Annotated in this window: 58 protein-coding genes and 1 tRNA gene (2 of these 59 running past the window's edge); 40 read left to right on the plus strand and 19 right to left on the minus strand. The window is 49.3% G+C overall.

The window, feature by feature from the left end:
• From LDL70_RS14930 to LDL70_RS14975, 10 genes are all read left to right on the plus strand, one after another.
• On the plus strand, positions 1–2,852 hold the 3' portion of the coding sequence (locus LDL70_RS14930) for a 2-oxoglutarate dehydrogenase E1 component (protein WP_225685452.1). It extends 145 nt beyond the left edge of the window; only the last 2,852 of its 2,997 coding nucleotides appear in the window; the start codon falls outside the window, past its left edge; the stop codon is at positions 2,850–2,852.
• Between the two features lie 79 nt (positions 2,853–2,931).
• A complete protein-coding gene (gene odhB, locus LDL70_RS14935) occupies positions 2,932–4,152 on the plus strand; it encodes a 2-oxoglutarate dehydrogenase complex dihydrolipoyllysine-residue succinyltransferase (RefSeq protein ID WP_225685453.1) in 1,221 nt (406 codons plus the stop codon).
• A 99-nt stretch (positions 4,153–4,251) separates the two neighbouring features.
• Positions 4,252–4,911, plus strand: a complete 660-nt coding sequence (locus LDL70_RS14940) for a LysE family translocator (protein WP_022712273.1) — start codon at positions 4,252–4,254, stop codon at positions 4,909–4,911.
• 63 nt (positions 4,912–4,974) lie between these two features.
• A complete protein-coding gene (locus LDL70_RS14945) occupies positions 4,975–5,508 on the plus strand; it encodes a hypothetical protein (protein ID WP_370637706.1) in 534 nt (177 codons plus the stop codon).
• 72 nt (positions 5,509–5,580) lie between these two features.
• A complete protein-coding gene (gene lpdA / locus LDL70_RS14950) occupies positions 5,581–6,987 on the plus strand; it encodes a dihydrolipoyl dehydrogenase (RefSeq protein ID WP_225685455.1) in 1,407 nt (468 codons plus the stop codon).
• 154 nt (positions 6,988–7,141) lie between these two features.
• Positions 7,142–7,369 (plus strand): hypothetical protein, encoded by a 228-nt coding sequence (locus tag LDL70_RS14955; RefSeq protein ID WP_116088620.1) that lies wholly within the window; start codon positions 7,142–7,144, stop codon positions 7,367–7,369.
• On the plus strand, positions 7,359–8,294 hold the full coding sequence (xerD, locus tag LDL70_RS14960; protein WP_225685457.1) for a site-specific tyrosine recombinase XerD: 936 nt from the start codon (positions 7,359–7,361) through the stop codon (positions 8,292–8,294). The genes LDL70_RS14955 and xerD overlap by 11 nt, the downstream gene beginning before the upstream one ends.
• 134 nt (positions 8,295–8,428) lie before the next feature.
• Positions 8,429–9,382 (plus strand): acetyl-CoA carboxylase carboxyltransferase subunit alpha, encoded by a 954-nt coding sequence (locus LDL70_RS14965; RefSeq protein ID WP_075653906.1) that lies wholly within the window; start codon positions 8,429–8,431, stop codon positions 9,380–9,382.
• 342 nt (positions 9,383–9,724) lie between these two features.
• Positions 9,725–10,954 carry a hypothetical protein gene (locus LDL70_RS14970; protein ID WP_225685459.1) on the plus strand — a complete coding sequence of 410 codons (1,230 nt, stop codon included), beginning with the start codon at positions 9,725–9,727 and terminating at the stop codon, positions 10,952–10,954.
• Between the two features lies 1 nt (position 10,955).
• Positions 10,956–11,189: a sulfurtransferase TusA family protein gene (locus LDL70_RS14975; RefSeq protein WP_022709333.1), complete on the plus strand. Its 234-nt coding sequence runs from the start codon at positions 10,956–10,958 to the stop codon at positions 11,187–11,189.
• 110 nt (positions 11,190–11,299) lie between these two features.
• Here LDL70_RS14975 and LDL70_RS14980 read toward each other — a convergent pair whose 3' ends face one another.
• Both LDL70_RS14980 and LDL70_RS14985 read right to left on the minus strand, forming a co-directional pair.
• Complete coding sequence (locus LDL70_RS14980; protein ID WP_225685461.1) at positions 11,300–12,466, minus strand: GTP-binding protein; 1,167 nt, start codon at positions 12,464–12,466, stop codon at positions 11,300–11,302.
• Between the two features lies 1 nt (position 12,467).
• On the minus strand, positions 12,468–13,550 hold the full coding sequence (locus tag LDL70_RS14985) for a D-alanyl-D-alanine carboxypeptidase family protein (protein WP_151158998.1): 1,083 nt from the start codon (positions 13,548–13,550) through the stop codon (positions 12,468–12,470).
• A 425-nt stretch (positions 13,551–13,975) separates the two neighbouring features.
• On the opposite strand from LDL70_RS14985, the gene LDL70_RS14990 reads away from it, so the two are divergent.
• The 7 genes from LDL70_RS14990 (at position 13,976) to holA (ending at position 20,983) form a co-directional block, all read left to right on the plus strand.
• On the plus strand, positions 13,976–15,172 hold the full coding sequence (locus LDL70_RS14990) for a M20 aminoacylase family protein (protein ID WP_225685463.1): 1,197 nt from the start codon (positions 13,976–13,978) through the stop codon (positions 15,170–15,172).
• Between the two features lie 152 nt (positions 15,173–15,324).
• A tRNA-Arg gene (locus LDL70_RS14995) sits at positions 15,325–15,401 on the plus strand.
• Between the two features lie 85 nt (positions 15,402–15,486).
• The gene (locus tag LDL70_RS15000) at positions 15,487–16,614 is read left to right on the plus strand and encodes an NAD(P)-binding domain-containing protein (RefSeq protein WP_225685465.1); all 1,128 of its coding nucleotides are present in this window, start codon (positions 15,487–15,489) and stop codon (positions 16,612–16,614) included.
• Between the two features lie 220 nt (positions 16,615–16,834).
• Positions 16,835–17,803 carry an ABC transporter substrate-binding protein gene (locus LDL70_RS15005; RefSeq protein WP_075653910.1) on the plus strand — a complete coding sequence of 323 codons (969 nt, stop codon included), beginning with the start codon at positions 16,835–16,837 and terminating at the stop codon, positions 17,801–17,803.
• 351 nt (positions 17,804–18,154) lie between these two features.
• Positions 18,155–19,036, plus strand: coding sequence for an ABC transporter permease (locus tag LDL70_RS15010; RefSeq protein WP_022709105.1), 882 nt, complete (start codon positions 18,155–18,157; stop codon positions 19,034–19,036).
• A complete protein-coding gene (locus LDL70_RS15015; protein ID WP_022709106.1) occupies positions 19,033–19,827 on the plus strand; it encodes an ABC transporter ATP-binding protein in 795 nt (264 codons plus the stop codon). Before LDL70_RS15010 ends, LDL70_RS15015 begins: the two co-directional genes overlap by 4 nt.
• A 109-nt stretch (positions 19,828–19,936) precedes the next feature.
• Positions 19,937–20,983, plus strand: coding sequence for a DNA polymerase III subunit delta (gene holA / locus LDL70_RS15020; RefSeq protein WP_225685475.1), 1,047 nt, complete (start codon positions 19,937–19,939; stop codon positions 20,981–20,983).
• Positions 20,984–21,040: 57 nt separating this feature from the next.
• On the opposite strand, the gene LDL70_RS15025 is transcribed toward holA, so the two are convergent.
• The 5 genes from LDL70_RS15025 to mnmE form a co-directional block, all read right to left on the minus strand.
• Positions 21,041–21,919, minus strand: a complete 879-nt coding sequence (locus LDL70_RS15025; protein WP_075653913.1) for a ParB/RepB/Spo0J family partition protein — start codon at positions 21,917–21,919, stop codon at positions 21,041–21,043.
• Between the two features lie 51 nt (positions 21,920–21,970).
• On the minus strand, positions 21,971–22,771 hold the full coding sequence (locus LDL70_RS15030) for a ParA family protein (protein WP_022709109.1): 801 nt from the start codon (positions 22,769–22,771) through the stop codon (positions 21,971–21,973).
• Positions 22,772–22,825: 54 nt separating this feature from the next.
• Positions 22,826–23,458, minus strand: coding sequence for a 16S rRNA (guanine(527)-N(7))-methyltransferase RsmG (gene rsmG, locus LDL70_RS15035; protein ID WP_225685485.1), 633 nt, complete (start codon positions 23,456–23,458; stop codon positions 22,826–22,828).
• Positions 23,455–25,350 (minus strand): tRNA uridine-5-carboxymethylaminomethyl(34) synthesis enzyme MnmG, encoded by a 1,896-nt coding sequence (gene mnmG, locus LDL70_RS15040; protein WP_370637709.1) that lies wholly within the window; start codon positions 25,348–25,350, stop codon positions 23,455–23,457. Before mnmG ends, rsmG begins: the two co-directional genes overlap by 4 nt.
• Before the next feature lie 219 nt (positions 25,351–25,569).
• Positions 25,570–26,898, minus strand: a complete 1,329-nt coding sequence (gene mnmE / locus LDL70_RS15045; RefSeq protein ID WP_225685502.1) for a tRNA uridine-5-carboxymethylaminomethyl(34) synthesis GTPase MnmE — start codon at positions 26,896–26,898, stop codon at positions 25,570–25,572.
• A 91-nt stretch (positions 26,899–26,989) separates the two neighbouring features.
• On the opposite strand from mnmE, the gene LDL70_RS15050 reads away from it, so the two are divergent.
• Positions 26,990–29,014, plus strand: coding sequence for a thioredoxin domain-containing protein (locus tag LDL70_RS15050; RefSeq protein WP_225685510.1), 2,025 nt, complete (start codon positions 26,990–26,992; stop codon positions 29,012–29,014).
• A gap of 160 nt (positions 29,015–29,174) precedes the next feature.
• Here the strand turns inward: LDL70_RS15050 and rho are convergent, their stop codons facing one another.
• Complete coding sequence (gene rho / locus LDL70_RS15055; RefSeq protein WP_022709829.1) at positions 29,175–30,440, minus strand: transcription termination factor Rho; 1,266 nt, start codon at positions 30,438–30,440, stop codon at positions 29,175–29,177.
• 46 nt (positions 30,441–30,486) lie between these two features.
• Here rho and LDL70_RS15060 point away from each other — a divergent pair, with 46 nt between their 5' ends.
• Complete coding sequence (locus LDL70_RS15060) at positions 30,487–30,645, plus strand: hypothetical protein (RefSeq protein ID WP_221720612.1); 159 nt, start codon at positions 30,487–30,489, stop codon at positions 30,643–30,645.
• 39 nt (positions 30,646–30,684) lie between these two features.
• Here the strand turns inward: LDL70_RS15060 and hemJ are convergent, their stop codons facing one another.
• Positions 30,685–31,215 carry a protoporphyrinogen oxidase HemJ gene (gene hemJ / locus LDL70_RS15065; RefSeq protein WP_225685521.1) on the minus strand — a complete coding sequence of 177 codons (531 nt, stop codon included), beginning with the start codon at positions 31,213–31,215 and terminating at the stop codon, positions 30,685–30,687.
• On the minus strand, positions 31,215–32,240 hold the full coding sequence (hemE, locus tag LDL70_RS15070; RefSeq protein WP_225685523.1) for a uroporphyrinogen decarboxylase: 1,026 nt from the start codon (positions 32,238–32,240) through the stop codon (positions 31,215–31,217). The genes hemJ and hemE overlap by 1 nt, the downstream gene beginning before the upstream one ends.
• Positions 32,241–32,570: 330 nt before the next feature.
• Between hemE and LDL70_RS15075 the strand changes: the two genes are divergently transcribed.
• The 5 genes from LDL70_RS15075 to dnaQ all read left to right on the plus strand — a co-directional run bounded on the left by LDL70_RS15075 (position 32,571) and on the right by dnaQ (position 36,371).
• A complete protein-coding gene (locus tag LDL70_RS15075; protein ID WP_370627017.1) occupies positions 32,571–33,494 on the plus strand; it encodes a pyruvate, water dikinase regulatory protein in 924 nt (307 codons plus the stop codon).
• Between the two features lie 110 nt (positions 33,495–33,604).
• On the plus strand, positions 33,605–34,204 hold the full coding sequence (locus LDL70_RS15080) for a Maf-like protein (RefSeq protein WP_022709833.1): 600 nt from the start codon (positions 33,605–33,607) through the stop codon (positions 34,202–34,204).
• Positions 34,197–35,048, plus strand: coding sequence for a shikimate dehydrogenase (locus LDL70_RS15085; protein WP_225685525.1), 852 nt, complete (start codon positions 34,197–34,199; stop codon positions 35,046–35,048). The genes LDL70_RS15080 and LDL70_RS15085 overlap by 8 nt, the downstream gene beginning before the upstream one ends.
• 11 nt (positions 35,049–35,059) lie before the next feature.
• Entirely contained in the window at positions 35,060–35,650 is a 591-nt protein-coding gene (gene coaE, locus LDL70_RS15090) for a dephospho-CoA kinase (RefSeq protein ID WP_221720607.1), read from the plus strand.
• A gap of 19 nt (positions 35,651–35,669) precedes the next feature.
• Complete coding sequence (gene dnaQ / locus LDL70_RS15095; RefSeq protein WP_022709836.1) at positions 35,670–36,371, plus strand: DNA polymerase III subunit epsilon; 702 nt, start codon at positions 35,670–35,672, stop codon at positions 36,369–36,371.
• A gap of 71 nt (positions 36,372–36,442) precedes the next feature.
• Here dnaQ and secB read toward each other — a convergent pair whose 3' ends face one another.
• Both secB and LDL70_RS15105 read right to left on the minus strand, forming a co-directional pair.
• Positions 36,443–36,928, minus strand: a complete 486-nt coding sequence (gene secB, locus LDL70_RS15100; RefSeq protein ID WP_022709144.1) for a protein-export chaperone SecB — start codon at positions 36,926–36,928, stop codon at positions 36,443–36,445.
• A 324-nt stretch (positions 36,929–37,252) separates the two neighbouring features.
• A complete protein-coding gene (locus tag LDL70_RS15105; RefSeq protein WP_225688604.1) occupies positions 37,253–37,795 on the minus strand; it encodes an FxsA family protein in 543 nt (180 codons plus the stop codon).
• A gap of 489 nt (positions 37,796–38,284) precedes the next feature.
• On the opposite strand from LDL70_RS15105, the gene LDL70_RS15110 reads away from it, so the two are divergent.
• The 4 genes from LDL70_RS15110 (at position 38,285) to LDL70_RS15125 (ending at position 41,390) form a co-directional block, all read left to right on the plus strand.
• Positions 38,285–38,989, plus strand: coding sequence for a Tim44/TimA family putative adaptor protein (locus LDL70_RS15110; protein ID WP_022709147.1), 705 nt, complete (start codon positions 38,285–38,287; stop codon positions 38,987–38,989).
• 163 nt (positions 38,990–39,152) lie between these two features.
• Positions 39,153–40,268 (plus strand): murein transglycosylase A, encoded by a 1,116-nt coding sequence (locus LDL70_RS15115; RefSeq protein WP_225685527.1) that lies wholly within the window; start codon positions 39,153–39,155, stop codon positions 40,266–40,268.
• 58 nt (positions 40,269–40,326) lie between these two features.
• The gene (locus LDL70_RS15120) at positions 40,327–41,016 is read left to right on the plus strand and encodes a Smr/MutS family protein (protein ID WP_370637843.1); all 690 of its coding nucleotides are present in this window, start codon (positions 40,327–40,329) and stop codon (positions 41,014–41,016) included.
• Entirely contained in the window at positions 41,013–41,390 is a 378-nt protein-coding gene (locus LDL70_RS15125) for a helix-turn-helix domain-containing protein (RefSeq protein WP_022709150.1), read from the plus strand. The genes LDL70_RS15120 and LDL70_RS15125 overlap by 4 nt, the downstream gene beginning before the upstream one ends.
• Positions 41,391–41,608: 218 nt before the next feature.
• On the opposite strand, the gene LDL70_RS15130 is transcribed toward LDL70_RS15125, so the two are convergent.
• The 4 genes from LDL70_RS15130 to hslV all read right to left on the minus strand — a co-directional run bounded on the left by LDL70_RS15130 (position 41,609) and on the right by hslV (position 45,286).
• Complete coding sequence (locus tag LDL70_RS15130) at positions 41,609–42,577, minus strand: DUF1402 family protein (RefSeq protein WP_151158841.1); 969 nt, start codon at positions 42,575–42,577, stop codon at positions 41,609–41,611.
• A 181-nt stretch (positions 42,578–42,758) separates the two neighbouring features.
• A complete protein-coding gene (gene hslU / locus LDL70_RS15135) occupies positions 42,759–44,066 on the minus strand; it encodes an ATP-dependent protease ATPase subunit HslU (RefSeq protein ID WP_075653920.1) in 1,308 nt (435 codons plus the stop codon).
• Between the two features lie 5 nt (positions 44,067–44,071).
• Positions 44,072–44,671 carry a DUF2585 domain-containing protein gene (locus tag LDL70_RS15140; protein WP_075653921.1) on the minus strand — a complete coding sequence of 200 codons (600 nt, stop codon included), beginning with the start codon at positions 44,669–44,671 and terminating at the stop codon, positions 44,072–44,074.
• Positions 44,672–44,728: 57 nt separating this feature from the next.
• Positions 44,729–45,286, minus strand: a complete 558-nt coding sequence (gene hslV / locus LDL70_RS15145; RefSeq protein ID WP_225685537.1) for an ATP-dependent protease subunit HslV — start codon at positions 45,284–45,286, stop codon at positions 44,729–44,731.
• Positions 45,287–45,452: 166 nt separating this feature from the next.
• On the opposite strand from hslV, the gene hisB reads away from it, so the two are divergent.
• From hisB to coaA, 7 genes are all read left to right on the plus strand, one after another.
• A complete protein-coding gene (gene hisB, locus LDL70_RS15150; RefSeq protein WP_151158839.1) occupies positions 45,453–46,055 on the plus strand; it encodes an imidazoleglycerol-phosphate dehydratase HisB in 603 nt (200 codons plus the stop codon).
• Positions 46,056–46,057: 2 nt separating this feature from the next.
• A complete protein-coding gene (locus tag LDL70_RS15155; protein WP_225685539.1) occupies positions 46,058–46,591 on the plus strand; it encodes a DUF2628 domain-containing protein in 534 nt (177 codons plus the stop codon).
• A 1-nt stretch (position 46,592) separates the two neighbouring features.
• Positions 46,593–47,243, plus strand: coding sequence for an imidazole glycerol phosphate synthase subunit HisH (gene hisH / locus LDL70_RS15160; protein WP_225685550.1), 651 nt, complete (start codon positions 46,593–46,595; stop codon positions 47,241–47,243).
• Entirely contained in the window at positions 47,240–47,983 is a 744-nt protein-coding gene (gene hisA / locus LDL70_RS15165) for a 1-(5-phosphoribosyl)-5-[(5-phosphoribosylamino)methylideneamino]imidazole-4-carboxamide isomerase (RefSeq protein ID WP_075653924.1), read from the plus strand. The genes hisH and hisA overlap by 4 nt, the downstream gene beginning before the upstream one ends.
• Before the next feature lie 114 nt (positions 47,984–48,097).
• Positions 48,098–48,883: an imidazole glycerol phosphate synthase subunit HisF gene (gene hisF, locus LDL70_RS15170; protein WP_220158744.1), complete on the plus strand. Its 786-nt coding sequence runs from the start codon at positions 48,098–48,100 to the stop codon at positions 48,881–48,883.
• A gap of 171 nt (positions 48,884–49,054) precedes the next feature.
• Positions 49,055–49,378: a phosphoribosyl-ATP diphosphatase gene (locus LDL70_RS15175; RefSeq protein WP_075653926.1), complete on the plus strand. Its 324-nt coding sequence runs from the start codon at positions 49,055–49,057 to the stop codon at positions 49,376–49,378.
• Positions 49,379–49,430: 52 nt separating this feature from the next.
• Complete coding sequence (coaA, locus tag LDL70_RS15180) at positions 49,431–50,387, plus strand: type I pantothenate kinase (RefSeq protein ID WP_022709266.1); 957 nt, start codon at positions 49,431–49,433, stop codon at positions 50,385–50,387.
• Positions 50,388–50,450: 63 nt separating this feature from the next.
• Here the strand turns inward: coaA and lysM are convergent, their stop codons facing one another.
• The 3 genes from lysM to LDL70_RS15195 all read right to left on the minus strand — a co-directional run bounded on the left by lysM (position 50,451) and on the right by LDL70_RS15195 (position 53,197).
• Positions 50,451–50,900 carry a peptidoglycan-binding protein LysM gene (gene lysM, locus LDL70_RS15185; RefSeq protein ID WP_022709265.1) on the minus strand — a complete coding sequence of 150 codons (450 nt, stop codon included), beginning with the start codon at positions 50,898–50,900 and terminating at the stop codon, positions 50,451–50,453.
• 142 nt (positions 50,901–51,042) lie between these two features.
• Positions 51,043–51,483 (minus strand): alternative ribosome rescue aminoacyl-tRNA hydrolase ArfB, encoded by a 441-nt coding sequence (gene arfB, locus LDL70_RS15190; protein WP_151158834.1) that lies wholly within the window; start codon positions 51,481–51,483, stop codon positions 51,043–51,045.
• 103 nt (positions 51,484–51,586) lie between these two features.
• Entirely contained in the window at positions 51,587–53,197 is a 1,611-nt protein-coding gene (locus tag LDL70_RS15195; RefSeq protein ID WP_213599596.1) for a phosphoenolpyruvate carboxykinase, read from the minus strand.
• Between the two features lie 311 nt (positions 53,198–53,508).
• Here LDL70_RS15195 and LDL70_RS15200 point away from each other — a divergent pair, with 311 nt between their 5' ends.
• The 5 genes from LDL70_RS15200 to LDL70_RS15220 all read left to right on the plus strand — a co-directional run.
• On the plus strand, positions 53,509–54,228 hold the full coding sequence (locus tag LDL70_RS15200) for a response regulator transcription factor (protein WP_022709262.1): 720 nt from the start codon (positions 53,509–53,511) through the stop codon (positions 54,226–54,228).
• A gap of 194 nt (positions 54,229–54,422) precedes the next feature.
• Positions 54,423–56,264, plus strand: coding sequence for a sensor histidine kinase (locus tag LDL70_RS15205; RefSeq protein ID WP_075653929.1), 1,842 nt, complete (start codon positions 54,423–54,425; stop codon positions 56,262–56,264).
• 19 nt (positions 56,265–56,283) lie between these two features.
• Positions 56,284–56,766: an HPr kinase/phosphorylase gene (locus LDL70_RS15210; RefSeq protein ID WP_225685552.1), complete on the plus strand. Its 483-nt coding sequence runs from the start codon at positions 56,284–56,286 to the stop codon at positions 56,764–56,766.
• Positions 56,767–57,051: 285 nt separating this feature from the next.
• Positions 57,052–57,453, plus strand: a complete 402-nt coding sequence (locus LDL70_RS15215; RefSeq protein WP_022709258.1) for a PTS sugar transporter subunit IIA — start codon at positions 57,052–57,054, stop codon at positions 57,451–57,453.
• Positions 57,454–57,532: 79 nt separating this feature from the next.
• Positions 57,533–57,671 carry the 5' end (the start) of an HPr family phosphocarrier protein gene (locus LDL70_RS15220; RefSeq protein WP_022709257.1) on the plus strand. Its footprint extends 173 nt past the window's final position, so only the first 139 of its 312 coding nucleotides appear in the window; its start codon is at positions 57,533–57,535; its stop codon lies beyond the right edge, outside the window.

A 57,671-nucleotide genomic window follows, 5' to 3' on the forward strand; every position in this document is an offset into this window, starting at 1 on the left:
ATCTCGGTGACAATCCGAAAGATGTGATTGAAAATGCCCGCGGCGCATCCTGGGAAAAAAGCAGCTGGCCTGTGACGCCAAAAGATGAGCTCACCAATGCTCTCGACGGCAACTGGGCAGATGTTGAAAAACACATGACAGACAAGCTGAAAGGCAAAGGCGGCAAAGCTGCAGCTGCTGCACCGGCTCTGTCTGAAGCAGAAATTACACAGGCAGCACGCGACAGTGTTCGCGCAATCATGATGATCCGCGCTTACCGTATGCGCGGCCACCTGCATGCCAATCTCGATCCGCTCGGCCTTTCCGAAAAGCCGGATGATCATAATGAACTGGCTCCGGAAAATTACGGTTTCACACCGGCTGATTTTGACCGCAAAATCTTCATCGACAACGTGCTCGGCCTCGAATATGCGACCGTTCGCGAAATGCTCGATATCCTGAAGCGCACCTATTGCTCGACAATCGGCTTTGAATTCATGCACATTTCTGATCCGGCTGAAAAAGCCTGGCTTCAGGAGCGCATCGAAGGCGCCAATAAGAGCATTGCTTTCACACCGGAAGGTAAGAAAGCCATCATGTCCAAACTGATCGAAGCTGAAGGCTTTGAGCAGTTTATCGACGTGAAATACAAAGGCACCAAGCGCTTTGGTCTCGATGGCGGTGAATCCCTGATCCCTGCCCTTGAACAGATCGTCAAACGCGGCGGCTCCATGGGCGTTAAAGAAATCATTTTCGGTATGGCTCACCGTGGCCGTCTGAATGTGCTTTCTCAGGTTATGGGCAAACCGCACCGCGCTATTTTCCACGAATTTAAAGGCGGCTCCTATGCGCCGGATGATGTGGAAGGTTCAGGCGACGTTAAATACCATCTGGGTGCGTCTTCGGATCGCGAATTTGACGGCAACTCCGTTCACCTGTCGCTGACAGCCAACCCTTCGCATCTGGAAATCGTTAATCCGGTTGTTATGGGTAAAGCCCGCGCCAAGCAGGATCTGCTGGCCGGCCGCACCCGTGATGAAGTTGTACCTTTGGCAGAACGCGCTAAAGTCATGCCGCTGCTGCTGCATGGTGATGCGGCATTTGCCGGTCAGGGCGTTGTTGCAGAATGCCTTGGCCTTTCGGGTCTGCGCGGCCACCGCGTTGCCGGTACAGTTCATTTCATCATCAATAACCAGATCGGTTTCACCACCAATCCGGCCTTCTCCCGTTCTTCGCCATATCCTTCGGATGTAGCGAAAATGATTGAAGCCCCGATTTTCCACGTCAATGGTGATGATCCGGAAGCTGTTGTATTCGCTGCAAAAGTTGCAACCGAATTCCGCCAGACCTTCCATAAGCCGGTTGTTGTGGACATGTTCTGCTACCGCCGCTTCGGTCACAACGAAGGCGACGAGCCTGCGTTCACACAGCCTTTGATGTACAAAGAAATTCGCAAGCACAAAACCACTGTACAGCTCTACAGTGAAAAGCTGATCGGCGAAGGTCTTTTGACTCAGGCTGACATCGACCAGATGAAAGCTGACTGGCGCGACAAGCTGGAAACAGAATTTGAAGCCGGCCAGAACTACAAGCCGAATAAAGCCGACTGGCTCGACGGTGCATGGGCAGGTCTGCGCACAGCTGACAATGCTGATGAACAGCGTCGCGGTAAAACCGGCGTACCGGCGAAAACCCTCAAGGAAATCGGTAAGAAACTTTCCGAAACCCCTGAAGGCTTCAACGTACACCGCACCATTCAGCGCTTCCTCGACAATCGCTCAAAGATGATCGACAGCGGTGAAGGCATTGACTGGGCAACAGCTGAATCGTTGGCATTCGGTTCGCTGTCTCTCGAAGGCCACCCGATCCGTTTCTCCGGTCAGGACGTGGAACGCGGTACATTCTCACAGCGTCACACTGTTCTTTACGATCAGGAAAATCAGAGCCGCTATATCCCGCTGAATAACCTTCAGAAGGGTCAGGCGATCTACGAAGCCATCAACTCGATGCTTTCGGAAGAAGCCGTGCTCGGTTACGAATATGGTTACTCGCTGACAGATCCGCGCGCACTCGTGCTGTGGGAAGCCCAGTTCGGTGACTTCGCCAACGGTGCTCAGGTTGTTTTCGACCAGTTCATCTCTTCAGGTGAGCGCAAGTGGCTGCGTATGTCCGGTCTCGTCTGCCTTCTGCCGCACGGCTATGAAGGTCAGGGTCCTGAACATTCGTCAGCACGTCTGGAACGTTATCTGCAGCTTTGCGCGGAAGATAATATGCAGGTTGCCAATGTTACGACACCGGCAAACTACTTCCACATTCTGCGTCGTCAGATGAAACGCGACTTCCGCAAGCCGTTGATCATGATGACACCGAAATCTCTGCTGCGTCACAAGCGTGCGATTTCTTCCTTGAGCGAACTGTCCGGAGACAGCACGTTCCACCGTCTGCTGTGGGATGATGCGCAATATCTCAAGGATCAGCCGATCAAGCTGCAGAAAGATGCCAAGATCCGTCGCGTGGTTCTCTGCTCCGGTAAAGTCTATTACGACCTTTACGAAGAGCGCGAAAAACGCGGTATCGACGATATCTACCTGCTGCGCGTTGAACAGCTTTATCCGTTCCCGGCAAAAGCCCTCATCAACGAACTGTCCCGTTTCCGCGGTGCAGAAATCGTCTGGTGTCAGGAAGAGCCGAAGAATATGGGCGCATGGTCGTTCATTGAACCTTATCTGGAATGGGTTCTGGCGCATATTGATGCGAAATATCCGCGTGCCCGCTATGCAGGCCGTCCGGCTGCCGCATCGCCTGCAACAGGTCTGATGTCCAAGCATCTTGAACAGCTCGCAGCCTTCCTTGAAGATGCGCTCGGTTCTTAAAATTTAAATTTCTGACCCGCTGATTTATCCTCAGCGGGTCGCCTATCATTCAGATTAAAGATCCAGGGAAGATAAAACCATGGCAACCGAAATCCGCGTTCCCACCCTCGGGGAATCCGTCACAGAGGCAACCATCGGCAAATGGCTCAAAAAAGTCGGCGACGCTATCGTTGCTGATGAACCATTGGTTGAACTGGAAACCGACAAGGTTTCTATTGAAGTTCCTGCGCCTGTTTCCGGCGTTCTGACAGAAATCACCGCTCAGGAAGGTGACAATGTTGGTCTCGATGCCCTGCTCGGCCAGATTGATGCATCGGGCGCAGCTGCTGCTCCCGCTACAAAACCTGCTGCTGCTCCGGCACCAGCCGCTGCACCTGTAGCCGCTGCTGCTCCTGCTGCAACTGCCTCTTCCATGCCTGCGGCACCGGCAGCTGCCAAGCTGATGGCTGAAGCCGGCCTGAACAGCGATCAGGTTGACGGTTCCGGCAAACGTGGTCAGGTTCTCAAAGGCGATGTTCTTGCAGCGCTTGCAAAAGGCACTGCACCTGCAGCAGCCGCACCTGCTGCTGCCGCTCGTCCTGCGTCCCCTGCCGGTGATGCACCACGCGAAGAACGCGTGAAAATGACCCGTCTGCGTCAGACCATTGCACGTCGTCTGAAAGATGCTCAGAACACCGCAGCCATGCTCACCACTTATAACGAAGTGGATATGAGCGCGGTTATGGATCTGCGTTCCCGCTACAAAGATATCTTCGAGAAGAAGCACGGCGTTAAGCTCGGCTTCATGGGTTTCTTCACCAAAGCTGTAACCCATGCTCTGAAAGAAATCCCTGCTGTTAATGCCGAAATCGACGGCACAGACATCATCTACAAGAACTTTGCTCACGTCGGTGTTGCTGTCGGTACAGACAAGGGTCTCGTGGTTCCTGTTGTTCGCGATGCCGACCAGATGTCGATTGCTGAAATCGAAAAAGAAATCGGTCGTCTCGGCCGTGCAGCCCGTGACGGTCAGCTTTCCATGGCTGATATGCAGGGCGGCACATTCACCATCTCCAATGGTGGTGTATATGGTTCCCTGATGTCTTCCCCGATCCTGAACGCACCGCAGTCCGGTATTCTCGGCATGCACAAAATTCAGGAACGTCCGGTTGTTGTCGGCGGTCAGATCGTTATCCGTCCGATGATGTATCTGGCTCTGTCCTACGATCACCGTATCGTAGACGGCAAAGAAGCTGTGACCTTCCTCGTTCGCGTTAAGGACAGCCTGGAAGATCCGGAACGTCTTGTTCTCGATCTGTAATAAACTGACTAAGAGCGCTGTCTCACGACAGCGCTCTTTTCAACTGCATCTTTTCTGAGCCCTGCGGCTCTTTCTTTTTCTGATCTCACGGAGCCTCTCATGCAGTATGTGATCGAATTCACCGGTCTGATGGCGGTATTCGTGATCCTGCTCGTTGCACCCGGTGCGGATTTCGCGCTGATTGTGCGTCAGAGCATTGTGCATGGCCGCCGTGCAGCCTTCATCACCAGTCTTGGCATCGGCGCATCGCTGATGTTCCACATCTCCTATACGATCCTCGGTATCGGCCTGATCGTATCCCAGTCTCTGTTTCTGTTTTCGCTGATTAAATGGGCGGGTGCTGCCTATTTGTTTTATCTCGGCATCAAGGCGCTGCGGGAAAAACCGCTCAATGCAGCCGATGCAGATAAAATTCTTCAGACAGACGGCGAAGCTGCTCAACCACAACAAAAAGCAATTTCGGCCAAGCGCTGCTTTACTATGGGTTTCATCACCAATGCGCTGAACCCGAAAGCCGTGTTGTTTTTCCTCTCCCTGTTCTCATCCCTTGTCAGCCATGAAACACCGGCTGCAATTCAGGGTATTTACGGGATTCTGATCGCAATCGTCGTCATCGGCTGGTTTGCAATTGTGACTTTGTTCTTTACGCTGGAACCCGTGCGTAAACGCTTTTTCGCTCTGGGGGCATGGTTTAATCGCGTGACCGGTATGGTATTTATCGGATTAGGAATTAAGCTGGCCAGTCAGCAAGCCCATTAGAACTACGGATCGTGCTTCAGGCCGATGCTGTAAATCAGAATTGACAAGCCCGGTGAGGGAACAATGCCTATCAAATCAGCCATTTTCAAAAAGACTGTTGCCTGTCTCGCAAGCTGTACGATTCTGCTGACCGCCACAGCCGTTGCCTCAGCCGCCTGTATGCAGAACCGCGCCGCCTATTCCGACAAAGACCAGAATTACACACTGACTTTCAGCCCTGTTCAAAAAGATGATGAGCAGTCAGGCAACAGTTTCACCATCATTGCCAATGACAAACCTGAATTCAAATTACAGGGCACTGTGCAATGGACAGACGGTGCAGCCCGCCCGACAGCCATGATCACCTATAATTGTGCGGGTGACGATAATGCTGAAGATGAAATTGATGACTGCACAATCTGGCAGGGCGTAGTATATGCGCTTAAAGATGGTGCAGATGCAGAGTTTCTGCCCCGCAATGATGAACCGGCTGCCGCAGCAATCCTCCTGCCGGATTTTGTCAGTATGCTGGACAGTTATGATTTTGGAACGGCCAAACCGGCCGAGCCGCTGAACTGGGAAGTGTTTCGCTTTAAAGCCTGCACACCCGAAGAATAAAAGATCGACCCTTGTCTTCATGCAGAAATCCCCTGCCTGAACGGACTTAAAAAGAGTTAAAAGGATTAAGCAATGTCTTATGATGTCGTTGTTATCGGTACCGGCCCTGGCGGTTATGTTGCAGCTATCAAAGCTGCCCAGCTCGGCCTGAAAGTTGCCGTTGTTGAAAAACGCAGCACTTTCGGCGGCACCTGCCTCAATGTCGGCTGTATCCCTTCAAAGGCATTGCTGCACGCTTCTGAAGTTTTTGCGGAAGCCGGTCATTCTTTCGACGCGCTCGGCGTTGAAGTCAGCGCGCCAAAACTGAACCTCGAAAAAATGCTGGCGCACAAAGTAACAACCGTGAAAGCCAACACCAGCGGCGTTGAATTCCTGTTCAAGAAAAACAAGATCGAAGCTTTCACCGGTTTTGGTAAAGTTGTTGCTGCAGGCAAAGTTTCTGTCACTGCTGAAGACGGTTCTGTCAAAGAACTCGAAACCAAAAACATCATCATCGCCACCGGTTCCGATGTTGCCGGTATTCCGGGCGTTAATGTTGATATTGACGAGAAAGTCATTGTTTCTTCAACCGGCGCGCTGGAATTCACCAAAGTGCCTGATACTCTGATTGTTGTCGGCGGCGGCGTGATCGGTCTGGAACTCGGTTCCGTATGGTCGCGTCTGGGCGCCAAAGTGACTGTTGTTGAATATCTCGACAAGATCCTCGGCGGCATGGATGGTGAAGTTTCCAAGCAGTTCCAGCGTATGCTGGCTAAACAGGGCATTGATTTCAAACTCAGCGCCAAAGTGACTGCAGTTGAAAAATCCGGCAATGGCGCCAAGGTGACTTTCGAGCCTGTTAAAGGCGGCGATGCAGTGACACTTGAAGCTGAAGCCGTTCTGATTTCGACCGGCCGTCGTCCTTACACAGATGGTCTGGGTCTGGCCGAAGCCGGTGTTGCTGTTGATGAACGCGGCCGCGTTGCGATCAACGATCATTGGCAGACCAATGTTGCCGGCATTTATGCAATCGGCGACGTGGTTAAAGGCCCGATGCTGGCGCACAAAGCCGAAGATGAAGGCGTTGCAGTTGCAGAAATCATCGCCGGTCAGAAAGGCCACGTCAATTTTGATGTGATCCCGAGCGTTGTTTACACCCAGCCGGAAGTGGCTTCTGTCGGCAAAACCGAAGAAGAACTGAAAGCTGCCGGTATTGAATATAAAGTCGGCAAATTCCCGTTCACAGCCAATGGCCGTGCACGCGCTATGCAGCACACAGACGGTTTTGTGAAAATTCTGGCTGACAAAGCCACAGACAAAGTTCTGGGTGCGCATATCCTCGGTTACAATGCCGGTGAAATGATCCACGAACTGACCGTTCTGATGGAGTTTGGCGGCTCTTCCGAAGATCTGGCCCGTACCTGCCATGCACATCCGACCATGTCGGAAGCTGTTCGTGAATCGGCAATGGCCACTTATGACAAGCCAATTCATATGTAATTGGTTTGATGTAATTTGCGGATTATACAGAATGCGAGGCCCGGTTTTTACCGGGCCTTTTCTTTTTCCTGTCGAATTTAGTTAGGCTTTATTGAGATTATCAGGGCACAATGCACTAAATAAAGCCTAACCAAATGAAAGCACTACTGCCTCTATGCCGACCCTCACCCGCCTGATTATCATTCTGGCTCTGATTTCTGCCTGTATTTACGGGCTGATGCTGGTGCTTGTGAAAACTGTCAGTCCGGTGACGTCAGAGATTGTTGTTCGCGTACCGGCACATAAAATGGTGCAGCAACCGCGCGATACAGCACCTGTCAGCCCTGCCCCTGTGCCATCGCCCTATACAGAGGGTGAACCGGAGGCTGAAGATGCAGAATAATCTCTCAACAGATGCTGCAATCGACTCGTTTCTGGAAATGATGAGTGCGGAACGGGGTGCCGCCGAGAACACGCTGGAATCCTATCGCCGCGATCTGGAAACCGCTGCGGAATTTATGGCAGGTCGCAAAACCGGACTGGTTTCAGCCAATTCCGTCGATATTAAAGCCTGCCTTGATGAGATGAATATTCAAGGCTTCGCTTCCACTTCACAGGCACGCCGCCTCTCCTCTTTGCGGCAATTTTTCCGCTTTCTTTATACTGAAGGCATGCGCAGCGACGATCCGACCGGTATCATCGATGCGCCGAAGAAAAATCAGGCACTGCCTAAAATCATGAGCGAAGATACCGTCTCAAAACTTCTGGCACAGGCTGAAACAGAAGCGCACCCCCAGAAAGATATGAGCGGCTATTTCAACGCCGTGCGTCTGCATGCGCTTCTGGAGCTGCTCTACGCCACTGGTATGCGTGTCAGCGAGCTTGTCGGCCTGCCGGAGAAAACTATCCGCAGCAATCAGCGTTTTCTGCTGGTGCGCGGTAAAGGTGCCAAAGAACGTATGGTGCCGCTCTCGGTCAAAGCGCAGAATGTCCTGCAACTTTATGTGGGGCTACGTGACAGAGTGCCGGAATGGCAGGATAGTCCCTGGCTGTTTCCTGCCCGCTCGGAAAGCGGTTATCTGGCACGGCAGGTCTTTGCCCGTGATCTGAAAGCACTGGCAGCGCGTGCCGGTATTGCAGCCGCTGCGGTTTCTCCCCATGTGCTGCGTCACGCCTTTGCCAGCCATCTTTTGCAAAATGGTGCGGATTTACGTGCAGTTCAGCAATTATTAGGCCATTCGGACATTTCTACGACACAAATTTATACCCATGTGCTGGAAGAAAGACTGCATCAGCTCGTTGCAACGCATCATCCGCTTGCCGATTGACGCTATGAAGTTTAAGAGAAACATATTCGGCAGATAGATTTTTCTGTCAGACAATCTATATAGGACAGATGAAACCCTCTCTCAGACCTTAATGTCTGATGGTTTTAGTCTCCGGAGCGTAATAGTCAGGTCATATGTATAATTACCTTGATTTCGAAAAACCCGTCGCAGATCTCGATGGTCAGATCCTCGAACTGAAAAAACTGGCGCAGGAAAGCGGCAGTGTCGAGATGAGTGATGAGATACGGCGCCTTGAAAAGCGCTCTAGCGACGCGCTGAAAGATATTTACCGCAAACTCACCCCTTGGCAGAAAGTGCAGATCGCCCGTCATCCGGACCGTCCGCATTGTCTGGATTATGTGAACCGCTTGTTTACAGAATTCACGCCGCTGGCCGGTGACCGTAACTTTGCCGAAGATCAGGCCATTCAGGCCGGTTTTGCGCGTTTTAACGGTCAGGCTGTTGCGGTGCTCGGTCAGGAAAAAGGCAATGACACCAAGACCCGCCTGAAACATAATTTCGGTTCCCCGCGTCCGGAAGGTTATCGTAAAGCCATCCGTATCATGGAATTGGCTGACCGTTTCAAACTGCCCGTAATCACATTCATTGATACTGCTGGTGCCTATCCGGGTGTGAGTGCGGAAGAGCGCGGTCAGGCAGAAGCCATTGCCCGCTCGCTGGAAATGAGCCTGAAACTGCGTGTACCGGTTATCACGGTTGTGATTGGTGAAGGCGGTTCCGGTGGTGCGATTGCGATTGCTGTCGCCAACCGCGTTTACATGCTCGAACATGCAATCTATTCGGTGATCTCACCGGAAGGTGCTGCTTCTATTCTGTGGCGTGATTCGACCCGTGCCAAAGATGCAGCCACCAATATGCGCATCACAGCGCAGGATCTGCTTGAGCTGAAAATCATTGATAATATTATTCCTGAGCCTCTCGGCGGCGCACATCGCGGTAAAAATGCGATTATCGATGCTGCAGGCGAAGTGATTGCAACAGCACTGAAATCTCTTGAAGGCGTGGACGGCGAAACACTGAAACAGGAACGCCGCCAGAAATATCTGGCCATGGGTCGTAATCTCTGAGTGAGATTTCAACCACTTATTTCAAATTCAGGCCGCGCAACCAGCGCGGCCTTTATGTTTTAAAAGCATTTCCGGCAAAAGTGCGAAGCCGTTTTACATTGGGCAATGTGCTTAACAAAAAGAGAGAGCATTTCCGGCAATTCAGCCGTCACAGGAACTGCTTTAAGGCATATGGTCAATACGGGTCATTTGCTGTAAATATTGCCCGATGCTAAGTTAATAACACTTTATCAATCATACTGACCGATACTACGGGACAAACTGATTGCGGCTGAAAATTTGCCTTTTTGCTATTTCAGGATATTTTGTTCCAACTCTTGCCTAATATTGCCGGTGACACTCATGAAACTCAGAACTGCAATTTTTGCTTCACTGATCGCAACCGTAGCACTTGCCGGTTGTCAGGGTTCAGTCTTTGATGGTGTCGGCGCCAAAGCAGAGCGTGAGCTGCCTTCCAAAGTTCTGGCTAAAATCAAAGCCAAGGGCATGAACAAGACATCGCCGGTTATGGCGCGTATCTTCAAGGAAGAAGGCGTTCTGGAAGTCTGGAAACAGAAAACCAACGGCCGCTATGACATGGTGGCCTCCTATGAGATCTGCAAATGGTCAGGCAAACTCGGTCCTAAATATGTAGAGGGTGACCGTCAGGCACCGGAAGGTTTCTATTCGGTTTCTGCTGCGCAGATGAACCCGAATTCACAATATTACCTGTCGTTCAATCTCGGCTTTCCGAATGCCTATGACCGCGCCAATGGCCGTACCGGTCAGCATCTGATGGTGCATGGCGCTTGTTCTTCTGCTGGTTGCTATTCCATGACTGACGAAAGCATGTCCGAAATTTATGCTTTCGGACGCGATGCCTTTAAGGGTGGTCAGCGCGATTTTCAGGTTCAGGCCTATCCGTTCCGTATGACCGCCGCCAATATGGCGCGTTATAAGAATGATCCGAATTACCAGTTCTGGACCATGCTTAAAGAAGGCTATGACCAGTTCGAAATTACAAAAGTACCGCCGAAAGTCGATGTTTGCGGCAAGCGTTACGTCTTTAATCAGAATTTCCCGGGACAGCAGGGACTTTCGGCTTCTGCCGCCTGCCCGCCAATGTCGCAGCCGGATTCAATCCAGTCTGCTTATTCCAGCTATCAGAAAACCTATGATGCAGCTTTTTCGAGCGCACTGAATAAATCATCGAAAAAACAGCCTGCGCCTTCAATCATGGGCGTTCAGGAAGCAAAACTGGTATCTGACTGGAGTGCACGTCGCGCACGTGGTGAGAAAGTATCCCGCACGCCGCCATCCTTAAGCCCTGCCTCTTCTGAGACACCGGGCGCACCGGATACTGCAGCACCGACAGCGATCGCTCAGACGCCTGTAACAGCACCTGCTGCAACCTCGGTTGCAGCTAATGTACCGGCAGCCCAGCCTGTTCTGGATCAGAATGCAACCGCTTCTGTTCCTGTGCCGAACAATAATCCGGCAGCAGCAGCCGTTGTTGCCCCTCAGGTAACACCGGATATGCCAGCGGCAACAGCTGAGAAGAAATCTCTCTGGAACCGGCTGACCGGCCAATAAAATGACCGCTGAAGCTGAAGTTTTTTATGATTTTAAGGGGCTGCAATGCCCCTTACCTGTTTTGAAAACCCGTAAAAAATTACAAGACCTGTCTGCCGGTGACCGGATCAGGATTGAAACCACTGATCCGCTTTCCCCGCTTGATATTGCCCATTTCTGCCAGTCAGAAGGGCATATTCTGCTGGAACAGCAGAATGAGGGTCGGGTTTTTCATTTTCTGATACAAAAGGGCTAGAGCATTTCACAGTCAAGTTGGATCAACTTGACGCCCGTGATAATGCGACCAAATAAAGAATCTGGAGCGAGCACTATGATCCAATCTGGACGTAAACCGCTCTAAGACTTTTAGCCCTTCATGGAAAAACCGGGAATTGCCAGCGGATTATCAGTCAGCGCCTGTGCATCAGCCTGATCAATACGCGGCTTGCCTAAAAACGCATCAAACAGATCACGTATATAAGCCTCATCCAGATCTTTGGTGATCAGAACCAGACGTGTCTGATATTTGCTGTCCTGCAATTCCTGCGGCCAGCTTTTCAGGCGCACAGGCGGATGCAAAATCTGCTGCACACCATGGATAACCAGCGGTCGTTCAGCATCTTCAGCAACAGCGATAATCCCTTTCATGCGCAGTAATTTGTCGCCGTGGGTAGAGCGCAGCAAATCCAGAAACATTTCAATAGCTGCAAAAGGTACCGGCGCATCATGTTTCAGCGAGAATGAACGGATTGTCTCATCGTGATGGTGGTGATGATGATGTCCATGTTCACCGTGATGATGGCCGGAACAGCCTGCACCATGTATCTCACAAACGTGGTCGTGATGGTCATGATGATCATCATAACTGTCTGCTTTCAGCCAGTTCTGCACGTCCGGTGTCTTGCCTGCCGGATTGTACAATCCGCAATCAAACAAAGCTGCATAACCGATATCATCTGCAACATTGTCATAGATTTCGGCTGCCGGATTAAGGTTTCTGATCCGCGTCTTTAAAGCTGTAAGCTGTGCTGTATTGGCAAGATCAGATTTGGTCAGAACAATCCGGTCGGCAACAGCAACCTGTTTCACCGCCTCGATATGGGCATCCAATGTCGCCATACCATTCACAGCATCAACTGCGGTAATCACACCGTCCAGTTTCAGAACCTGCATCAAAACCGGATGCCCCATCAGCGCCTGCAATACAGGCACCGGATCAGCCAGACCGGTTGTCTCGATCACAATGCGCTGCAAGGCATTGATCTTGCCCATCTGCACCCGTTCAATCAGATCCGCCAGTGTGTCCACCAGCTCACCGCGAACGGTACAGCAGAGGCAACCATCAGCAAGCTGAATAACCCCGTCGGCCGTCTGCTCAACAAGCAGATGATCTATACTGACATCACCAAATTCATTGATGATAACCGCCGTATCCTGCAAGGCAGGATCTTTCAGCAGCCGGTTGAGCAATGTGGTTTTTCCTGCTCCCAGAAAACCTGTGAGCACAGAAACGCTGATCGGTTTGAAGGACATGTTAATTCACTGCTGTTGTCAGATTACCGCGCATAGGACGCTGCAGCGGAATCGGCACTTGTGAAATATGCAGCACACCGCCTGCCTGCACTTCCGGTGCTTTGGCAACCAGTCCGACAGGAACCGCAACCGGTTCACGGGTCATCGCCGTAATATAAGGCGAATTGATTTTCAAACGGCCTTCCACATCACGTCCGTCCCAACGGTCCGACATAGCCTGCTGGCTGCAAATCTGCGCCCGCAAATCTGTGGCCTGATTATTATTGCTGCCATAAGGCACAAGGCTGGCAAGCGTTGCACCGCCGCCGCCACGGGTAGCAAAACCATTTTGCAGCAACTCCGCAGCCTGCACGGCACGGTCTTCCTGTTTGGCTGCCCCCAGCACAACAGCAACAATTGTACGACCGTTTCGGGTTGCAGAACCGGCGAGGTTAAATCCGGAAGCGCAAATGAAACCGGTTTTCATACCGTCAGCGCCGTTAAACCGGCCGAGCAGAATATTGTAATTGGCCTGAACTTTTTTGCCCTCACCCGGATCAATCGCTTCCGTATTAAAGTAATGGGCATATTCAGGAAATTCACGACGCAGCTGCGCGGCAAGCAAAGCCATATCGCGCGCGGTCGAATAATTGTTCGGATCAGGCAGACCATGCGGATTGGTAAAGTTTGAACCGAACATGCCAATGCGTCTTGCCTCGGCATTCATCATTTTTGCAAATCCGGCTTTGCTGCCGCCAACGGATTCAGCCACAGCAACGGACACGTCATTGGCGGATTTCACCATCATGATTTTCAAAGCACTGTCCAGTGTCATCACCGAACCGGCCTTATAGCCCATTTTGCTCGGCGGTTCTTTTGTCGCTGCAACAGACATACGCACCGGCGATTCCAGTGTTTTCTGACCGGAGCGCAAAGCGCGGAACACCACATAGGCTGACATCATTTTGGTCAGCGATGCCGGATACCAGCGCTTAAAAGCATCATTATGCGCAAGTACCTTACCGGTCGACACATCAACAGCCATATAGGGATTGGCTTGCGCCACTGAAACAGCCTGCGAAATTGCAAGGCATGAGACAGTCATTGCCAGAACAGATTGTTTTAAAATATTCGGGATCATGGGATGACCACCTTTCAAGGCGTAATATTCGGTATTCAGATATCCGGAACTATATCCTGCTTCACCGCAGATCAGAACCTGCATTTGTTTCGTCAGGTCTTCAAACGGTATAAAGCGGCAAAAATCCGGTCATCAGAAAAAATGCCTGCACATTTTTCTTAAGTAAACTTTTCTACCTCAGACACCGCATAAAAGGCAAAGACCGATTGGCGAAATTTTATAAAACACACTATGTTATCTGAGAGCGTTGTGTTTTACCCACACCCGCTCATAGTGTGTATAATTTTATTGCATCATTACTGTGACGAGTGATTTCAGTTTTATGCAGTCCACATACCGCCTCGCTCATAATGCCTCGGAGGAGAGGCACACAGGTTCGGAGAACAGAAATGCCGCTTTTAGATCGCGCCGCACAATTAAAACAGGAAGTCAGCCTGTGGCGCAGACATTTACACAGCAAACCGGAATTACTCTATGACGTGCATGAAACTGCGGCATTTGTAGAACAAAAACTGCGTGAATTCGGCTGTGATGAAGTTGTGACCGGTATCGGACGCACCGGTGTTGTCGGCGTCATTAAAGGCAAAAAAGGTGCGGGTCAGGCAATCGGTTTGCGTGCGGATATGGATGCATTACCGCTGACTGAAACCGGCACACCGGAATGGGTTTCGCAAAATCCGGGCAAGGCACATTCCTGCGGCCATGACGGTCATACATCCATGCTGCTCGGTGCTGCAAAAATTCTCTGCGAGACCCGTGATTTCTACGGCGAAGTCATCGTCATTTTCCAGCCTGCCGAAGAAGGCGGTGCCGGTGGTCTGGCTATGGTCAAAGACGGTATGATGGAGCGCTTCAATATTGTTGAAGTTTACGGCATGCATAATATGCCGGGCATTCCTGTCGGTGAACTGGCCGTTTGCAAAGGCCCGATCATGGCCGCGACTGATGAATTTACCATCACCATCAACGGCAAAGGCGGCCATGCCGCACAGCCGCATCGCAACATTGATCCGATCGTCATCGGCTCCCAGCTGGTCACCGCATTGCAGAGCATTGTTTCACGTGGATCAAACCCGCTGGATTCACTGGTAATCTCGGTCACCAAATTTAATGCCGGTGAAGCTTATAATATCATTCCGGAAAAAGCCGTGCTCGCGGGCACAGTGCGCAGCCTCACAAAGCACAACCGTGCTTTTGCCGAGCAGCGTATGCATGCCCATTGTGAAGCCTTCGGTCTGCTCAACAATATTAAAATCGATCTTGATTTTAAAAACAATTATCCGGTGACATTCAACCATTCCGGCCAGACAGAAATCGCCGCCGATGTTGCTGACAAGGTCAGCATCAATGGTCCGATCACCCGTGAAGTTGAACCGATGATGGGTGGCGAAGATTTCTCCTACATGCTCGAAGCACGTCCGGGTTGCTATATTTTCCTCGGCAATGGCGAGAGCGCAAACCTGCATCATCCGGCCTATGACTTTAATGATGATGGCCTGCCCTATGGCATGAGCTACTGGGTTGAGCTTGCACAATATCGTCTCAAAGACGCGCAGCTAGCGCCGGCTGAGAAAATCGCAGCCTGATCTCAGACTGCAAATTAAACAGGTTTCTGTTCAGCGAAGAGGCATAATCCCCTCTTCGCTTTTTTATTTCTCATCAGACTATTCCGGTATTTTCTGCCCTGCCTGCCCTTGGCTTACGGTCAAAAAATCAGTATGTGTGCACCATACTATCCGGTCCCGTAGCTCAGTAGGATAGAGCGACAGATTCCTAATCTGTAGGCCACTGGTTCGAATCCAGTCGGGATCACCATTTCTCTCTCCCCCTACCAACCGCTTGTATGAACGGAACAAAAACCTAAGTAAGGTTTAGTTGTTCGATAAAGCGGATTCTGGCCATGAGTGATAATCAAGAGACTGTAACAAAACCGGCACTGCATATGGCCTTTAAAACCGATATTCTCATTATTGGTGCCGGACAGGCCGGTTTATCTTCCGCTTATCATCTGCAAAAACTTGGCCAGCAGGCGGGCAAGAATTTTATCATTCTCGATAAATCGCCCGATGCCGGCGGCGCATGGCAATATCGCTGGCCTACCCTCACACTCAGTACTGTAAACCGGATTCATGACCTTCCGGGTATGTCTTTCGCAGATGTTCTGGAGCCGGAAGTATCAGAGGTCAAAGCATCCATTGCTGTTCCCCGATATTATGCAGCCTATGAAAAGAAGTTTCATTTGCCGGTTTACAGACCGGTGAGCGTCAATGTTGTTTGTGAGCGTAATGAACGTTTTCGTATTGAAACCGATCGGGAAACTTTCACTGCCCGCGGATTAATCAATGCCACCGGCACATGGGAGACACCGGTCATACCGCATTATACCGGTGCTGAACTTTTCAAAGGACAGCAGCTTCATACCCACGATTATCAGACAGCTGAAGCATTCACCGGTAAACATGTTGTCATTGTCGGTGGTGGTATTTCCGCTCTGCAGCTGCTAGATGAAATTTCACAGGTCACCACAACAACATGGGTAACCCGCAGCGAACCACAATTTCGTGAAACACCTTTTACAGAAGAAGATGGCCGAGCAGCTGTAGCCATTGTCGAAGATCGTGTCCGCCGCGGTTTGATACCCGGCTCTGTTGTTTCTGTAACCGGTATTCCCCTCACCCCTGCTTTGCGTGCTGCCCGTGAACGCGGCGCATTAAACCGTCTGCCAATGTTCAGCGAGATAACAGAAACAGGTATCCGTTGGGCAGACGGCAGAGAACAACGTGCCGATGTCATCTTATGGTGTACCGGCTTCCGCAGTTCCCTCGATCATCTGGCGCCATTACAAATCCGCGAAGCCAATGGCGGTATTATTATGGGCGGCAGACTGGCAACAGAAGTTGTCAAAGATCCGCGCATTCATCTCGTCGGCTATGGCCCTTCTGCTTCAACCATCGGAGCCAATCGCGCAGGCGCTGCAGCAGCTAAAGAGCTGAGCGAATATCTTGAGCTGAATAAACAATATGCATAACGGATTTTGATTTCGTGAAACCTGTAAATCATAAAATATGCTGTTAAGTTTTTGCTAACCACGATGATTCACGTGAAACAACTATGCTTTTACCGCCACGCCTGCCGGAAGAATAGCGCTAAAGTGTCCACCTCTTGACTATCCCATATGATGCGCGTTGACCTCTCTCCGAGAACTGATTATTCGTTTTGATCGGGACGCGGAACAGAGGGAGATTTTCATGCGTACACTTTTCCTGGCTTTGCTGTCGACAGCTATGGCCACAACAATGATTGCTGCACCGGCAAATGCCAAAGATGTCAGTGTTGCTGTCACAGCAATTGTTGAACATCCGGCTCTTGATGCTGCCCGCGACGGTGTAAAAGATGCACTGGCCGCAGCCGGTTTTAAAGAAGGTGAAAATCTGAAATTCACCTATCAGTCTGCTCAGGGCAATCCTGCAACAGCTGCTCAGATCGCCCGTCAGTTCATCGGTGAAGCACCGGATGTAATTGTACCGATCTCCACACCATCTGCGCAGGCCGTGGTTTCCGGCACCCGTGATATTCCGGTTGTGTTTACTGCCGTGTCTGATCCGGTTGGCGCACAGCTTGTTAAAAGCATGGAAAAGCCTGGCGGCAATGTCACCGGTTTGTCCGATCTTTCACCGGTTGCTGATCACATCAAACTGATCAAAGAAGTAGCTCCGAATGTGAAGACCATCGGCTTCCTTTATAATTCCGGTGAGGCCAATTCGATTTCGCTTCTCGAAGGCCTGAAAGTTGCGGCCAAAGAAGGTGGTCTGGAAGTGGTTGAATCAGCTGCAACCAAATCGGCTGAAGTTCAGGGCGCAGCCCGCGCTTTGATCGGTAAAGCAGACCTGATTTATATCCCGACCGACAACACTATTATTTCTGCGCTTGAAGGTGCGGTCAGTGTTGCGGAAGAAGCCAAGATTCCTCTGATGACTGCCGACACAGATTCCGTCAGCCGCGGTGCTTTCATCGCTCTCGGTTTCAACTATTATGATGTTGGCAAGCAGACCGGTGAAGTTGTTGTCCGTATTCTGAAGGGCGAAAAGCCTGGTGATATTCCGGTAAAAGTTGCCGCCGGTACAGATCTGGTTGTCAATCTGGTTGCAGCAAAGAAAATGGGTATTGAAATCCCGCAGGCTGTGGTCGATCGCGCAAGCAAAGTCATCAAAGAATAATCTATATTCTAGAGCGCCGTGTGCCAGACTTGGCACACAAAACTCGCTCTAACACTTTAAAATTAGAGCATAATTTTACCTTAAACTGATTCAAGTTTAAGGAATTATGCTCTAGCCGGTAAAGCAACTTTACCGGTTTTTCATCATCCGGATATTCGGGTTCAATTTTTAAGACCTCAATATCCGGATCATCTCCTTTGTATCTTTTAAATCCGGCACAGACCGCAAAACAAAAGATACTCAGATTTCAACAGGCAGGCTGCCCCGTATTATCAGACGGTCAAAGCAGAAACTCTGTGATTGACCCGTTTGAGAGTGCCGGCCGTCTGCACAAGCCGAAGGAACATTATTGTGAGTCTGATCGCTTTTTGGGGTGCGGTCGAATTAGGTCTGGTCTTTTCATTTGTAGCCCTCGGCGTATATCTGTCGTTTCGTGTGCTTGATTTTCCAGATCTGACTGTGGATGGTTCCTTTCCACTCGGCGCCGCTGTTACTGCTGTTTTAATTATTGCCGGTGTTAATCCGTGGCTTGCCGCGCTGATTGCCATGATGGCAGGCGCTGTTGCCGGACTTGTAACCGCAACATTGAATATCCGCTTCGGCATCCTTAATCTTCTGGCCTCCATCCTTACCATGACTGCGCTTTTCTCAGTCAATTTACGTGTGATGGGCAAGCCGAACGTCGCTCTGATTAATCAGGATACAATGATCTCACCTTTTTATGGGTTAGGTGTTCCTGAATATTATGTGCGTCCGCTTTTTGTTGGCGTTCTTGTTATCATCGCCGCCCTGCTCATCTGGCGTTTTCTGGAGAGCAATATCGGTCTTGCCATGCGTGCAACCGGTACCAATGCGCGTATGGCACGCGCACAGGGCGTGAAAACCGATCGTCAGATTTATCTCGGCATGGCTATGTCCAATGCTCTGGTTGCTCTTGGCGGCGCATTATTTGCCCAGACAAACGGCTTTGCAGATGTCACCTCCGGTGTTGGTACAATTGTTGTCGGTCTTGCCGCGGTGATTATCGGTGAAACATTATTCCGTACGCGCTTTTTGCTTTGGGCGCTGATCGGCTGTATCATTGGTTCCATACTTTATCGTATCGCCATCCAGCTGGCGCTGAGCAGTGATTTCATCGGGCTCAAAGCGTCTGACCTTAATCTGGCAACAGCTGTACTGGTGACACTGGCACTCATTCTGCCACGCCTTCGTCGCGGAGGAGCTTCCAAATGATTGAAGTCTCAAATCTTGGTGTTGTATTCGGTCGTGGTACACCTCTGCAGAAACAGGCACTTTCCGGCATCAATCTGAAGATTGAAGAAGGCACATTTGTTACTGTGATCGGTTCCAATGGTGCGGGTAAATCAACCCTGCTCGGTGCCCTCGCCGGTGATGTTCAGGCCTCTGAAGGAAAAATCCTGATCGGCAATAAAGATGTCACCAAACAATCGACCGCTGACCGTGCCTCCATGGTAGCACGCGTGTTTCAGGACCCGCTGACCGGCAGCTGCGGGGCATTGTCGATTGAAGAGAACCTTGCCCTCGCTGCCATGCGCGGACAAAAGCGTGGCCTGTCCCATGCGCTTAATCATAAGCGTCGTGAACTGTTCCGCGAACGCATTGCAGGGCTTAATCTCGGTCTGGAAAACCGTGTGCAGGATCGTATGGATCTGCTCTCCGGTGGTCAGCGTCAGGCACTGTCTCTCATCATGGCCACCCTGACAAAATCAGAAGTCTTGCTGCTTGATGAACATACGGCTGCGCTTGATCCGGGCATGGCAGATTTCATCATGAAACTCACAGCCAAGTTAGTCAGTGAAAACAAGCTGACGACGATGATGGTAACGCACTCCATGCAGCAGGCACTTGATTACGGGACCCGTACAATCATGCTGCATGGCGGTAATATCATCCTCGATGTTTCCGGAGATGAGCGTAAGAACCTTACCGTTAAAGACCTGATTGATATGTTCAAAAAAGTACGCGGTGAAACACTGGATGATGATGCATTGCTGATCCAATAAATAGGACTGTCATCTGAAGTTCAAAAAATGCCGCGCTCATCCCGCGGCATTTTTATTTGAAAGCTGAAACACGGATTTCACTTTAGCTGCCTTTGTTGTAAGCAGACATATGGCACAGAAAAAAGCACATGAAGTTGATGGGTTTCTCGCGCGTCCGGCTCAAACCGGAACGGTAGTCTTGCTCTATGGACCGGACAAAGGTCTTGTTAGCGAGCGCGGTGCAAAATTCGCCAAATTGACCGGCCTGCCTCTCGATGATCCGTTTGCGGTTTTACGGATTGAAGCGGATGAAATAGACAAAGACCCTGCCCGCCTGATCGATGAAGCCAGAACAATTTCCATGTTCGGCGGAGATCGTCTGATCTGGATTAAAAATGCTTCGGCACAAAAAAATCTGGCTGAGGCCGTTAAAAACCTGATTTCAGAACCACCTCAGGACACCTATATTCTGGTTGAGGCTGGTGATCTGAAAAAAGGTGCAGCACTGCGCACCAATGTGGAAAACGGCTCCACAGCCATGGCTCTGCCCTGCTATAGCGATGATGCGCGCGGCATTGACGGTTTAATCGACGATGTGTTGCAAGCCAATCATTTGCAAATTTCCAATGATGCCCGTCAGTTTCTGCGCCTGAGCCTTGGCGGTGACCGTCTGGCCACACGCGGTGAACTTGAAAAGCTTTGCCTTTATGCGCGCGGCCAGCAGCGTATTGAACTTGAAGATGTGCGGGAATCTGTCGGCGATGTCGCCGCTCTTTCTCAGGATGAGGTGATCGACGCTGTTCTGATCGGTGATCTGCCAAAGTTCAACATTGCCTTTGACCGCGTGGTTAATACCGGCACCCACCCTTTCCTGCTCGTCAATTCGGCTATCCGCCAGTTCAGCCAATTACAGACATTGCGCTATGCTATGGAAACAGGAAATGTACCGGCAGGACTTGTTGTCAATTCTGCAAAACCACCGATTTTCTTCGCCCGTAAAAAGCTGGTTGAGACGGCTTTAGGACTCTGGAGCGTTGCAGCGCTCAACAAGGTGACAGACAGGCTTCAGCGCACAGTTCTTGAAAGCCGACAGAATGCGCCCCTGTCAACTGCAATCATCAGACAGGCTTTTATTGCTCTGACTGTAGAAGCAATAAGAAATAAACAAAGACGTTGATTTTATCATAATAAAAAAGCCGGCACTCAGACCGGCTTTTCTTTTATTTTTAGTAAATCAGCTTTGCAAGCGGCGGCAAATTTCATCCAATTGTTCAAGAGAACTATAACGGATGCGAACTTCACCACCACGATCACGATGATTAATTTCAACTTTCATACCGGTTACATCAGAAAGCAGTTTTTCTAATGCCCGTGTATCAGCATCTTTTTCTACCGGTGCACGTTCTGGCTTAACCGCCGGAATACCCTTGCTCTCAGCCTGAGACAGAGCCTCAACCTGACGGACTGACAGACCTTCTTTGACGATGCGTTCTGCAACAGCCTGAGGATTTTCCATTGTAATCAGTGTGCGCGCATGACCGGCAGTCAAAGCACCATCATTGATCAGCCCCTGCACTTCTGTCGGTAGCTTAAGAAGACGCAACGTATTTGCAACATGACTGCGGCTCTTGCCGATAACCTGTGCCAGATCGGCCTGCGTATAATCATGCTCATCAATCAGCAACTGATAACCCATTGCTTCTTCAACAGGGTTCAGATCAGCACGCTGAACGTTTTCGATAATTGCCAGCTCAAGAGCAACGCGATCATCCACATCGCGCATAATAACCGGAATTTCGGTTAAACCGGCACGCTGTGCCGCACGCCAGCGACGTTCACCGGCAATCAGCTCAAAATGCTCACGATTTTCCGGTGCCGGACGCACGACAATTGGCTGTACAATGCCATGCTCACGAATGGACTGTGCCAGATCTTCCAGCTCAGCTTCCGTAAAAATGCGACGCGGATTGCGCGGATTACGGCTTACAAATTCAATAGGCACATAACGTTCAAGCGGAACCGGTGCCTTGCGTTCTTCCACAGGCCGGTCGATATCCCCAATCAGAGCTGCCAGACCGCGACCAAGACGCTTTTTTGAAGGATCATCGTTCATCAGTTGAATGCTTTCTGCAAATTGTTACGTAGTCGAATCGAATAGTCAGTTTCATGCTGCGGTACGAAGCTGGCGTTCCCGCTGGATTACTTCGGATGCCAGTTGAAGATAAGCCTGACTTCCCGCGCATTTCAGATCATAAAGAATAGCCGGTTTACCATGAGACGGTGCCTCCGATACCCGCACATTGCGCGGAATAACAGTCCGGTAAACCTTCTCGCCCATAAAGGCACGCACATCATCAACAACCTGATTGGCCAGATTGTTTCGGCTGTCATACATGGTCAGCACAACGCCCTGAATCGACAATTCAGGATTAAGCGAATTGCGCACCTGATTGACAGTTTCGAGCAACTGGCTCAGACCTTCCAGAGCAAAAAACTCACATTGCAACGGTACCAGAACAGAGTCTGCGGCAGCCATTGCATTCAATGTCAGAAGATTGAGTGACGGCGGACAATCAATCAGAATATAGCTGAAATGATCGGCAATACCTGAATCAAAGCGCAGCGCATCACGCAAACGTCTGGTTCTGTCCGGTGCATGGGAAATTTCCATTTCAATACCGAGCAAATCCAGCGTCGATGCAACCAGATAAAGATTAGGTACATCAGTCGCAATTGCTGCATCTGGCACAGAAGCATTCTGCGTCAGCACATCATAAGATGACAATGGGCGATTTTTACGGTCAACTCCAAGTCCGGTACTGGCATTGCCCTGCGGATCGAGATCAACAATCAATACATTTTCACCGATTGCAGCCAAAGCAGTCGCCAGATTAATAGCCGTTGTGGTTTTCCCCACACCGCCTTTCTGGTTCGCGATCGTTATAATCCGTGTTCTGTTATTCATAATAATTGTCCCGAATAACTTCCGTTTTCAATGCTCATTCAATGTCATTGCCATTCAACGGCGTTGTAAATTACTGATTTCCAGAATGACTGAATCCGCTTCTATTGCGCTTCCATGTCGTACAAGGTCATATTTCCAGTTCAGCAGGCTTTCATCAATTTCACGCTGATAGTCCCGCCCTTTTTGAAACAAAGCCTTAGCACCTTTTGCCATCCAGGGTTCTGTCAGTTCAAACAACTTGTCCAGCGAAGCCAAGGCTCTGGCAGTGATGATTTCCGGAACCTGAATTTGCTGATAACAGCTTTCGATTCTGGCATTCACAACCTGTCCGTGTGTCTGGAACTGAGCCAATGCATTTCTCAAAAACGCTGATTTCTTACTATTACTCTCAACCAGTTTTATTGAACCGCCGGTTTCTTTCAGCATGATTGCCAAAACCACACCAGGGAAACCGCCACCTGACCCCAAATCCAGCCACTCCTTTGCTTGAGGTGCCAGTTTAAAAAGCTGAACACTATCAAGAATGTGACGTTCCCACAGAGTTTCCAGTGTATTCGGCGAAGCCAGATTGATTGCTTTGGACCATTTTTTGAACAGCGTTTCAAAACCAATCAAATCATCGGCTGTTTCACGTGAAACAGATGGGTATATTTGTTTCAGTGAATCAAAATATTTATCTTTTGTCATGCTGGTTTTGCCAAATCACCCGAAATATCCTGTGCAATACCATGTCTGCGGATATGTGTTATCAATAATGCGATCGCAGCAGGCGTCATCCCCTCAATTCTTTGCGCTTCTGCAATATTTGAGGGCTGACGTTTTTCAAGCTTTTGTTTCAATTCAAGGGACAGACCAGAAATTGTCGAGAACTGAATTGATCGTGGTATAATCAACTGCTCTTCACGCTCCATCACGGCAATATCCGCTGTCTGACGATCCAGATAAACAGAATATTGCGCTTCAATTTCCAAAGCTTCTTTTGTCGCAGAAGACAAACCAGAAAGCTCCGGCCAGACTTCTGTGAGACGCTCGAGATTAATATCCGGATAGGAAAGCAGATCATAAAGCGTGCGGCGAATCCCATCTTTGTTGAGATTCAAACCAAAACCAGCCGCAGCATTTGGTGTAATGGATAAGGATTGAGCAAGCTCCCTCGCCTGATCCAGCTCTTTCTTTCTCTCGTTGAAGCGTGTTTGCCGCGCTGAACCAATAAGTCCCCAGTTTTCACCCAAAGGCGTTAAACGACTGTCGGCATTATCTGCACGAAGTGAAAGTCTGAATTCTGCACGCGATGTAAACATGCGATATGGTTCACTAACACCACGCGCTGTCAGATCATCAATCATCACACCGATATAGGCTTCTGTACGCTGAAGAATAACAGGCTCACTGCCACCCGCATGTCTGGAAGCGTTCAAGCCAGCAAGTAAGCCTTGTGCTCCGGCTTCTTCATAACCGGTTGTACCATTAATCTGGCCAGCTAAGAACAGACCTTTAACCCGACGTGTTTCAAGACTGCGCTGCAACTCACGCGGATCAATAAAGTCATATTCAATAGCATAGCCTGGCTGCAGCATTTTCGCATGCTCCAATCCGGGTATGGTTTTGAGAATATCGAGCTGAACATCTTCCGGTAAGCTGGTCGAAATACCATTCGGATAAACAGTATCATCATCGAGACCTTCCGGCTCAAGAAAAATCTGATGCCCGTCACGGTCGCCAAATTTGACAATTTTATCCTCAATCGACGGACAATAACGAGGGCCAATGCCTTCAATATTCCCTGAATACATTGCCGAGCGATGGATGTTATCGCGGATCAATTGATGCGTCGCATCCGTTGTCCGTGTAATTCCGCAATCAATTTGTGGTACTGTAATCTTATCCGTCATCATTGAAAACGGAACCGGATCTTCATCTGCTGATTGTTTATCCAGACTTGCCCAGTCAATCGTCTTGCCATCAATACGGCAAGGCGTACCGGTTTTCAAACGACCTAAAGCAAAGCCAAGACCAATCAAACGTTCAGATAGTCCGAGTGCCGGTTTTTCACCCATGCGTCCGGCAGGGATAGTTTTCTCACCAATATGAATAAGACCATTCAAGAATGTTCCGCTTGTCAGCACAACAGATGCACAATTGATAATTGTACCATCCATGAGTTGAACAGCTTTGACTACACCATTTTCAACGAGAATATCTGCTGCACCACCTTCAATAACAGTCAAGTTTTGCTGTTCTCTGATGAAGTTTTGAATAGCCAGACGGTATAATTTGCGATCCGCCTGAGTGCGCGGGCCACGAACAGCAGGACCTTTACGACGGTTCAACAAACGAAACTGAATACCTGCCTGATCGGCAGCCTTGCCCATCAAGCCATCAAGCGCATCAATTTCACGGACAAGTTGTCCCTTTCCTAATCCGCCAATAGCAGGATTACAGGACATAACACCGATCGTATCAAAATGATGCGTTACTAAAGCAGTTTTAGCGCCGGTTCTTGCTGATGCTGCGGCAGCTTCTGTACCGGCATGACCACCACCAATAACAATGACGTCGTAAAAACCTGTCATAATCATATCCAAAACTTGTTTGGTTTCACGTGAATCATCATTCTCATGTTCTCTCTGAAAAGGGAACACATAACTCAAGAGTGTACAAGAATTTCAGAAGCGGGAATCTGTCGACTCAGAATAATTCAATCGAGTCAAATTGTGTTTTTAGATTCCACAGAATGTTTCACGTGAAACATCTCTGATTGTTAATCAGCCTATATCATGAAATTTGTTTCACGTGAATCATTTTCCGATACAGAATTGAGAGAATACGAGATCGAGAATATCCTCTACGTCTACGTCACCGGTAATTTTTCCAAGGTGCTGAGAGGCGATGCGTAGATTTTCTGCTCTTAATTCCAGTGGTAGGGTTTTCGAATTAACAGCTTTCTCAATTTCAGATTTGCATTGATTTAATAAATCAATATGTCTGCGGCGCGTCGGAACGACATCGTTTTGAAGTTTTGTTTTCTCTGAAATGTAGGTACTTAATCTATCCAGAAGATTGTTGATGCCTTCATTATTTTTGGTGGAGATCATATAATTATAGTTTGTTGTGGTTTCAGGCTTGAGATCGGCTTTGTTGCCAATTGTCCAGATATCTGTCTGGAATTCAGTAATATCTACCATGATGGGATTTGATATATCCTCTATGTATAAAATCAAATCTGCTTCCGCAGCTTTATCCATTGCGCGTTGAATACCAATCTGTTCAACTTTACCGGAGGTTTCCCGAATGCCGGCTGTGTCTGTTACATAAGTTGCAACGCCATTCAAATTTAGCTTCACTTCAAGAAGATCGCGTGTTGTGCCGGCTTCATCAGAAATAATAGCCACATCACGTGCAGCTAACAAATTCATCAAGCTGGATTTTCCGGCATTTGGTGCACCAATAATCACAATATGAAAACCATCACGCAGCATCGATCCGCGTTTGCCGTCTTCAATATGTTTTTCAATCTTTACGCTAAGATCCTGCATCTCACTCCAGACGCGATCCGATACTGATCCCGGTACATCGCCTTCATCGGCAAAATCAAGTTCCGCCTCGATAAATGCACGCGCCTGAATGAGTTTTTGTCGCCAGTCCATGTAAAGATTGCGTTGCGCACCAGAAGCAACCTGCTGTGCTAAACGTCTTTGTGTTTCTGTTTCAGCAGAAATCAGATCGGCCAGACCTTCGGCCATCGTCAAATCCATCTTGCCATTCGCAAAAGCACGACGTGTAAATTCTCCGGCTTCGGCTAAGCGGCATTTTTCAAATTCTGAGAGGCTTTCCAAAAATTTTTCAACCACAGCGATACCGCCGTGAATATGAAATTCCGCACAATCTTCTCCGGTAAAGCTCTTCGGACCTTCAAAAAAGAGCGTTAAACCACTGTCCAGAACTTCTCCTGTTTTGCTTCTAAGATTACTGAATACGGCTTTTCGCGCTTCCGGCAATTTTCCAATGATAGTTTCGGTAATGAATCGAGTTTGCGGGCCTGATAATCTGATAATTGCCACGCCCGAAGGCAAACGTCCGCTTGAAAGCGCAAAAATAGTATCGTGATGAAAAGACTGCACTGACATCGAAAATCCGTTACAAGTTAAGAGAATGATTGCCGTTCTTTAGCTGCCTTAAGCACTACTGTATCGGCTTGAAAATCGGAAAGGCAAAGCCATGAACCCGACGCAAAGCCCGACACAAAACAATGCCAGCTCTAATCGCCTTCATACAGCGAACAGCACATATTTGAAACAGCACAGTGCAAATCCGGTCAACTGGCAGCTCTGGGACAATGAAGCGCTCGAACTCGCTCGTATTCATGATAAGCCGATTTTGCTTTCAATCGGCTATTCCGCCTGTCACTGGTGCCATGTCATGGCGCATGAATGTTTTGAGGATGAGCAAGTTGCTCAACTGATGAATGAGCATTTTATCAATATTAAGGTGGATCGGGAAGAACGGCCGGATATTGACCAGATTTATATGTCAACCCTCACAGCCATGGGAGAGCAAGGTGGCTGGCCGCTCACAATTTTTCTAACGCCTCAGGGGGATGCTTTTTGGGGTGGCACATATTTTCCAAAACATGCCAATGGTCGTCTGCCCGGCTTTATGGATATTCTTCAAAGCCTCGGCACTTTATGGAAAAATGACCGCGAGCGAATTAATGGCAATGTGACAGCGCTTAAAACACATTTGCAGACTGTTTTAACACCGGATGCTAAACCTGCTGAGAATGATGAAAGCGCTTTCCAACGCTATGCTGATACAATAGCCAGACGTATTGATACGACATATGGCGGTCTCAGCGGACAACCTAAATTTCCGAATTTTCCGTTCATGTCGATGCTCTGGACATCATGGAAAATCAGCCAGCAGCAACAGCATTATGATCTGTTTGTTCTCAGCACGGAGAAAATGCTCAATGGCGGTATTTATGACCACCTCGCCGGTGGCTTAGCCCGCTATAGCACCGATGCATTCTGGCTCGTGCCGCATTTTGAAAAGATGCTTTATGATAATGCTCAGACCATCCGGCAGTGTCTGTGGGCATGGAGCAGCACGCATAATTCATTGTTTCGGGTTCGAATCGAAGAAATTATTCAGTGGCTGATATCTGAAATGACCTTGCCGGATGGTGGTTTTGCCTCCGGTCTTGATGCTGACAGCGAAGGTGTTGAGGGTAAATTCTATGTCTGGGACCAGTCAGAAATAGAGAGCATTCTCGGCAAAGATGCTCCTGAGTTCATTGCAAAATACAATGTCAGTCCTGCAGGAAACTGGGAAGGCAGCAATATTCTTCACCGGCTGGATATGCTGAATTTCAGCGAAGAAGATGATAAAATATTTAAACCACTGCGGGAAAAACTGCTTGGCATCAGAAATCAGCGAACCAGACCCGGCCGCGATGAAAAATGTCTGACAGATTGGAATGCCTATTTCATTCGTGCTTTGGCTGAAGCTGCCCGTGTTTTTAAACGTACCGACTGGCTGGAACTCGCAAAAACAACCTATCGCATATTATATCCTCAGCAAGGCGCAGTCATCAGCCATGTCTGGTCAAAGACTGCATCAAAGCTCCCTGCCCTGTCCTCTGATTATGCAGCACTCATTAATGCAGCTTTGTCGCTTTATCAGGCTGATCCGCAGCAAAACTATATTGATGATGCCAAAGCATTGTTAATCTCACTTAATCAGCATCATCTCGACCAGAATGGTGATTACCGGCTAACAGCTTTGGATAATGATGATGTGATTTTCTATCTTTTTGGCGATCAGGATGAAGCTATTCCAAGCAGCACCAGCCAAATTATCGAAGCCTGTACAAGACTGGCGCTGATAGCTGAGGATGAAGAGCTTTTAACAAAGGCCAACAGACTTGCGGAGCGTGCCTTGGGGCGCGGTCAAACAATGGCTTATGGACAAGCAGGAATTCTCAATGCCTCAGTGCAACTGCTTGATCCGGTTAAGCTTGTGCTGATTATTGAGAATAAAGATGACGATTTATACCGCTGTGCATCACGTCATGCCGATCCTTGCCGCACAGATATCATTCTAAGCCGTAGTCAAGCCTCCCAGCAGCCGCAATGGGCTTCTTTCCTGTCTCTGGCTGGCGAACGCTCCTGTGCCATTCTCTGCCGCAATCAGGTCTGTTTACCGCCGGTCTATGATGCCGCTGATCTTGAGAAGCTGCTCTAGAGCGATTTATTTCCAGATTGAAACACAGCGCATGCTCTAGATTCTTTATTTGGTCGCATTATCACAGCCGTCAAGTTGATCCAACTTGACTGTGAAATGCTCTAAACAAAAACGCCGCCCTTTTGAGGCGGCGTTTTTAATATCTGCATAGTGAAACAAATTACGTATTCATTGAATCGAAGAATTCAGCATTATTCTTTGTCTGTTTCAGCTTATCGATCAGGAATTCAATCGCATCGGTTGTGCCCATTGGCGAAAGAATACGACGCAGAACAAATATTTTCTGCAGATCCTGACGCGGTACCAGCAGATCTTCCTTACGTGTACCGGACTTGAGAATATCCATCGCAGGGAAGATGCGCTTATCAGCAACTTTGCGGTCAAGCACGATTTCCGAGTTACCGGTACCCTTGAATTCTTCAAAGATAACTTCATCCATACGCGAACCGGTATCGATCAACGCGGTTGCGATAATAGTCAGCGAGCCGCCTTCTTCGATATTACGGGCGGCACCGAAGAAGCGTTTCGGACGCTGCAACGCATTCGCATCCACACCACCGGTCAAAACCTTACCGGATGAAGGAATTACGGTGTTATAAGCGCGGCCGAGACGGGTGATCGAGTCAAGCAGAATGACCACATCACGGCCATGCTCAACAAGGCGTTTTGCCTTTTCAATCACCATTTCGGCAACCTGAACGTGACGGGATGCCGGCTCATCAAAGGTCGAAGATACAACTTCGCCCTTTACCGAGCGCTGCATATCGGTCACTTCTTCAGGACGTTCGTCAATCAGCAAGACGATCAGATAGCATTCCGGATGATTGGCGGTAATCGAATGCGCAATATTCTGCAGCAGAACCGTTTTACCGGTACGTGGCGGCGCCACGATCAGACCACGCTGGCCTTTACCAAGCGGTGCAACCAGATCGATCACACGGGCTGAATTGTCTTTATTGGTAGGAACATCCAGTTCCATTTTGAAACGCTCATTCGGATAGAGCGGTGTCAGATTATCAAAATGGATTTTATGACGGATCTTTTCCGGATCCTCAAAATTGATCGTATTCACTTTCAGAAGTGCGAAATAACGTTCGCCTTCTTTCGGGCTGCGGATCGGCCCTTCAACCGTATCACCGGTTTTCAGCGAAAAACGGCGGATCTGCGAAGGAGAAATGTAAATATCATCCGGGCCCGGAAGATAGTTGGCATTTGCCGAACGCAAAAAGCCAAAGCCATCCGGCAATAATTCGACGACACCTTCACCGATGATTTCGACTTCCTGAGAGGCAAGGCTCTTCAGAATAGCGAACATCAGTTCCTGTTTACGCATAACACTGGCGTTTTCAACCTGCAGCTCTTCAGCGAGAGCGAGCAGATCGACAGGTGTCTTGTTCTTAAGATCTTGTAGTTTCATTTCCTGCATGGGTGCGGAACTCATATTATAAAAGATTGAAAAAAGAAAAATGCAGTTGAGCGCTCATAATGGTCATGAGGGGCATGACCGGCATCGGAAACCTGCTATTCTTGAAGGAAGGTGTCTTTCCTTAACCGGTTCCGGTGATTTGAGCAAGAGCCAAGCTGCTTTGCAGCTCTATAAAATCGTCTCAGAAGATGAAATTACGCTCTGAACAACGCTCAAAGCGTAATTTCTTATTTTTATATAGGGATCAGAACGGCTTTACGACAACCAGAATGACAATCAAAATCATCAGAACTGTCGGAATTTCATTCACAATGCGCCAATGTTTGGTCGATTTGGTATTTTTATCCTGAGCAAACATCCGCACGCTCTTGGAAAGATAGCCGTGCAGACCGGACAGCAAAACAACCAGCAAAATCTTGCCATGCAGCCAGCCGCCGCGGAATTCAAAGATTTTCCACGCCAGCCACAGGCCTAAAACCCAGGTCACAATCATCGCCGGATTGATGATATAGCACAGCAACCGGCGTTCCATGATTTTAAAAGTTTCGGAGGCTTCAGATCCGGTCTTTTCCTGACTGTGATACACAAAAAGCCGCGGCAGATATAACATGCCCGCCATCCATGCGATCACAGCAATAATATGAAATGCTTTGATCCAGAGATAGGCTGCATCTGTCGCTGCAAAAAACAGCGCATAGGCAGCAATGGCAGTTATAGCGACAGCAACCACTGCTCTCACAGCAGGATTGCCTGTATTTGTGCCGGATTTATCCATTATGCACCTGCCTGACGGATACGGTTGACCATTTGAGCGACATTTTCGAGCGGCGCCTGCGGTGTGATGCCATGACCAAGATTAAAGATCAGAGGTCCCTGCCCCAGCTTCTCAAGAATGACATCAATACCTTCATCCAGAGCTTTGCCACCGGCAACCACACGCAGGGGGTCCAGATTGCCCTGTACAGCGCCTTGCTGCTGTAATCCTTGAGCAAAGGTCAGAGGAACAGACCAGTCCAGTCCAAGAGCATTTACGTCGGTTTTGGCGCGGTAATCCTGATAGAGCATCCCTGCCCCTTTCGGAAAACCGATAATCACAGCATCAGGATGGGTTTCGCGGACTTTTTTAACAATGCGGGCAACCGGCTTGATACAGAAATCTTCAAAGCAATCTTCGTCCAGTACGCCGGACCATGAATCGAAGATCTGAACCGCATCGGCACCGCAATTAAGCTGTTCAATCAGATATTCCGCAGAAATATCTGCAAGATCAGTCAGCAGCTTGATGAAAACATCGCGGTGCTGATAGGCAAACAAACGTGCCGGTGCCTGATCCGGTGTGCCGTGGCCGGCAATCATATAGGTGGCAACAGTCCACGGAGCACCGCAAAATCCGAGCAGCGTGGTTTCATTCGGCAATTGCTCGCGCAAACGGCTGACGGTTTCATAAACAGCGCTTAATTTGGCTGCTTTACCTGTAATGTCGAGATCTTTGATTTCATCAACTGTCACAGGTGTCATTAAAGGTCCCCTTCCTTCTTCAAAGCGAAGGTCACGTCCAAGAACGTGAGGGATGACAAGAATATCTGAAAAGAGAATGGCTGCATCAAAGCCATAACGGCGGATAGGCTGAAGTGTCACTTCCGTTGCCAGTTCAGGATTATAGCACAGATCAAGAAAGCTTCCTGCCTGCTGTCGTGTCTGGCGATATTCCGGCAGATAACGTCCTGCTTGTCTCATCATCCAGATTGGTGGTGGAAAGACGGTTTCACCTTTGAGAACGTTCAGAACTTTACGTGTCATGCGATTTACCCACACCGGTTTTCCCCGGTTATCCCATAAAGAAAGTGATGATTTTTGGATTCTTATGATTCTTAGAGTCTGTTGATAACGGGGATTAAATGTTTCCCTGAGTTTTCCCACAGGACGATCATGAAAACCGGCTGATGTGGATAAATTGCCCATCAAACGGGAAAAAGCAATGCGACCAAAAATTTCTCAATAAAAACCAACGCTTATTGGAAATATCACTAAACCTATCCTGTGGAAAACCATTGAATGAATTCTGTGTAAGTTTGAATTGCTCCTGTTACCCACAGTGTTTATTGTCACGAATATACAGTCCGGCGCGCTGTGGATGAATCCTGTTTAAATCAACAGGCAAAGAAAGACGTCTCTGAGCCGGTACTTTTTACACACAGCCATCAACAGGGATGTGAGAAATCTGTGACAAAGACTCTTTCTTACTTTCATCTTCATCTGATTTCAGATGCAACAGGAGAGACTCTCCTTGCAGCGGGCCGTGCGGCGGCGGCTCAATACAGCCATGCGCGGGCCATTGAGCATATGTATCCGCTGATCCGAACCGAGAAACAGCTGGCTAAAATTCTGGAGAATATTGATGCCGAACCGGGCATTGTTCTCTACACAGTGGTGGATCAGAAACTGGCTTTGAAAATTGATGAAGCCTGTTCGCAGATGGGTATTCCGAGTGTTTCGGTGCTGGAACCGGTGCTGGCAACTTTTCAGTCCTATCTCGGAGCGCCTGCTCATCGCCGCGCCAGTGCGCAGCATGTGCTGGACGCCGATTATTTCCGCCGGATTGATGCGCTGAATTTCACGATGGAGCATGATGACGGGCAATTGCCGCCAGATCTGGAAGAAGCCGATATTATTCTGATCGGCATTTCCCGTACATCCAAAACACCGACCAGCATTTATCTTGCCAATCGCGGCATCAAAACTGCCAATATTCCGTTGGTTTTAGGCATACCGCTGCCGGAAGCACTGCTTCATGTGAAAAAGCCGCTTGTTGTCGGACTGATTGCCAGTGCCGAGCGTATTTCTCACATCCGACAGAACCGTTTGCTGGGTACGTCTCCGGGGCTGGATACGGAGAGCTATACGGATCGTATCAATATTGCGCAGGAACTGGCCTATGCGCGCAATATTTGCGAGCGCAATAACTGGCCGGTGATTGATGTGACACGTCGTTCGATTGAAGAGACAGCCGCAGCTATTCTGGCTCTGCGCCCGCGCGTCAGAACGGATGACTGATAGGTATTTTTTCACTGTGCTGTGTAGTGAAATATCTGATATTCTTCAGAGAAGTATTTTGAGCTGCGTATATGGCAGTGAGTTTTTGATATTTGAACGGAGTTTTCAATATGGCACTGCCTTTGATCCTTGCTTCTCAAAGCCCTTTTCGTGCAGCACTTTTAAAGAATGCGGGCATTCAGTTTACATCGCAGAAAGCCAATATTGATGAGCGCGCGGTGGAAGCACCGCTTTATGAAACCGGTGCAACGCCGGAAGACGTGGCGCTGATCCTTGCAGAAACCAAAGCGGAAGAAGTGAGTGAACGTTTTCCGCATGCACTGATTATCGGCTGCGATCAGACATTATCACTCGGCAATGAAATTTTTCACAAGCCTGCGGATATGGACGGTGCGCGCCGTCATTTATTGGCTTTGTCCGGTAAAACCCATCAGTTAAACAGTGCTGTGGTACTGGTTCAGAACGGCCAGACCGTATGGCGTCATGTTTCAGTTGCCAATATGACAATGCGTCATTTGGAGCCGGGCTTTATCGGCCGTCATCTGGCGCGGGTCGGTGATATTGCGCTTTCCAGTGTCGGTGCTTATCAGGTTGAGGGTGAAGGCATTCAGCTTTTCGACAAAATAGACGGTGATTATTTCACCATTGTCGGCCTGCCATTACTGCCTTTGCTGAAAGAATTGCGTGCCAGAGGAATTATTGATGGCTGAGATGAAACAGGCCTTTGTAACCGGCTTTCCGATTAAACATTCGCGCTCGCCTTTAATTCATAATTACTGGCTGCAGCGCTATGGTTTGAGCGGCTCTTACAAGGCGATTGAAAACAACCCTGAGAACTTTCCGCATTTTGCTAAAACCCTTGCAGAACAAGGATTGCGTGGCGGGAATGTGACGATTCCGCATAAGGAAACTGCCTTTGCATTATGTGAAAAACGTGATGCCGCAGCAGAGGCTATCGGGGCTGTGAATACGCTGTGGATAGATGCGGAAAATAAACTCAATGGCGGCAATACGGACGCCTATGGTTTTGCCGCAAATCTCGATGCGCAATTGCCGGATTGGGATAAAGGCGGCAAAACGGCTTTGGTTCTGGGTGCAGGCGGTGCCAGCCGCGCAGTGCTTTATGCTTTGCTGAACCGTGGTTTTGAGAAAATCATTGTAGTGAACCGCACTGTGGAGCGGGCGCAGGCTCTGGCCGAACATTTTGGTTCAAAAATTGAAGCTACAGGCTGGGATCAGGCACAGGGCTTTGTGCGTTCAGCCGATGTGATTGTGAATACAACCTCACTGGGTATGAGCGGTCACGGCGAAGCAGAAGCTTTTCCGCTTGATTTCTCTGAAGCCAAAACCGGTGCGGTTGCAACGGATATTGTCTATATTCCTTTGGAAACACCGTTTTTGGCTCAGGCGCGTCAGGCCGATTTGCGTTGTGTGGATGGTCTTGGCATGTTGCTGCATCAGGCAGTGCCGGGCTTTGAACACTGGTTCGGCGTGCGTCCTGAGGTGACAGATGAACTGCGTCAGATCATATTGAATGATGTTCAAAAATCTTGATAGGCAGACTTATGATAAAGCTTGGACTGACAGGCTCAATCGGCATGGGGAAATCCACAACCGCACAGATTTTTGCGGATAGAGGTGTGCCGGTTTATGATGCCGATGCGGTCGTCCATCAGCTTTATCAGTCTGAAGCCGTGCCGCTGATTGCGGAAGCTTTTCCTGAAGCTGTTATTGGCGGACAAGTTGATCGTAAAATCCTGTCGGCCAGTGTTCTGGGCAAGCCGGATGAGCTTAAAAAGCTTGAGAATATTGTTCATCCGCTCGTCCATGCTAAAGAACAGCAGTTTTTACGCGATGCTGAGGCCAAAGGTGCCAAACTTGTGGTTCTGGATATTCCGCTGCTGTTTGAAACCGGCGGAACAGGTCGTGTGGATAAAATCCTTGTGGTCAGTGCGCCTTATGAAATGCAACGGGAACGGGTGCTTTCCCGAGAGAATATGACGGAAGAGAAATTTCAGTCTATTCTGGCACGTCAGATGCCGGATGCTGAAAAGCGCGCAAAAGCCGATTTTATTGTTGATACGGGGCAGGACAAAGAATTTGCCCGTCAGCAAGTTTCAGAGATTTTAGAAAAGCTGTTAAACACAGCTGCATAAGCAATTTACAGGACGAACCATGCGCGAGATTGTTTTCGATACGGAAACCACAGGCCTTGAGAAAAATGAAGACCGGGTGATTGAAATCGGCTGTATCGAGATGGTGAATAAATTCATCACCGGCAAAACATTTCATATCTATATCAATCCGCAGGGCAAAAAGGTTCATCCGGATGCATTGGCTGTTCATGGTATTACCGATGAAAGTCTGCTGGATAAGCCGACTTTTCCTGAAATTGCGGATGAGTTTCTGACCTTTATCGAAGGCGCAAAACTGGTCGCGCATAATGCGATGTTCGATATCGGCTTTCTGAATGCCGAACTGGAGCGGATTGACCGGACACCGATTTCTACCGACGTGGTGATCGATACGCTGGCTTTGGCGCGTCGCAAGCACCCAATGGGGCCAAACACGCTGGATGCACTGTGTAAGCGCTATGGCGTCGATAATGCGCATCGTAAATTGCACGGTGCATTGCTTGATACGGAATTGCTGGCAGAAGTTTATATTGAGCTGCTCGGCGGCCGTCAGACATCTTTGGGTCTGAGCGTACAATCTGCCAATGAAGACAAGAACGGCAATGAACCTGTTGCCGAGATTGTTCTGAAAGCGCGTCCTCAGCCCCTGCCCTCACGCCTGACTGCTGATGATCTTGCTGCGCATCAGAAGCTCATTGATAAAATGGGCGATAAAGCAATCTGGAAAAAATATCTGAACTGATTATTGCTTAGAAAATAAAAAAGCCGCTGTGTCTGAGACGCAGCGGCTTTTTTGTAAAATCTTCAGAAAGCTTAGTTTTTAACCTGAGCTTTTGCCTGTTCTTCAGCCATACGCTGCTGGAACATGGTGGCGAAATCGATCGGGTCGATCATCAGCGGCGGGAAGCCACCATTGCGTGTTGCATCAGCAATGATCTGACGGGCAAACGGGAACAGCAGACGCGGGCATTCGATGAACAGGATCGGCAGCATATGTTCCTGCGGAATGTTCTGAATGCGGAAAACGCCGCCATAAACCAGTTCTGTGCTGAACAGAACTTCTTTGCCTTCACCGGCCTGTGCGGTCAGGGTCAGAACAACGTCAAAATCGCCTTCAGCGATCGGATTTGCGTTCACATTAACATTGATGCTGATGTTTGGCGCATTTTCACGCGGACGCAGGGAAAGCGGTGCATTCGGGCTTTCAAAGGAAAAATCCTTGATATACTGAGCCAGAATGTTGAGGGATGGCTGTGCACTACCGTTACCGTTCTGTGCTTCGTTTGGCGTCTCTGCCATTATCATATACCTTTTTGTTAACGATGATCGACAGACCGTCGAACAGTATGACAACACATGATTTGTGCTGTAACACTTTGAAAGCTTATACAATTTTATTGTAAAACAAACTTCGCAAGAAGCAATTGAACCATAAAATTGAACCCCTGATTTCAGAAAACAATGGCTGTTGCAAAAGCAATCCGAAACATGTGTCTTTTGGCTAGCATATGTACCTTTTACAGGCAATAACGCGGCGCATTATTTGATAATACTAAAAAGACAGGCGTAAAAACGCAGTACCGGCAATAAATTATGCTGTTCTGCGGTTTTCACGCTGCATATTCATTTTCTGTTGTCTTCAATCTCTTTCGGATCTGTGCCCCAAGGAGAGTTCTTACTCTTTTTGTCCGCATCCGATGAACTGGAATAATCCTCAGGGTCGAGATCAATAATATCGTCATCCTGTGGCGTATGTCTTTGTCCGTAAGGCTGATAGCTGGCGCTGCCTGCCTGAAAATCAGTCGCCATCACCACACGGTTACGTAAAAAACGGTTCCAGATCAGGTCGCGGACAAACGGGATAAACAGCAAAAGTCCGATAATATCGGTCAGAAATCCCGGAATAATCAGCAAAATACCGGCAAAAATCAGCAAGGTTCCGTGAATGATTTCACGTTGCGGTGCACGTCCTGCGGCGGTTTCTGCTTTCATCTGGTTAAGCAGGCTCAGACCCTGACGGCGCAATAATGCAAAACCCAGAACCGCACTGAGGATAATCAGACCAAGTGTTGCCAGCACACCGATTTCTGAACCGACAATGACAAAACCGGCGATCTCTATAAATGGCAGGGCTAAAAACAGCAGCAGGCTGATCGGACCAAGCATTTTTGTCACGGGTGATGAACCTCTTGATACTGGAGCGGCACGGACGGATTTTACCGTAAATATGCCGGATTATGATTTTAAACAGGATATACAGATAAGAATTCCGGTTTGGCATTTGAATGCCGGAATGCGGTGAACTATATATTTTTTCAAAACATAGCGTTTTTATGGTATCTTTGAGCCGTCTTAATAACTGGTTGCAGCACATCTGGCAGATTGCCCGTACTGAAGAATTATACAATATCCGGTCTGGTACAGCATATTCAGAATATGTTCTGTAAAAAAGATATTGTATAATTCTTCAGTACAGGCAAAACCTGAAACTGAACAGCTGGAGTGCATCCCGAAAAGTGGGAACCGGTTTTCGGAACAATATACGCATAAAAACAAAAGACTAGAGCATTTATAATGATTCAATTTAAACTGGAAATGCTCTAGAAGTTCATTGTGAGTTCCGGCAGATCACTGCGGAGATAATTGGCGAGCGGTATGAATTTTTTCAGTTTTGGCACATTCTTTTTCTTCATTGTTGCAGTGATTATTTTCCTGCAGCTGCGTAGTGTATTGGGCAAACGCACAGGCAATGAGCGGCCGCCTTTTGATCCTTATACAACGCGTCAGGATGATACTGCCGCTCTGTCGCAGCAGAAAGACAATGTTGTTTCGCTGCCGCAACGCCAGACAATTGAAAATCAGGCAAAAGATTTTACAACAATTGATGCAATGGCACCGGAAGGCTCGGAGCTGAACAACGGTCTGCGCAATATTCGCGCACAGGATGCCGGTTTTGATCCGAAAGAATTCCTCAACGGTGCCAAAATGGCCTATGAGATGATTGTGCTGTCCTTTGCCGACGGTGATCGTAAAACTTTGAAAAACCTGCTTTCCAAAGATGTTTACGAAGGTTTTGATGCTGCGATTAAAGAGCGTGAAACCCGTGGTGAAAAAGTGAATTCCACCTTTGTTGGTATCAATCAGGCAAAAATCATTGCGGCTGATATGAAAGGCAAAGATGCACAGGTTACAGTGCGTATTGTCAGCGAGATGATCTCTGCGACACAGGATAAGCAGGGCAATATTATCGACGGCGATCTGGAAACAGTTGCGGAAATCCGCGATGTCTGGACTTTTGCCCGTAACACTGCAAACCGCGATCCGAACTGGAAACTGGTGGCAACCGAAGCGGAAGATTAAAGCATTCCCAGCAAAAGTGGGAACCGGTTTTGCGTCAGGAAATGCGTAAAAACAAAGAAATAGCGCATTTCCTCAGATTATACAAAAACTGGAAATGCTCTATCTCTGTTACTGGGTCAGCATCGGTAATTGTCGAGCTTAAAAATATTTGAGGAGCAGTGTTATGTCAGATCTGTCTGCTGCGCACTGCTCCACTGAGCTTCTCAATTTCACCGATTGCGCTGGCTGGGCAGAAGATGATCACGCTGCAGCCTTTTATGCTTTTTTGAAATCCGCCATCTATGCCGAAACGCATCTCTATAAGAGCGGTAGTCTTGGCCCGCAATTTGAAGACCTTTTGCCTGTTTTCGCGCAAGCCCGTTCATTGGCGGCGGGACAACAAATTGACCGGCAGACAGCGCGTGTATTTTTTGAGCGCTGCTTTTATCCCGTTAAAATTATTCCCCATGACCGGAAAACCGGTTTTGTAACCGGTTTTTACGAGCCGGAAATTGCTGCTTCCCGTGTAAAAACTGCACAATATTCAGTGCCGTTTTATCGAAAGCCGCCAGATCTCATCAAGCTGGATGCGGATAATCGTCCGAAAGATTTGCCTGAGGACATGGCTTTTGGCCGTTATCATAACGGGCAGATTACCGAATATTTTGACCGGCAGGCGATTGATGAGGGAGCATTGGCAGGGCAAGGTCTGGAAATTGCCTATGTAGCCAATAGAGTGGACGCCTATTTCGCTCATGTACAAGGTGCTGTGCGTCTGAATTTTGACGATGGCACGCAGATGCGCCTGACCTATGCGGCTAAGTCAGGCCATGGCTTTACCGGTGCAGGACGGGTTCTGATTGATAAAGGCGAGCTGGAACCTGCAAAGGTCACTATGCAGTCGATCCGGCAATGGTTGGCAGAGCACCCTGCCCGTATTGATGAAATTCTGTGGCATAACCGGTCTTATATTTTCTTCCGTGAAGCTCCTGTGGATGATCCTTTATCCGGGCCGGTGGCGGCTGCCAAAGTACCTTTGACCGCACAAAGATCACTGGCGGTGGATCGTAAATATCATTGCTTTGGCACGCCGTTTTTCATAAACACACATAAGAATTTAGAAAATGGCGAGGTTTTTCGTCATTTGATGATTGCTCAGGATACCGGATCAGCCATTCTTGGCCCTGCCCGCGGCGATCTGTTTTTCGGTTCCGGTGATGCGGCTGGCGCGCTTGCCGGCGGAATACGTCATGATGCTGATTTTATAATGCTGGTTCCCCGAAAAAAGGTGGCGGATTAGCATTATGAAACACAAAAAGAATAAGCGCTCTGCCACGCGCATTTCGGATAAAAATACAATGAAAATACCAAAAAATCCGAAAGTGGAACCCGATCCGGCTGAGGTTTTATCAAAACAGAATTCTGGCTTTCTCAAAAATGAGGATCGTATTCTCTGGGAAACAGTTGCACGCACAACCCGTCCTTTGCGTCCTGTTAAGCCACGACAGGCCTTTGTGATCGAGGATATGCATCTGTGGGATATTGAGAATGGCATCAATATTCCGCAGCGTGTGGAGGCCGAGCCGGTCAAAGCGTCTGTTGCCAAAGCAGCCGGTGAAACATCTCTGCAAAGCCGTAAAAAACAAGATGTGGTCACCAATCCGCTTCACGATATCGACCGGCCGACAATCCGTAAGATTGCCAAGGGGCGCGTTGAAATTCAGGCACGGATCGATCTGCATGGTATGCGCCAGCATGAAGCGCACGATCTGCTCTATAGTTTTCTTGCAGATGCCTGGCACAGAGGTCTGCGCTTTGTCTTGGTGATTACCGGCAAAGGCACATCTATGGGCAGTGACGGCGTGTTAAAACAGGCTGTGCCGCATTGGTTCTCCACGCCCCTCTTCCGCCTCTATGTGAGCGCCTATGAGGATGCTGTGCGCCATCACGGCGGGCAAGGTGCGCTCTATGTCAGGTTGCGCAAAACACCGGCTGAGAAGCTCGCAGAGCGCCAGTCCTTCCCGTCAGGAAAGCGGCCATTATCATGACACCATTTGGTCAGCGTTTACGGAAATTGCGTGAGGAACGCGGTGTCAGCCAGAAGGAAATGGCGACAGCTATCCGCGTGTCGGCCGCCTATCTTTCAGCACTGGAGCACGGGCGCCGTGGTCAGCCGACATGGGATTTGCTGCAAAGAATTATCGGCTATTTCAATATTATCTGGGATGAGGCAGAGGAATTGCAAAATCTGGCAATGATCTCTCATCCGCGTGTGACAATCGACACTTCTGGCCTGTCACCGGAGGCTACAGAATTAGCTAATCTATTGGCTAATCATATCCGTATTCTGGACAGGAATATGATCGAAAGCCTCAGCACAACGCTGCGGCTGGCTCATAAAAAACACCGCAGCCTGCGTTAGAGCATTTCACATTCAAGTTGGATCAACTTGATGGCAGTGATAATGCGACCAAATAAAGAATCTAGAGCGAGCGCTGTGATCCAATCTGGACGTAAACCGCTCTAGAGCATGTCGCGGAAAAGTGAACACCGGTTTTCCGATAACGACATGCGTAAAAACAAGAAGACAGAGCGAGCGCAGCGGATACAATTAAACGCGACACGCTCTGAAACCTCAATTTAAAATAATGATTTCAGATCATCGATTTTGGAATTGACCAGCCAGCCATAGTAATTTTCCTGCGGCAGCTGTTTATTCTGTTTGCCTGCATTGATAGCCGCCAGAGCGCGGGCGCGGCTGTCTGCCCCGCCGGTATTATACAGAGTTGCGGTAATACCCGGATTTTTCGAAATATCGAAATCGGCATATTTATTATAAGCCGTGATGGAATGTTTGATGGTCGCCGCCATATAGTGCAGGCTCAGATCAGGGTCCATAATGGTTTTATAAACCTGTGCACCATCATCAGCACTGAGCTTCGGCAGACCGGATACGCGGTTGACCATGTCAGACATTTGTAAAGCCGTCAGCGGGCTGATCTGACCGAGGCCAAAGGTCTGACCTGCATAGAAAGGCTGGAAAAACACGGCAGCAAAGCGGTTATTCGGATAGGCGTTACCGTCAACTTTTTTGCCGCGGAATTTGCTGTCCCAGATATTTTCACGGCAGGTCCAGAGGGAATAACTATCTGACAGACCCGCACATTTCTCAAATTCAGGACGTTTGATGAAATCGCTGACAGATTCACCTTTATAGCTGAAGCTGACGCCTTGTTTCACATAGGAAATAGCTTTGACATAATAGGTCTGCAGCTGGTCATAGGCATCAACATTATAGGTATGCTCGCCGATAATCGCACCGGCAATATGCACGGGATCAATATTATAGGCTGCGGCCGCCGATTTGATTTTGGTGCGCAAGCCACGATCCGATTTCAGCAATCCGTAGATTTTCTGATATTTGGCTTCATAAGTCGTGCGCATTTTTTTGGTGCGGTTGGCGGAAGCGCCGGGAATGGTCGGCTGCTCGGCATTGCGGTTACCGGCCGGTACGACAGTTGTAGCCTGTGCATTGGAGACGAGTGTCAGTGCAAAAAAACCTGTTCCGGCAGCAATTGCTATCCGTTTAAAATTGTTGCCGAGGTTCATAGGTATTTTTGCTCCGTTCGCATTTGCTTGTCCTGCTGAATGGGAATTTCAGGAAAGCACGGCATTTTAACTTCGCGCAGAAAATATGAAACCCTCGCGCACAAGTCGAGAGGGTTTCAAAAACTTAACTGCATATGATGTGTGAATGTCACACAATGCTTATAATAGGCTTATATCCGCATTAAAGGATGAAGCGTGACAGGTCGATATTCTTGGCCAGATCACCGATGCTGCTGCGCACATAAGCTGCATCCACGGTGAAAGTGGAACCGCTTTTATCCGGCGCATTGAATGAAATATCATCCAATACTTTTTCCATTACCGTTTGCAGGCGACGCGCACCGATATTCTCAATAGTGGAATTGAGATCAACGGCAATATCCGCAAGCGCATCAATGGCATCGTCTGTAATTTCCAGCGTTACCTCTTCTGTCGCCATCAGTGCCACATATTGTTTCAGCAGGCTGACTTCGGTTTCCGTCAGGATCGAGCGGAAATCTTCGCGTGTCAGAGCATTCAGCTCAACACGGATCGGCAGACGTCCCTGCAATTCCGGCAGCAAATCTGATGGTTTGGAAACATGGAAAGCGCCCGAAGCGATAAACAGAATATGGTCGGTTTTAACCGGCCCGTATTTGGTCGCAACGGTGGTACCTTCTACAAGCGGCAACAGATCGCGCTGCACGCCTTCGCGGGAAACCCCTGCCCCCATACCGCCTTCACGGGATGCGATCTTGTCGATCTCGTCAAGGAAGACGATACCGTCATTCTGGGTGACTTCCAGTGCTTCCTGTGTCACCTGATCCTGATCGAGCAGCTTGTCGGATTCATCATTGATTAGCAGCGCATAGGATTCTTTAACCGTGGTTTTGCGCGGCTTTGTCCGCCCGCCCATGGCTTTGCCAAGCATATCGCTTAAGTTTATCATCCCGATATTGGCGCCTGGCATACCCGGAATTTCAAAACCGGGCATACCGGAGCTGTTATCAGCCAGTTCAATCTCGATTTCTTTATCATCAAGATCGCCTTCACGCAGTTTCTTGCGGAAACTGTCACGGGTCGCAGGGCTGGCAGTTTTGCCGACCAATGCGTCCAATACGCGTTCTTCCGCATTGATATGGGCTTTGGCTTTCACCTCTTCGCGCTTTTTCTCGCGCACGAGGCCAATGGCGATTTCCACCAGATCACGGATGATCTGTTCCACATCGCGGCCGACATAGCCGACTTCAGTGAATTTTGTTGCTTCAACCTTGATGAAAGGTGCACCGGCCAGCTTGGCAAGACGGCGTGAAATCTCCGTTTTACCGACGCCGGTTGGTCCGATCATCAGAATATTTTTCGGCATCACCTCTTCGCGCATATTGCCTTCCAGCTGCTGACGGCGCCAGCGATTGCGCAGGGCAATGGCAACAGCGCGCTTGGCAGCTTTCTGGCCGATAATGAAACGATCAAGCTCAGAGACGATTTCACGTGGAGAAAATGTGGTCATATTTATCAGGATCCGCTTTGCCACTGCCGGATAAAGTCAACCGGATGCAGCAGCATGATAACATTGAGAATAAGGTTGTCTCGAATAACGATAAGGGCAAGAATTTCGAAAAACACTGCCGTGACGATAATCACCCATATAGGAAGCCGGGCTGCGAGAAAAAAGCCCAGTACCATGGAGAGCGTATCGAATACGGAATTGAGAATACTGTCGCCGAAATAATCCACGGAGGATGTATTGGCCCGGTAGCGCTCAATAATGAAATTCGAATTCTCAACCAGCTCCCAGCCGATTTCCAGTCCGAGCGCCAGCAGCAACCGCACATGCAGCGGTGCTTTTGGTGCAATCAGCCAGAACAATCCGTAGAAAATAAAGCCGTGAATGATGTGAGACAGCGTGTACCAGTCAAAGAATTGCTGGGAATTTTCATTGCTGTTCACTTCATTGACGAAGAGACGGATTGTTCCGCATTCGCAGACCGGAACGCGCCCCATCATGTACAAAATAACCGCCTGAATGGCTGCTGTGATTGCAATGATGAGCAGGATTTTATCCCACTGCCAATGTGGCTTTGACGCGGCAGGCGGAAGTGATGATGCGGTCACGATAAACCTTTAGTGTTTTACAAAACTAAATAACGATACCGCATAATTGGCAGGTTCTTACGCGCAATCAAGACTTTCGACAGTGAAATTGCTGTTTGTGTAAACGCAGATTTCCGCAGCAATGGTCATTGCTTTACGGGCAATCGTTTCCGCATCCATGTCTGTGTCGATCAGTGCACGGGCTGCCGACAGCGCGTAATTCCCACCGGAACCGATGGCCATCACGCCGTTTTCCGGCTCCAGAACATCGCCGAGACCGGTAATGGCCAGCGTGATATTCTTGTCGGCAACCAGCATCATGGCTTCCAGCTTGCGCAGATAGCGGTCTGTACGCCAGTCTTTGGCCAGCTCTACGGATGCGCGCATCAGTTGATCCGGATATTGTTCCAGCTTGGCTTCCAGCCGTTCAAGCAGGGTGAAAGCATCGGCAGTCGCACCGGCAAAACCGGTAATCACGCTGCCGCCTTTGCCGATACGGCGCACTTTGCGGGCATTGCCCTTCATAATGGTCTGGCCGAGGGACACCTGTCCGTCACCGGCGATCACCACTTTATTCTCCTTGCGCACGGTGACAATGGTGGTGCCGTAAATTGTATTCGGATTATGTTCAATCATTTGCGCAACTCCGCTGATTGGTCTTCATCAAATCGATCTGCTGTATTTATGATCTCATACGTAAATTACAACGGACAATAATACAGCCTGTTTCATCAAAGCATTTGGCAAAACTCAACCACTGTTCTAGAACAAGGCCGGAGAAGAACAAGATCGGGTTATCAATATGAGCAATCAGCGTATAGCAAAAGTCAGCCGCAGCACCAAAGAAACCAGCATTGAAGCTGAAGTCTTTCTGGATGGTACGGGCCGTTTCGATATTTCGACCGGCGTTGGCTTTTTCGATCATATGCTGGAGCAATTATCGCGACATTCGCTGATTGATATGAAAATCACCACCAAGGGTGATACGCATATTGATGACCATCATACGGTTGAAGATACCGGCATTGCCATTGGTAAAGCCATTGCGGAAGCTCTGGGTGAGCGCCGTGGTATTGTCCGTTATGCCTCGATTGATCTCGCTATGGACGAGACACTGACCTCTGCGGCGCTGGATGTATCCGGTCGTCCGTTTCTGGTGTGGAATGTGGCCTTCAATGCACCGAAAATCGGCACATTCGATACGGAACTGGTGCGGGAATTCTTTCAGGCGCTGGCGCAGAATGCAGGCATTACCCTGCATGTGAATATGCGCTATGGTATCAATAATCATCATATTGCCGAGACCTGTTTCAAGGCTGTAGCGCGCGCATTGCGTATGGCGATTGAAACCGATCCGCGGCAGAAAGATGCCATTCCTTCGACAAAAGGCACGCTGAAAGGCTGATTATGGCCAGCTATATCGTTCTGGAACCAACGGACGCGGTAAAACTGAAACCGGTTAAAGCTGTTGCGGGTGACCATACGATTTTTGTGCGCGATGAATTTACCGTCTTCGCGCTGATCCTGCCGTTTCTCTGGCTGCTTACGCATCGTCTGTGGTGGCATGCGCTGATGGTTGCTCTGATCGGCTGGGGTGCATTCAGCGTTTTGGGTTCTTATCTTTCTTCTGCTTTTGTCGTTTCCGGCCTGTCACTTTTGCTGTCGCTGTTTGTTGCGCTGGAAGGGCGTAACTGGTATCTCACAGCGCTCAGACGCAAGGGTTATGAGGAAGTGGCACTCATCAGCGCCAATGACTTGAGCGATGCGGAAACTCTTTATTTTTATGGTGCTGCAAAACCGGCAGAAAAAGCAGAGCCTGTCTCTGTATGTTCTGACAATAAGGTTTTGTCCGGCACTGTGACCGGCACGGCGGTTCCTGCGGCAACACATGCTGCAGACGGCGCTATGATCGGTCTGGTTGATTATCACGGAAGGTCGTGACATGCGTGTTGCCATTATTGATTATGGTTCCGGAAATCTCAAATCGGTAGCCAAGGCTTTTGAACGTGCGGTATCGGATATGGGCAGTCCCATTCATGTGGATGTGACCAGTGATGCCAAAGCCGTACTGGCCGCAGATCATATTGTGTTGCCGGGTGTTGGCGCCTATGCCGATTGCCGTCGCGGTCTGGATGCTGTTTCCGGCATGGTTGATGCTTTGAGCGAAGTTGTTCAGCATAAAGCACGGCCGTTTCTCGGCGTTTGTGTTGGGATGCAGCTGCTTTCAACGCGCGGTTTGGAAAAAAGCATCACCAATGGCCTCAACTGGATTGAAGGCGATGTGCGCGAGATGAAGCCGTCTGATCCCGCTTTGAAAATTCCGCAGATCGGCTGGAATACCATCGAGCTGAACCATGCCCATCCGGTATTCAACGATATAGAAACCGGCGAGCATGGCTTGCATGCCTATTTCGTGCATTCCTATATGTTTGATGTGAAAAACAGCGCTGATGTGCTGGCAACCACCAGCTATGGCGGAGCGGTAACGGCGGCAATTGCGCGCGATAATATTGTCGGCACGCAGTTCCATCCGGAGAAAAGCCAGCGCCTCGGCCTTAAACTCATTACTAATTTCCTGAAGTGGAAGCCATGATACTTTTTCCGGCAATTGACCTGAAAGACGGTGAATGCGTTCGCCTGAAACTGGGTGATATGAACCAGTCCACGGTTTATAACACTGATCCTGCGGCTCAGGCGAAAGCCTTTGAAGATCAGGGATTTGAGTGGCTTCATGTGGTTGATCTGAATGGCGCTTTTGCAGGTTCCAGCGTCAATGGTGCGGCCGTGGAAGCCATCCTTAAAGCGACTAAAAATCCGGTTCAGCTCGGCGGCGGTATCCGCACGCTGGAACATATTGAGGCATGGCTTTCCAAGGGGCTTTCCCGCGTCATTCTCGGCACCGTTGCCGTGCGTGATCCGCAGCTGGTGATTGAAGCCTGTAAAGAATTTCCGGGCAAAGTCGCTGTCGGCATTGATGCCAAAGGCGGCAAGGTTGCGGTTGAGGGCTGGGCAGAGGCTTCAGAACTCGGCGTGATTGAACTGGCGCAGAAATTTGAAGGGGCAGGGGTCGCAGCGATTATCTATACGGATATTGACCGCGACGGTATTCTGGCAGGCATCAACTGGCCGTCAACTCTGGGCTTGGCAGAAGCCGTGTCCATTCCGGTGATTGCATCCGGCGGTCTGGCCTCGATGGATGATATTCATCGTATGACGCAAGCCGATGCCCGTAAGCTGGAAGGTGCAATTTCCGGTCGTGCACTCTATGACGGCCGTATTGATCCGGCTGAAGCGCTGGCACTGTTACGTGCCGCGAAGGAGGCCGCGCAATGACTTTAAAAGCACGGGTTATTGCTTGTCTGGATGTAAAAGATGGAAGTACCCGTCTGCCCGCAGCGCAGCGAGGACAGACAAACTTTAAAAAGACGCGCCGGACCGGAGGCGAAAATGCTTAAAGCACGGGTTATTCCATGTCTCGATGTAAAAGACGGGCGCGTCGTCAAGGGCGTCAACTTTGTTGACTTGATTGATGCCGGTGATCCGGTGGAGGCCGCAAAAGCCTATGATGCAGCGGGTGCCGATGAGCTTTGCTTTCTCGATATTACCGCTTCATCGGATAATCGTGAGACGATTTTCGATGTGGTTGCCCGCACCGCTGAACAATGTTTCATGCCGCTGACAGTCGGCGGCGGTGTACGTGCGGTTGCTGATATCCGCAAACTCTTGCTGGCCGGTGCTGACAAGGTTTCAATCAATACTGCTGCGGTACAAAATCCTGATCTGATTGCGGAAGCGGCAGATAAATTCGGCAATCAATGCATTGTTGTCGCCGTAGATGCCAAGAAAGTATCGGGCGCAGGAGAGGCGGATCGCTGGGAGATTTTCACCCATGGCGGCCGCAATGCAACCGGTCTTGATGCGATTGAATTTGCCCGCACAATGGTTGATCGCGGAGCAGGGGAAATCCTGCTGACCTCGATGGATCGTGACGGTACCAAAGTTGGCTATGATCTGGCGCTGACCCGCGCTGTGGCCGATGCCGTGAGTGTTCCGGTGATTGCCTCCGGTGGTGTCGGCTCTCTGGATGATCTGGTGGCCGGTGTGAAGGAAGGCCATGCCAGTGCGGTATTGGCAGCATCTATTTTCCATTTTGGCACTTACACAATTGAAGAAGCCAAACGCTATATGGCAAGTCACGGTATTGCCATGCGTCTGGATGATGTTCGAAATTAACAGATCAACCTGGTTTTCGGAGAGGAAACCAGGTTGATTTACTGATAAAATTAAGTTGTTTCATGCAATGAGGGGTGCTTTTCATCCCTCATTTGCTTTAAAGACCATTCGCATTGCTGTGCGGGATTCTCATCGCGCATTCTATAAATTGCACTGAAACAGGAGTGCAGCATGACAGATTTCACCCTTGCTGAGCTTGAGCAGATTGTTGCTAATCGCGCGGCTGCAACAGATGGTTCATCTTATACAGCCTCACTGATTGCCAAAGGTCAGCATAAGGCCGCCCAGAAACTGGGCGAAGAAGCGGTTGAAACTGTTATTGCGGCGATGATGCAGGATGAAAAAGCTGTCATTTCTGAAAGTGCCGATCTGCTCTATCATTTGCTGGTAGTATGGAAGATTGCGGGTGTGTCGCTGGAATCCGTGATGCAGGAACTGGATAAACGTACATCGCAAACCGGTCTTCAGGAAAAAGCTGCACGAAAACCGGAATAGACTGAAGCATTCATCTGGTTCCCGGGTTTATTCAGAGATCGAAATGCACTCCATGGATCTTTTCAAAAAGAAGCATTATTCGCCTTATCAGGTTTTTACCGCTGCGGAATGGGCAGAATTTCGTGCCGATACGCCGCTGACCCTGACACTGGATGAAGTGAAACGTCTGCGCTCGCTGAACGATCCGGTGGATCTGGATGAGGTACGCCGGATTTATCTGGCTTTGTCGCGTCTGCTGTCGACCCATGTGGAAGCGCTGCAATCGCTCTATAAACAGCGCAAACAGTTCCTGATGAAGGATGATACGGTCAAAACACCGTTTATCATCGGCATTGCCGGTTCCGTTGCGGTCGGAAAATCGACCACAGCGCGTATTCTGAAGGAATTGCTGAGCCGATGGCCATCAAGCCCTAAAGTCGAGCTGGTGACGACTGACGGCTTTCTCTATCCCAATGAAGTACTGCGTGCTGAAGGACGGATGGAGCGGAAAGGTTTTCCGGACAGTTATGACGCCGGTGCCATTCTCAACTTCCTGTCATCTATGAAGGCAGGCATGAGCCATGTTCAGGCGCCGGTCTATTCGCATCTGACCTATGACGTGGTTGCCGGTAAGCATGTGACCATTGACCGGCCGGATATTCTGATTTTTGAAGGCATCAATGTGCTGCAGGTGCGTGATCTGCCTGCGGACGGCAAGGCCGTGCCATTTGTCTCGGATTTCTTTGATTTCTCAATCTATATTGATGCTGATCCGGTGCTGATCCACAAATGGTATATCAACCGCTTCATGAAACTGCGTGAAACGGCATTCCGTGATCCGCAGAGCTTCTTCCATCGCTATTCGCAATTGTCGGAAGAGGCGGCATTGTCGATTGCCGAAGGCCTGTGGACGAATATCAATCTCAAAAACCTGTTTGAGAATATTCTGCCGACACGTCCGCGTGCCGATCTGATCCTGCGCAAAGGCGAAAATCATATGATTGAAGAAGTCGCTCTGCGCAAAATCTGAACTTCAAGTTGTAAAAAGAGCCCCGCTGTTGATGACAGTGGGGCTTTTTATTTTGAACCTGAATTATGCAAGTGGCGGAATACGCAGAACCTGACCCGGATAGATTTTATCCGGTGAGGTCAGCATTGGCTTATTGGCTTCAAAGATTTTCGGGTTTTTATCGCCATGGCCTTTGCCATATTGGGCTTCAGCGATTTTCCAAAGATTGTCGCCCTTTTTCACGGTGTAGAAAACCGGTGCCGCACCTTCAGCAGCGCCGTCAACTTTCAGTTCCGAGGCTTCCACTTTGGAAACACCGAGGGAGTTACCGACAGCAATAATCGCTTTTTCAAAAGCGGACTGATCTTTGACATTGCCGGAAAGTACAGCCTTGTCGCCCTGAACAGTTACCTGCACATCACTGGTACCGAGATTATGAGAATCCAGCTCTTTCTTCAGATCTTCTGCTTTAGGCTCATCGTCACCAAAGCCAAGTTTGGTACCAACCGATTTCACAAAATCAAATATGCCCATTCCGTTTCTCCTTTGAGTGTCAGATATCATCCGCTTAAAGAATATAGGCAGGTAAATGAATTAAGGAAGCCACCCGTATAAAATAACAGGGATTATCGGGTATTAGAGCGCCGTGTGCCAGATCTGGCACACAAAGGTCGCTCTAATCACCTTTGACACGCTGACGCATTTTCTTGACGTCTGCGCGACCGGATTTTGCTTTCAGGCGTCGCTCGACAGAGCCTTTGGTCGGCTTGGTCTTTTTCCGCGGTGGCGGTGGTGGTTTGGCAGCCTCAATAATCAAAGCAATCATACGGTTGCGGGCATCTTCACGGTTCTTTTCCTGACTGCGGAAGCGGCTGGCTTCAATCACAATCTCACCGTCTTTATTGGCACGCTGCCCAGCAAGGCTGATGAGACGCGCATAGACATCTTCCGGCAAGCCCGCTTGCATGGCTGCAAAGCGCAGCTGCACGGCTGTTGAAACCTTATTCACATTCTGTCCGCCTGGACCTGAAGAGCGGATAAAGCTCTCCTCCAGCAGGTTTTCATGAATGCTGATCCGGTTGGTAATGCGGATAAGATGTTTGTTTTGTTCCGTCATGAGCGGATTTATAACGGAATATCTGAAATCTGCGAAGATAAGTGCAGAAATAAAAAACGGTGCCTGAAAGGCACCGTTTTTTATTTCAGAAATGCAGATTTATTTATTCAGCAGCAATTGCCAGAGCCGGTGCCGCCGAACGGACTTCAGCATCTACATGATCTTCAAACTTGGCAAAGTTTGTGATGAACATGTTGGCCAGTTTTTTAGCCTGTGCGTCATAAGCAGCTTTATCCGCCCATGTTGAACGCGGGTCGAGAATGCTTGAATCAACACCCGGAACTGCAACCGGAACTTCAAAACCGAAGTTAGGGTCTGTGCGGAATTCCGCGCCATTGAGCGAACCGTCAAGTGCTGCGGAGAGCAGGGCGCGTGTTGCCTTGATCGGCATACGGTTACCGGTGCCGTAAGCGCCACCGGTCCAGCCGGTATTGACCAGCCAGCAGTCAACTTTGTGCTCAGCAATCAGCTTACGCAGCAGATCACCATATTCCGACGGATGGCGCGGCATGAAAGGCGCACCAAAGCAGGTGGAGAAGGTTGCTTCCGGCTCGGTCACACCTTTTTCAGTACCGGCAACCTTAGCGGTGTAACCGGACAGGAAGTGGTACATAGCCTGAGCAGGGGTCAGCTTGGCAATAGGAGGCATGACGCCGAACGCATCAGCTGTCAGCATGATAACATTCTTAGGCTGACCGGCAGTGCCTGTCTTGGATGCATTGGAGATGAAATCCAGCGGATAGGCTGCACGGGTATTTTCTGTGCGCGAACCATCGTTGAAATCCGGCTGGCGGTTTTCATCAAGAACAACATTTTCCAGCACAGTGCCGAAACGCTGTGTTGTGGAATAGATTTCCGGCTCAGCTTCTGCCGAGAGACGGATGGTCTTGGCGTAGCAGCCGCCTTCAAAGTTGAAGATGCCGTTTTCGCTCCAGCCATGCTCATCATCACCGATCAGCGTGCGTGTCGGATCAGCGGAGAGGGTGGTTTTACCGGTGCCGGACAGACCGAAGAAAATCGCGGTGTCGCCGTTTGGTGCTTCATTGGCTGAGCAATGCATCGGCATAATGCCTTTTGCAGGCAGAATGTAATTCAGAGCGGTAAAGACCGACTTCTTCATTTCACCGGCATAGGAAGTACCGCCGATCAGCACAACTTTGTTGACCAGATCGCAGGCGATCACAGTTTCTGTACGGCAGCCGTATTTTTCAGGATCAGCGCGGAAGGATGGCAAATCAATAATGGTCATTTCCGGCATGAAGCTCTGCAGGGCAGCAATTTCAGGACGGATCAGCAGGTTGCGGATGAACAGCGAGTGCCATGCAAATTCGGTTACAACGCGAACCTTGATATTGTGCTCGGCATCGGCGCCGCCGATCAGATCCTGAACAAACAGTTCTTTGCCTTTGGCGTGCTCAATGAAATCGGCATGCAGCTTGGCAAAATTTTCCGGGCTCATCGGCTTGTTATTGTCCCACCAGATCTGGTCTTCGGTGGTTGCATCACGCACAACGAATTTGTCTTTAGGGCTACGTCCGGTATGTTGTCCGGTCACGGCCATCAAAGCGCCCTGTGCAGTCAGAGTTGATTCACCGCGGCGGATCGACTCCTCATAGAGCTGAGCCGGTCCGAAATTATAATAGACCGCGGCGAGGTCTTTTAGCCCCGTCGTTGCAATGGAAGCAGCTGGATTGCGATTGCCAGTCTCGATCATAATTTTCACTCGCAGTTTTCATTGGTTGGTCGACAGCGCATTTTCTCTCCGCGCTAAGGCAAAGTCACAACCAGATTAGCGAGACAATTTCAAATCTTTAATCGTTTAAAATTTTTTAAATTTTTTTTAAATCGTTTTTATGGCAATTTATTATGCCGCTATCCACATAAGCAAGGTGTCTGGAGCGGGTATAAATTGCAGGCGAAGCATCAGAAAAATCGCCGCTGCCTTACTTTGTACTTAATTTGTCCTGCTTAAAAGACGTGCTATATAAGTTGAATAGTCGAATTTGATTGAGGAGAAGCGACCTGATGAGGGAAGTTCCGGTAACACAGACCATTGCGCTCGTAGATGATGACCGCAATATCCTGACTTCTGTTTCCATTGCTCTGGAGTCGGAAGGCTATCGGGTCGAGACCTATACAGACGGTGCTTCCGCGCTGGATGGTCTGATGGCGCGTCCGCCAAATCTTGCAATTTTCGATATTAAAATGCCGCGTATGGATGGTATGGAACTGCTCCGCCGTCTGCGCCAGAAATCTGATCTGCCGGTGATCTTCCTGACATCGAAAGATGATGAGATCGACGAATTATTCGGCCTGAAAATGGGCGCGGATGATTTTATCACCAAGCCGTTCTCCCAGCGTCTGCTGGTAGAGCGTGTTAAAGCGGTGCTGCGCCGTGTGGCGGCTCGTGAAGGTGCGGTTAAAAATCCGGGTCAGCCGACAAAGTCATTGCAGCGCGGCCAACTGGAAATGGATCAGGAGCGCCATACCTGCACATGGAAGGGCGAACCGGTTACATTGACGGTGACTGAATTCCTTATCCTGCATTCGCTGGCACAGCGTCCGGGTGTTGTGAAAAGCCGCGATGCGCTGATGGATGCCGCTTATGACGAGCAGGTTTATGTGGATGACCGCACGATCGACAGCCATATCAAGCGTCTGCGTAAGAAATTTAAAGTTGTTGACGATGATTTTGAAATGATTGAGACGCTTTACGGTGTTGGCTATCGCTTCCGCGAGGCGTAAAAGCTTCGCAATATAAGAAAGCACGAGGCGTAAAAGCCTCGCATTTTAGAAAGTACGAAGTGTAAGCGCTTCGTAATATAAAAAAGCCCGAAGCGTGAAGCTTTGCAAATATAGCTGATATAAAGGCACGGAGCGGTTATAATGCATTGCATAACCGCTCCGTATTAATTCGCTGAAGGAACTGATCGCCCTCAATGGTCGCAGAAACGGAAAACAGAACGACATTGCGCCGCAAGGAACGTCTTGCGCGCCGTCAGCGCTCGCTTGTCTGGCGGCGACTGTTTTCACCGCTGCGCCGTACATTGGGCAATTATGTTTTCTCCAGTCTGACCAAGCGTATTCTGTTTCTTAATCTGGCAGCGCTTGCGGTGCTGGTTTCGGGGATCATGTATCTCAACCAGTTTCGTGATGGTCTGGTGGACGCGAAGATTGAAAGTCTTCTGACGCAAGGTAAGATTATCGCGGCTTCCATTGCCTCATCGGCAAGCGTTGATACCAATTCGATTATGATCGATCCGGATAAGCTGCTGGAGCTGCAAGCCGGTCAGAGTATTACTCCGTCACCGGATTCTCCGGATAACTGGGAGTTTCCGATCAATCCGGAAAAAGTAGCACCACTGCTGCGGACATTGATTTCTCCGACCAGTACCCGTGCGCGTATTTACGATAATAATGCCAATATCCTGCTGGACTCGCGCCATCTCTATTCACGCGGACAGGTGCTGAGCTATGATTTGCCGGTACTGGATGAGGATGATCAGAGTTTTGGCGAGCAGATCAGCACATGGTTCAATAATCTGATTAACCGCAACAGTTTGCCGCTCTATCAGGAGCCGCCGGGCGGAAATGGTTCTGTTTATCCGGAAGTGATTACAGCTTTGACCGGTTCTTCCGGTAAAGCACAGCGCCGGAATGAAAAAGGCGAGTTGGTTGTCTCGGTTGCCGTGCCGATCCAGCGTTACCGTGCGGTGCTCGGTGTCTTGCTGATGTCGACCGAAGGCGGTGATATTGATAAGATTGTCCGCGGTGAGCGCAATGCGATCCTGCGTGTCTTTGTTGTTGTATCGCTGGTGATGGTGATCCTGTCGCTGTTTCTGGCTTCTACGATTGCTAATCCGTTGCGCAAATTGTCTGAAGCAGCGGATCGTGTGCGCCACGGTATTAAAGGCCGTGTTGAAATTCCGGATTTCTCCGACCGTCAGGATGAAGTCGGCCATCTTTCCACATCGATCCGCGATATGACCGATGCGCTTTATGCACGTATTGAGGCGATTGAAAGTTTTGCGGCCGATGTCAGCCATGAGCTGAAAAATCCGCTGACTTCTCTGCGCAGTGCAGTTGAAACGCTGCCTCTGGCGAAAACCGAGAGTGCTAAAAAACGTCTTCTTGACGTGATCCAGCATGATGTGCGCCGCCTTGATCGTTTGATTACAGATATTTCCGATGCATCGCGTCTGGATGCCGAACTTGCCCGTGAACATACGGATCGGGTGGATATGCAGGCACTGCTTAATAATATTGTGGCAGCTGCGAGAGAAGTGCGCCGCAATAAAGTGGGCACAAAAATTCTGCTGGATATCGGCAAGCTTCCGGCAGGGGCAAAAGGATTTTATCTGCCGGGGCATGATTTGCGGCTTGGTCAGGTTGTTTCTAACCTGATTGAAAATGCCCGTACCTTTGTGCCGGAAGATAATGGTGAAATCAGAATTTACCTGAACCATAAAGGTTCAAAAATTCAGGTTGTCGTTGAGGATAATGGTCCGGGTATCGGCGCTGAAAATATTGAACGTATTTTCGAGCGTTTCTATACGGATCGCCCGTCTTCGGAGGCTTTTGGTCAGAATTCCGGTCTGGGGCTTTCAATCAGCCGACAGATTATCGAAGCACATGGTGGTACACTAACAGCTTCTAATATTCCTGACCCTGAAGATGCTGAACATTGGCTGGGTGCGCGGTTCCTGATTGATCTGCCGGCGGAATTACCGGAAAACACCAGACGTCAGCGTGCACAGGCGGCACAGAATACGGAAAACTGATAATAAAGCGGAGAAACGCATGAGCAATTCTGAAAGTTTTGTGTTTCACGCCACATCTCTGGTTCTTGGTTCCTTTGGCATTTTAATATGCGGTGCTTCCGGCTCGGGAAAATCATCGCTGGCGCTCACTCTGATCGAACGTGCGCAGCAGACAGGCCGTGTCGGCACATTGATTTCTGATGACCAGACGACGATCAGTACAGAAGAGGGGAAGCTGATCGCTTCCACACCTTCAGCGATTGCCGGTGCTGTTGAAATTCGCGGGGCAGGTTTATTTGAGGTGCCGTATCAGCAACAGGCAGAGATCAACCTGCTTGTAGAGCTGGTGAGTGCAGATAAAGCGCCCCGTTATCCGGCAGATGAAAAGCGCGAACTGGCAGGAATTATGGTTCCTGTGCTGGTCTTGCCGGAATTGGCAGGGGATTGCGATTCGCTGCAATGTGCCAGAGCGATAGAAGCGACTTTATTTATGAAACGCTGGGGCAGCCGTGAAACTGCCTGAAAGCCCTTGTTTTTTAACGGCTGGTTTAGAATAAAATCTGTGTTTCAGTGCGGCATAACCGACGAAAGCCGTGGGGGGCTTTATTTTTTGCTTGCACTCATTATTCTCGGTGCCAACATAGAAGGTCTGGCCAATATTAAAAATCTGAGCCTGAATTCAGAAAATAACGGCCATAAAATTTATGTCTTAGGGGTAAATGTCTGAACTTTTGGTTCGGATTGAGCTTACAAGCTTTTATATTGTGAGTGCGACAATGGAAAAGCGACCAGCAGGAGCAGTTTAATAATGATCGGACTCGTGCTTGTTACGCACGGAAGGCTGGCCGAAGAGTTTCACCATGCTGTTGAGCATGTTGTCGGCCCTCAGGAAAATTTCGAAACCGTTAGTATCGGTGCCGATGATGATATGGAAAAACGTCGTGAGGATATTGTCGCGGCGGTTGCTAAGGCCGATCAGGGGCAGGGTGTTATTATTCTGACCGATATGTTCGGCGGAACACCTTCCAATTTGGCAATTTCGGTGCTTGATGCGGGCAGGGTTGAGGTCATTGCCGGTGTTAATCTGCCGATGCTGATTAAACTGACCAGTGTGCGTCAGTCCGGTGATATGGAAGCATCATTGCGTGAAGCGCAGGATGCAGGCCGTAAATATATTAATGTTGCCAGTCAGGTACTGACGAGTAAGTAATAATCTCAGGTACTGACGAGCAAATAACAAAGTCAGGCACTACGGGTAATCAGATTAGGCACTGACGGGAAAAATAAATATGGCTCAGGTTGCTGTCAGCGGATGTTATGAGCCTGATAAGGCAGAGACCCGCAAATTTACGATCGTGAATAAGCGGGGTCTGCATGCGCGGGCTTCGGCAAAATTCGTGCAATTGGTGGATAGTTTTGACGCTCATG

The organism is Pseudochrobactrum sp. XF203 (assembly GCF_020341615.1).
Taxonomy (GTDB): Bacteria; Pseudomonadota; Alphaproteobacteria; order Rhizobiales; family Rhizobiaceae; genus Pseudochrobactrum; species Pseudochrobactrum saccharolyticum.

Coding starts and splice junctions, on each gene's coding strand:
- odhB (WP_225685453.1), top strand. CDS start 2,932: ATGGCAACCGAAATCCGCGTTCCCACCCTCGGGGAATCCGTCACAGAG.
- LDL70_RS14940 (WP_022712273.1), top strand. CDS start 4,252: ATGCAGTATGTGATCGAATTCACCGGTCTGATGGCGGTATTCGTGATC.
- LDL70_RS14945 (WP_370637706.1), top strand. CDS start 4,975: ATGCCTATCAAATCAGCCATTTTCAAAAAGACTGTTGCCTGTCTCGCA.
- lpdA (WP_225685455.1), top strand. CDS start 5,581: ATGTCTTATGATGTCGTTGTTATCGGTACCGGCCCTGGCGGTTATGTT.
- LDL70_RS14955 (WP_116088620.1), top strand. CDS start 7,142: ATGCCGACCCTCACCCGCCTGATTATCATTCTGGCTCTGATTTCTGCC.
- xerD (WP_225685457.1), top strand. CDS start 7,359: ATGCAGAATAATCTCTCAACAGATGCTGCAATCGACTCGTTTCTGGAA.
- LDL70_RS14965 (WP_075653906.1), top strand. CDS start 8,429: ATGTATAATTACCTTGATTTCGAAAAACCCGTCGCAGATCTCGATGGT.
- LDL70_RS14970 (WP_225685459.1), top strand. CDS start 9,725: ATGAAACTCAGAACTGCAATTTTTGCTTCACTGATCGCAACCGTAGCA.
- LDL70_RS14975 (WP_022709333.1), top strand. CDS start 10,956: ATGACCGCTGAAGCTGAAGTTTTTTATGATTTTAAGGGGCTGCAATGC.
- LDL70_RS14980 (WP_225685461.1), bottom strand. CDS start 12,466: ATGTCCTTCAAACCGATCAGCGTTTCTGTGCTCACAGGTTTTCTGGGA.
- LDL70_RS14985 (WP_151158998.1), bottom strand. CDS start 13,550: ATGACTGTCTCATGCCTTGCAATTTCGCAGGCTGTTTCAGTGGCGCAA.
- LDL70_RS14990 (WP_225685463.1), top strand. CDS start 13,976: ATGCCGCTTTTAGATCGCGCCGCACAATTAAAACAGGAAGTCAGCCTG.
- LDL70_RS15000 (WP_225685465.1), top strand. CDS start 15,487: ATGAGTGATAATCAAGAGACTGTAACAAAACCGGCACTGCATATGGCC.
- LDL70_RS15005 (WP_075653910.1), top strand. CDS start 16,835: ATGCGTACACTTTTCCTGGCTTTGCTGTCGACAGCTATGGCCACAACA.
- LDL70_RS15015 (WP_022709106.1), top strand. CDS start 19,033: ATGATTGAAGTCTCAAATCTTGGTGTTGTATTCGGTCGTGGTACACCT.
- holA (WP_225685475.1), top strand. CDS start 19,937: ATGGCACAGAAAAAAGCACATGAAGTTGATGGGTTTCTCGCGCGTCCG.
- LDL70_RS15025 (WP_075653913.1), bottom strand. CDS start 21,919: ATGAACGATGATCCTTCAAAAAAGCGTCTTGGTCGCGGTCTGGCAGCT.
- LDL70_RS15030 (WP_022709109.1), bottom strand. CDS start 22,771: ATGAATAACAGAACACGGATTATAACGATCGCGAACCAGAAAGGCGGT.
- rsmG (WP_225685485.1), bottom strand. CDS start 23,458: ATGACAAAAGATAAATATTTTGATTCACTGAAACAAATATACCCATCT.
- mnmG (WP_370637709.1), bottom strand. CDS start 25,350: ATGATTATGACAGGTTTTTACGACGTCATTGTTATTGGTGGTGGTCAT.
- mnmE (WP_225685502.1), bottom strand. CDS start 26,898: ATGTCAGTGCAGTCTTTTCATCACGATACTATTTTTGCGCTTTCAAGC.
- LDL70_RS15050 (WP_225685510.1), top strand. CDS start 26,990: ATGAACCCGACGCAAAGCCCGACACAAAACAATGCCAGCTCTAATCGC.
- rho (WP_022709829.1), bottom strand. CDS start 30,440: ATGCAGGAAATGAAACTACAAGATCTTAAGAACAAGACACCTGTCGAT.
- hemJ (WP_225685521.1), bottom strand. CDS start 31,215: ATGGATAAATCCGGCACAAATACAGGCAATCCTGCTGTGAGAGCAGTG.
- hemE (WP_225685523.1), bottom strand. CDS start 32,240: ATGACACGTAAAGTTCTGAACGTTCTCAAAGGTGAAACCGTCTTTCCA.
- LDL70_RS15080 (WP_022709833.1), top strand. CDS start 33,605: ATGGCACTGCCTTTGATCCTTGCTTCTCAAAGCCCTTTTCGTGCAGCA.
- LDL70_RS15085 (WP_225685525.1), top strand. CDS start 34,197: ATGGCTGAGATGAAACAGGCCTTTGTAACCGGCTTTCCGATTAAACAT.
- coaE (WP_221720607.1), top strand. CDS start 35,060: ATGATAAAGCTTGGACTGACAGGCTCAATCGGCATGGGGAAATCCACA.
- dnaQ (WP_022709836.1), top strand. CDS start 35,670: ATGCGCGAGATTGTTTTCGATACGGAAACCACAGGCCTTGAGAAAAAT.
- secB (WP_022709144.1), bottom strand. CDS start 36,928: ATGGCAGAGACGCCAAACGAAGCACAGAACGGTAACGGTAGTGCACAG.
- LDL70_RS15105 (WP_225688604.1), bottom strand. CDS start 37,795: ATGCTTGGTCCGATCAGCCTGCTGCTGTTTTTAGCCCTGCCATTTATA.
- LDL70_RS15110 (WP_022709147.1), top strand. CDS start 38,285: ATGAATTTTTTCAGTTTTGGCACATTCTTTTTCTTCATTGTTGCAGTG.
- LDL70_RS15115 (WP_225685527.1), top strand. CDS start 39,153: ATGTCAGATCTGTCTGCTGCGCACTGCTCCACTGAGCTTCTCAATTTC.
- LDL70_RS15120 (WP_370637843.1), top strand. CDS start 40,327: ATGAAAATACCAAAAAATCCGAAAGTGGAACCCGATCCGGCTGAGGTT.
- LDL70_RS15125 (WP_022709150.1), top strand. CDS start 41,013: ATGACACCATTTGGTCAGCGTTTACGGAAATTGCGTGAGGAACGCGGT.
- LDL70_RS15130 (WP_151158841.1), bottom strand. CDS start 42,577: ATGAACCTCGGCAACAATTTTAAACGGATAGCAATTGCTGCCGGAACA.
- hslU (WP_075653920.1), bottom strand. CDS start 44,066: ATGACCACATTTTCTCCACGTGAAATCGTCTCTGAGCTTGATCGTTTC.
- hslV (WP_225685537.1), bottom strand. CDS start 45,286: ATGATTGAACATAATCCGAATACAATTTACGGCACCACCATTGTCACC.
- hisB (WP_151158839.1), top strand. CDS start 45,453: ATGAGCAATCAGCGTATAGCAAAAGTCAGCCGCAGCACCAAAGAAACC.
- LDL70_RS15155 (WP_225685539.1), top strand. CDS start 46,058: ATGGCCAGCTATATCGTTCTGGAACCAACGGACGCGGTAAAACTGAAA.
- hisH (WP_225685550.1), top strand. CDS start 46,593: ATGCGTGTTGCCATTATTGATTATGGTTCCGGAAATCTCAAATCGGTA.
- hisA (WP_075653924.1), top strand. CDS start 47,240: ATGATACTTTTTCCGGCAATTGACCTGAAAGACGGTGAATGCGTTCGC.
- hisF (WP_220158744.1), top strand. CDS start 48,098: ATGCTTAAAGCACGGGTTATTCCATGTCTCGATGTAAAAGACGGGCGC.
- LDL70_RS15175 (WP_075653926.1), top strand. CDS start 49,055: ATGACAGATTTCACCCTTGCTGAGCTTGAGCAGATTGTTGCTAATCGC.
- coaA (WP_022709266.1), top strand. CDS start 49,431: ATGGATCTTTTCAAAAAGAAGCATTATTCGCCTTATCAGGTTTTTACC.
- lysM (WP_022709265.1), bottom strand. CDS start 50,900: ATGGGCATATTTGATTTTGTGAAATCGGTTGGTACCAAACTTGGCTTT.
- arfB (WP_151158834.1), bottom strand. CDS start 51,483: ATGACGGAACAAAACAAACATCTTATCCGCATTACCAACCGGATCAGC.
- LDL70_RS15195 (WP_213599596.1), bottom strand. CDS start 53,197: ATGATCGAGACTGGCAATCGCAATCCAGCTGCTTCCATTGCAACGACG.
- LDL70_RS15200 (WP_022709262.1), top strand. CDS start 53,509: ATGAGGGAAGTTCCGGTAACACAGACCATTGCGCTCGTAGATGATGAC.
- LDL70_RS15205 (WP_075653929.1), top strand. CDS start 54,423: ATGGTCGCAGAAACGGAAAACAGAACGACATTGCGCCGCAAGGAACGT.
- LDL70_RS15210 (WP_225685552.1), top strand. CDS start 56,284: ATGAGCAATTCTGAAAGTTTTGTGTTTCACGCCACATCTCTGGTTCTT.
- LDL70_RS15215 (WP_022709258.1), top strand. CDS start 57,052: ATGATCGGACTCGTGCTTGTTACGCACGGAAGGCTGGCCGAAGAGTTT.